Consider the following 57,671-nt stretch of genomic DNA (forward strand, 5'->3'; position numbering starts at 1 on the left):
AGTTTCGACACATGAGTTACGCCAAATTGAATTGGCAGAGCAACGTGAAATTAAACAGCAGATTCGCGAAGAAGAAAAAGCTAGAAAAGAAATGGAAAAAGCAATTAAAGAGGCTGAGAAAGAAGAGCGATTAATTCAGAAAGCTTTAGAAAAAGCTAGAGCTGAGTTAGCTAATGCCAATGCAGAACAGCGTAAAGAATTTGAAGCACAATTAGCTGATTTAGAAGGTAAGTTAGAAGAAGCCGAAGAACGAGGCCAGAGAGCAATGTCAATGGCTCAACAAACCAGACGTGGCCACGTTTATGTTATTAGTAATATTGGTAGCTTTGGTGAGGATGTGTTTAAAATTGGTATGACAAGACGATTAGAGCCATTAGATAGAGTGAAAGAGCTTGGTGATGCTTCAGTACCATTTTCATTTGATGTTCATGCTATGTTGTATAGCGAAGATGCACCATCTCTGGAAAAAGAATTACATAGACGTTTTAATCGAGAATCAGTGAATAAAGTTAATCCTAGAAAAGAGTTTTTCAGAACATCACTAGCCGAAATCAAGCAAATGGTAGAACAGCAGGGGGTTACTGAAGTTCATTGGACAATGAAAGCTGATGCCACAGAATACAGGGAATCTCTTGCTATTGAAGCAGCTCAAAAAGAAGAGCAAGTTGCTTAAGAATACCTCTGCGATTGTTAGTCTGAATTTTAATAATATGGTTAGGTGGGTATAAAAAATACGTTACGTTTTTATATTCTATCTAACAGTATTCGTACTTAATAACACTGTCATTTTTAAAGTTGTATTAGGCATAATCCTATCAATTTAAATCCCTCATCCTTTATTAATATCTTCATAAATATTATGAATTGGATTAATAAAAAATAACTTTTAAATTATATTATTATAAATAAACTGCTTTTGTACCCCTATGTGTACCCTTTTTAATATATATTTAAATTGTCCTTTTAAATCAATGTGGTTTCATAATCGTGCCAAAGAATCGTAGCTTGGTTGCTGGAATCGTTCTTTACTGGAGAATATTGTTTAGTCATCCGTATTTACTGGCCTTTAATCAATCTACTGTTGTTTGTTATTGTTTTTTTATTGTCATTAAATGATGTTTTAAATTTTTATACACACAGCTGCCTACATAAAGTTTTTATGTGTCTGCAGAAAATATGAAGCTTACAGAAAAATAATTAAAGAAGCTACTGGACAAACATAAGATAACCCACTGATGTCACCGACCGATACTCTATAAGTCTTAGGGTATCTAAATAGGTAAAGTTGTTTAGCAATATAGATATAAATTTAATAATCAGTCTATTCGCTTAACATTAGATATTACCCTAGCATGTCATTGAGTGATGTACGAAGTAAAGTACATCACTTAAAGGTTTGTTATTAGGTCACACCAGTCGCGCCTCGTAGTTTTAATTCAGCTATATAAATTTAACTCTATCGGTTATTAATCAAGAAGCATATTTTTTCGTTATTGATAGGTAACCGATATATCTAGCTAAGACCTATTGATGGTTATTCATTTTTTCAATAGATATTGGTATCGATTTATATGTTGGGGTACCGCATTCGTCAGCGATACTTTCTAACGGCACTAAGGGATTTGTTTCTGGATAATAGGCAGCCACACAGCCTGAGGGGATAAGGTATTCAACAATTTTAAAATTAGAGAGCGAACGTTCTATGCCATCATTTGATACGGTTGTTATTTTGACATGATCTCCATTTTTTAATGCCTGTTTATCTATATCTTTTGCACTCATAAAGATGATATTACGTTCGCCATATACACCACGGTAACGATCATCCATTCCATAAATAGTGGTGTTGTATTGATCGTGTGAACGCAGTGTTTGCAGCGTTAGTACCGGCTTTTTAGTCATTAACTGTGCACGCTCATGTACTAATTGGTCTGGTAATCTAGCATCACTAAAAATGGCTTTTTTTATTGGAGTACGCCAATGGCGTTGTGCTGCTGAATTTTCTAAGTGGAAACCTCTACCTGCTTTTATTCGGGAGTTATAGTCATCAAAACCGGGTATAACAGCACTTATTTCTTTACGAATTAACCCGTAATTACCGGCCAGCGTATTCCAGTCGACTATTTTATCGCCTACTGATGCCAAGGCTATTGCAGCAACAATAGCTGTTTCTGAACGTAGAGTGTTAGCTGCTGGTTCATTTTGACCCGTTGAACTGTGTACCATACTCATTGAGTCTTCTACCGTAATACATTGTTCACCGCTAGATTGACGATCTATTTCTGTACGGCCCAAGCACGGGAGAATTAGCGCACGTTTACCTGTTATCACATGGCTTCGATTTAATTTAGTACTGATTTGTACGGTTAAGTCACACTTTTTTAAGGCCTTGTGAGTACGCGTGGTATCGGGTGTTGCCGCTGAAAAATTACCGCCTAAGGCAATAAATACCTTAGCCTTACCCTCAAGCATGGCATGAATAGACTCAACAGTATTAAAGCCATTATCACGAGGAACATTAAAAGAGTAACGATTCTCTAGTGCATCAAGAAAGTCCATTGACGGATTTTCATTGATCCCCATAGTACGATTACCTTGCACATTTGAATGACCGCGTACCGGACATGCGCCAGCCCCTGCTTTGCCAATATTACCCCTGAGCATTAGTACGTTCACTAACTCTCGTACTGTAGCGACAGAGTGGCGGTGTTGGGTAATCCCCATCGCCCAAGTGAAAATAACCTTATTACTACTGGCATAGATTGTTGCTATCTGTTCAATGTTTTCTCGAATTAAACTACATTGATCAAGAATTTTGTCCCATTCGCTTGCCGCAACACTTTGTTGATATGCTTCAAAACCATGGCAATGTTTATTGATAAAGTCGATATCGAGTACTGATTTATTATGCTCAAATCTTTCAAATAAACATTTAGCGACGCCACGTAATAACGCCATGTCTCCGCCTAAGCGAGGGGTGAAATAATATTGACTGATGGTAGTCCCTGTTAAGAAGATCATTTCTTTTGGGCTTTGTGGGTCTGAAAACTTTTGTAATCCACGTTCTTTTAAATTGTTAACGGAGACAATTTTAGCTCCGCGTTTACTTGCTTCACGCAAGGTTCCCAACATACGAGGATGATTAGTGCCTGGGTTTTGGCCGAAGACAAAAATGGCGTCAGCTTTAGAGAAATCGTCCATAGTCACCGTACCTTTACCTGTACCTAGACTATTTGTCATGCCTATGCCAGAGGCTTCATGACACATATTAGAGCAGTCAGGAAAGTTATTTGTGCCTAATACTCGACCAAATAACTGATATAAGTAGGCCACTTCATTACTCGCTCGACCAGAGGTATACAATAATGCTTCATTGGGGGAGGAAAGTTGCTGTAGGCTAGTGCCAATTACTTTAAAAGCTTCTTGCCAATCAATTGGCTGGTAGTGATCACTTATTCCATCGTAATACATTGGTTGGGTTAAACGGCCACTTTTCTCTAGTGAATGATCATCCCATTGTTGTAATTCTGTTATTGAATACTGTTTGAAAAAATTGCTATCAACACGTTTACTGGTGGCTTCCCATGCAATGGCTTTAACGCCATTTTCACAGAAGTCTACTTTCCCGGCAGTGGTAGAATCACCCCATGCACAACCAGGACAATCAAAACCACCTGGCTGATTTGCTCTGAGTAATGCTTTAACGCTTTTCGCGGCATTTTCACTTTGAATTAAGTGTTTAGCTGAGCTTCTTAGTGCTCCCCAACCACCAGCAGGTGAATAATAGGCAGGATTGTTTTTTGATGATTTAGACATATAAATCCTTTATTAGGCGTAACGTTTTAGTTGCCCATGTTGGAAGCAAAATAAGGCTATTTGTGATTTGCGAGCTGAATTAACAGCTAAGTCAGTCGGCTGTGCTAGCGTGACTAACGTTGTTAGATATAAGCGAGCTGCCTTGGCAATTAAATCATGACTGCAGCGGCTTGTTATTAAAGCAAAACCATCATGAGTCAGTAGTTTTTTATGCGACAAACAACCCAGCAATTTATCTAACGCTGAATGGCGACCCACATCTTCTCGAAAGGCGATCATTTTAGCAGATAAATCAAAAAATGCAGCGCAATGATTTCCTCGGACACTCCCCGATTTTTTTAAAATACTAGGTAAGGCATCTCTTGCTTGAATAATAATTTTCTCAGAGGGTAATTGAAACGATTTTACCTCATTTTGATGAGGCTGATGTAATGACATAGCAGCTTCAATAGAGTCAAGGCCACAAAGCCCACAGCCACTTGGCCCAGCCATCGTTCTACGTCGTTGCTTTAATCGATGTTGAACTCGTGCTAAAACCATAATATCAACTTGCCATCCAGAGACATGTGAATGAACAATGATATCTAAAACTTCGTTAACCGAATGAATTAAGCCTTCACTTAGACTAAAACCAAGTGCAAAGTCTTTCAAATGCTCAGGAGATGCCATCATTACCGCTTGGCTAATGCCATTAATACTAATTGCAATAGCTGCCTCAGTAAGCTGCGCTTGATGCAACTCTTTCTGAGGAAGTTCAGCAATTTTTTTAGTGCAGTTAAGATGCTCTATAATAAAATTCTCCAAAGTGTTTTTATCTTAAAAGAGTGGCGCTTTGCCATACTATCGACAAAGCTATTCTATTATACAATAGGACCAGTAAGGTTTTTAATTACCTCAAGCATATTTTCTCGAACGCTCAGTGTTTTCAACCATTACACTAAAATCTGTAGTATTAATTTCTCTCCAGACATCATCATCAATTTCAACACCATATTCAACCGTATATTCTTTGTTTTTTAATTTATTCAGAACTAATAAAATAACTTTTATTTCATTGTAAAGAAGAGGTTAAATCTAGCCGTGAGCTAATAATCATCAGAAGAATTAAAGAAAGAATTAATATGACACTCGTGGTAAAAAGCTAAACATACTCCAATATTTATGGAATCCTCACCTATAAGAGATATTTTGACAATATATTTGTGTGTTAAAGAAAGATGTAGTCAATTTTCTCCCTAAATAACATTTTTTGGCAAGGTTATTTCCCCAACGTCATGGTTTCATAATTCACACCTGTTTTAATGTTTTCAAGCAAAGAGTTTACTGCAATGGCTTAAATTATGTCGTCGTTTAAATTGCTGATGCTCGCAGTAATCACTCAGCACATTTTCGTGGCCGATAGCACCATGAAATTGTGTTTTAAATTCGGTGGTGATGATTAACCAGTTGTCCACTGAAATGAATTAATAAGACACTCATGATAAAAAGCTAAATAGATGACAAATAAACTCCAACATTTATGGAGTTCTCACCTATAAGAAATATTTTGACAATATATTCGTGTGTTAAAGAAAGATGTAGTCAATTTTCTCCCAAAATAACAATTTTTTGGCAAGGTTATTCACCCAAAGTCATGGATTAATAATTCACACCTCTTTCAATGTCTTCAAGCAAAGAGTTTATTGCAATGGCTTAAATTATGTCGTCGCTTTAATTGCTGATGCTCGCAGTAATCACTCAGCACATCTTCGTGGCCGATAGCACCATGAAATTGTGTTCTAAATTCGGTAGTGATGATTAACCAGTTGTCCGCTGAAATATTTAATCGCTTCAGTATCTCCGGTTGTTTTTGTTCGATGAAACCCCGTTTATCCCCGCTAATACAGCGGCCAGTTAACGCAATTAATTGAAGATAGTCGGCGAGTTCAAAAGGTAGCCCCTTGGGCATGTTTTTTCTAGGGTTACCAATAAAGGGAAGCAAGGTATTGGGCTGTTGGCCCTTTTTTGCCTCTTTACAACGACGTTTTATGCTGGTGTGGGCTGAGCTCTCTGGTGTCTTTGCTATATTAGCTCGAATAGGGTTTAAATCAACATAGGCCATACAAGACGCTAGAGCAGCTTCATCCAATAACGCTTGGGATTTAAAGCGTCCTTCCCAAAATCTACCGGTGCAGTTATCTTCTTGGTTAGCCGCTCTTGCAATACTTTCATTGATATACCCCATAAACCAACTGATTTTCATCAGGCGTTTTCGATAGACCTCAGCGGTTGCATTAACCTCATCAAGTAAGGGTTGAGCTAAGAGCTCACCGTTGCAATATTGTTTGGTCAGTAACGTACCTTTGTGTATGCGGTGCCAGCGCACAAGTACGTCAGTCATTGTCCACTGCTTCGCTTTTTCTTCATCAATAAATAACACCACATGATAGTGATTACTCATCACCGCATAGGCACAAACCTCAATCGCAAAAACTTGCGTTAGAAAATGCAGTTTGTCTTCCACCCAACCTCGCCGGTGCTCAAAACTTTGACCTGAAAAGGTATCTTCACCACATAAGAAAGCGCGTCGAACACAACGCGCCACACAATGGTAATAAGGCGTGTCTACTAAACTGATTTGTTGTTTCCTTGGCGTGGCCATAACTCACCTAAGATAAAATAGCTTGGTTACTCTAGCTTAGTACAAAGGTAAAACTTGTTCAATTTAGGATGAGTGTCTTGTTAATTTGTTGTTTAAAGAAACAGCGATTGAGGAGGTGATTTAAATTTGTTCTAAGATGTTTCGTTTGTGTATTAAATAAATTAAAAAAAGCAAAGTGTGATCACTTTGCTTTTTTGATTGTAATAACTTACTTATACCAAATTTATTTGAAACCAGTATATGTATATGGTTTAAGTATACAACTAAAAACGGTATTCAGCACCGGCGTAGAAATAAGCACCATTAAAACCAAAAGGTGCTGAACGGCGTGAATAAGTAAACACACCAGGACTACTGACAACAACATTACCATTGGCGTCAACAATAGTGCCAGAGCGAGAATTTCCTATTTCATTTTTATCAGGGTACACATCAAAAATGTTATTTCCACCGAAGTTAAATGATAGCTCATCGTTAAATTGATAATTCACGCGTAAATCTGTTAATACTTCAGCGCCATACGTTTGTCTTTCACCATCAAGAACCGTGTATTCACCGTAACGATTAAAGGCTAAGTTAACTGTGAAATCACCAATTTTATATAATCCACTTAAACTTATGCGGTCTTGAGGTTGCCATTCTTCAATAATAGAAATTGCCTGCTCTGAAAAAACATCCTCAGGTGAAATTCCACCTAATGCACTACCTGCTGGAGTATAAGTATCGGTAACTTCTGTTTCCGAGAAATTTGCGGCAAATGTTAAGTCTAATGTGCCAGACATCACTTCTGTATTCCATGTTGCTATAATATCAACACCTGTTGTTTTAGTGTCAGCACCATTTAAAAAGAATTGCCCTGCACCTGCTCCAGATGAAACTAATGCCGCATCAAGCGCTGACGATAAACCGTTACCTAATGAATTACTTAACACAATGCGGTCTTCAATTTCGATAGAATAAAAATCAACAGTTAAATTAATCTCTTCGGTAACTCTCACAACAGAGCCAATACTAAAGTTGGTTGATACTTCTTCTTTTAGCTCAGGAATACCAATAGCTTGCGCTAGAATACTGTCATTTCGGAAAGTACCAATTTGTACTGCAATTTGGTCCCCACCATTAGGATTTGTCTGGAATTGAGTACTAATATTATCAGTATAAAGTTGTTGCATTGACGGAGCTCTAAAGCCAGTACTTGTGGCGCCACGCAATGATACATCATCAGTAATTGACCAATTAGCAGCAAGTTTGAAATTAGTGCTATCACCAAAGCCGTCGTAATCATCATAGCGAACCGCTGTGCTAATAATTAGGTTATCAGTGACTTCTGCTTCTGTGTCAATGTAAAAAGAAATTACATCACGAGATTCATCAACAGATTGTAGTGGGGCTGTACCACCAAATCCTTGTGTTCCTGCACTGCGGTCTGTCTCATATATGCTATTACCGAGTTCATCGGTATCATAGTCTCGGTATGAATATTCATCACCTGCTTTTACTCTGAATTCATCCGTGCGAAACTCGGTACCCATAGCTAAAGAAAACCAATCAAAATTTTGAGTGTAATCCATATTAATTGTTTGTAAGGTGAGTTCTAAGCCGTAAGCAAACGCTTCGCGAGGAATTGAACTACGAATCTCATTAGCGGATAGTGCAGAGGTGTAAATGAGTGAATTAGCATAAGATGAATTTATTGTATCCCGAGTCGTGTAATCAATATTATTTTCACCATAGGTATATGATAAATCTAATGATGAATCATTACTAAATTCAGTTTTATAACCAAAGTTGTATGAAATATCTTTTATTTCAGTATTGATTTTAGGTAAAAATCCAGCAGGAATAGTTGCATCACCATCTTGAAGCTGTGCGTTACCTCCGCCGTTTGCATTATGGCGAAAGAAAGCTGCTGATTCGTTATCACGGCTTGAATAAGTCACAAAACCATACAAATGACCATCAGCTAAATCGTAGCCAGTATTTATTGTTAGCCCTATTTGCTCAGAGTCTGCGTCGCCAATACGAAATGTTTCACGAGTCGCGGTAGCTTCACGCGGGTCGCCTAATAAGAAATCGCCATTATCAAGCTGGGTACAGCCTGAAAATTGACATGAACCATGTAAGCCTGCTCTGTCAGAGTAGCCTCTATCACGTATATTTAATGTGGTATTTAGGAAGCCATTATCGCCAAGAGCAAAACCCTTAGAAATATCAATATTTGTAGTTTCACCATCGCCAGCTGAGTTTTCGCCATAAGAAACACCAACGCTTCCACCTTCACTCTGATCTTTAAGAATAATATTAATGACACCGGCAATTGCATCTGAACCATATTGCGCAGCGGCGCCGTCACGTAATACTTCAATACGCTTAATAGATGCGGCAGGAATAGCATTCATATCTGTACCAGCAGTACCACGTCCAACTGAGGTGTTAATGTGAATTAAACTCGCTTGATGGCGGCGTTTGCCGTTGATTAACACTAATGTTTGATCAGGACCTAAGCCACGCAAGGTTGCAGGGCGCAATGCATCAGTTCCATCACTAATCGATGAGCTTGAAAAGTTAAATGATGGGGCTATAGCTTGTAACATTCTACCGACTTCTGTTTGCCCAGTGTTAAGCAAAGCTTCAGCAGACAAAATGTCTACGGGAACAGGTAAGTCTTCTGCAGAACGACCAGCAACACGGCTTCCTATAACTGAAATTTTTTCTACTTCTTGCTCACTGACTTGAGCAGGCTCTTGGGCAAGTGCTGTTTGACTTGCTGCGCTTAGCATTAGTGGAACTAAAGCGGCTTTGAGCATTGTGCTTTTATTCATTGTTATATTACTCCTGAGATGTTTATTTAGTTTTATGCTCAGTTGACCAGCGTTATCTATAACAGCGGTTAAGTTGGTGTTTTGTAAAAGTTGTTGTAAACCGTCTTTCACCGAATATTTGCCTTTTAACTCATTTGCATAATGTTCTTTTGTTAAGTCATAGGAAAATAAAATCGTTTTATTTGCCTGTAATGCAAATGAAATGAGCGCTTTATCAGCACGCTGTTCTTTCACTGTAAAGTTGATCAAGTTTTCGGCAAATGCTCCAGACGTGAATATAAGACAGGTACATATAAAAAATGTAGCGCTTGTTAACGTCCGAAATACAGAAAGTTGAAACCGACAAAATAACTTTTGCCAACCTTGCAGTGTTAATAAACAGTTCAGAAGGAAAATTCCTCTATAATATTTTATAAAAAATATATTGAGTTAAAAGACAGGGAGTATTTAAAATTATTTCGTTGTATTTAAGCTCAAATGAATTGAGTTTTCATTTACTTTTTCAAATTGAATATTAAAGTTACTACTTAACGATTTAAGAAGTCCATCAATATCATTCGCCTTGAAGTAACCGGCCACTTTTATGTTATTGAGTTCAACATCCTTAATTTCAAAGGTTGTGGTGGTATAACGACTGATTTCGGCTAATGCTTCATCGAGTGGTTTGCCATTAAAAACTAACATACCTTGTTGCCAAGCAAGTTCTCGTTGAATTTGCTCAAATGAAGTTTTTATATTTGATGTTTGAATATTGTTTTCTATGGTGGCAATTTCACCAGATGTTATCAATAAACCAGGTAATTTTTCTTTAGGTAAAGTAGATAACATCTTTGCTATTTTATTTAATGGTTGGTTCGATTTGGTCATTAATACTTGACCTTCAGTGACAACAAGCTCCATGTTTTCATTAGATTTTCTTTTTACATTAAAGATTGTGCCTAGCGCGGTAAATGATTTTTCGCCAACTGTTACGGTAAAAGGTCTACTTTTATCTTTGGCAACATCAAAGTTTGCTTCGCCTTTAATTAATGTTAATAAGCGATTGTTTTTTGAATAACTGACTTCGACTAAACTATTGGTATTAAGTTTAATTCTGGAGCCATCGGACAGTGAAAACCGGGTTTGCTGTCCTATTTCTGTTTGCAACGTTCTTACTTCAACAAATCTTTTTTCGATATTGTCATTCACAAAAGGTGTGATGTTCACAAAGAAGTTACCCGCAAATAACAGAATAAAGGCAATGCCTGCTGCAACGGAATATTTAGCGATAACATTATGCTTTTTTTGAATCGGTTTTTCTAATGTAAATAGTGCACTTAACTCATTGAGTACACTTAAATCATCCCAAAGTGCAGCTAAAGAAAATAAGGTTTTACGATGAAAATCACTTTGATTCACCCATAGTTGAAAATCGAGTTTATCCTTGTTGGAAAGACCCCGATCAATTTTGCTTACCCAAAGACTTGCTTGTGCTTTGATGTCGGCTTTACTGGTGAATGGTTTAACTTTTGTCATACAATATTCTTTTTTAATTTATACTTTATTTTATAATTGAACGTGCGTTATTTTTTAAGGTTGAAGCTTTTGGTGTACTATTTTGCTCAATCCTTTCCATATATTCAGCGCACTTTAATAAGCCCTTAGCGACATGTTTCTCAACCGTACTTTCACTAAGGTTTAAATAGTTAGCTATTTCCTTTTGGCTGAAACCGTAAACTTTTTTTAATATAAATGTTTTGCGGACTACGTTAGATAATTGCTCTGTGGCTCGGCAAAATAATAAGAAACGTTCCTTACTCTCAAATTGTTCTTCAAATTTCAGCGAGGTTAATCCAATCGAAGCGTCAGCAGAATCATCTAATGAATCACTGTATTTATTATCCCACTTATTTACGTGATTTAGCGCAAGATTTTTAGCTGTTTTAAGAATAAAACTACGAGCGTATTTTATTTCTTCTTTGAGATCGGCTTCATAAGTTCGAATAAACGTCTCTTGTATAATATCATCAATGTCATCAGGGCTGGCGATTTTATTGATATAGCGCTTAATATTAGCCGTGTAGTTAACAAACAGCGTAGTGAATTTATTATTCTGAGCCATTGTTGTTCTTGTTATTTTTATTTTATTGTGAAACCGAGTGTAGGGTGGGAAGCAAATAATTACAATGACATTAAATAAGATTTAGTTTGTAGGTTAGGTGATGACAAATTTGTAACTCTTGTTGAACACCTCGATCTATTTACAGGAACAAACGGAGGGAATTTGAATACCTTATATGGAAGGTTGAGGTTGAGTACTATGATATTAAACATGTCTTACCTAGAAAATTAAGCCAATTAAGGTTTGAACTTAAAGGAAAGTATGTCATTTTTTGTTTTTGATAATGAAAATAAACTTCAAGCTTCTTCATTTTAGAATGAGTGTCTTGTTAATTGTTTTTTGTCTTTGATAATGAAAAAAAGCTTCAAACTACTTCAGTTTATGATGAGTGTCTTGTTAATTTTCTTGTTAATTTTTGTTAATTTTTGTTAATTGTTTTATCTACTATAAGCGGTTCCTAGTGGCCTAAGAAATTATATGGTTAATGGAGAAGGGTCAATAATAAACAGATCAGCGGTATTTTATAAAATTTAAACGCGAGTATTTGTTGAGCGTATATGAGATTTGGTCTGCTGAACACAGAATTACCTTTACACTAGTGGTAGAATTGCAGCTTAGGGTAAGTCGAATTTTTCTATATCTAGGTCTGTGCTGTAAATGAAATGTATATCTTCAAGTGTTTTTGGGCGCTTTATTGGTAAAACTACGAAAATTAATATTACTGAGATCGGCTTATCTATTGATGTTGAAAACACCTTAAGCCAAATTAAATGGCAAGAACTCATAACACCGCCAATGTTTCATATCAGCTTTTTTGGGCACATAATGACACTGCAAACGGCAGATAAAAGTTATGCTTATAGTATGCTTGCCTTCAATGCTAAACGCGAACAGAAGAGTGAGTGTGAGAAACTTTGGGCGTTAGCCAACATTAAGCCAGCTGAGGCCTTATTAACGACCATCAAAAAAATTATCACCACTCGCTACTTACGTCAGTCAAATATTGATGTTATTCAGTCGTTAGTTAATAAAGAACTCAAGCGTTGGTTTCCTTGGATCAATACCAGCAAAGCACTGCCATTGGTTGCTAAGCAGCTGCAGCAGCTGTCGAATTACCACCACTGGCAAGAGCAGGCTATAGACGATTGTCGTGAACGTTATATCAAGCAACAGCTTCAAGCCCACCAAGCCTTTTTTGATCGTGTCGAGACTAATCCTTTAACATTATGTCAACGGCGCGCCTGTATTATCGACAATGATAATAACTTTTTGTTAGCTGGCGCAGGAACAGGTAAAACCAGTGTGATGGTTGGCCGAGCCGGTTATTTACTTAACAGCCAACAAGCGCAGCATAGTGACATTTTATTATTAGCTTATGGTCGAAAAGCGGCTGATGAAATGGATACAAGAATAAAAGAAAAATTATCGACTGATAAAATTAGTGCAACGACCTTTCATCGTTTAGGTCTTAATATTATTGCTCAAGTTGAGGGGAAAAAGCCTAGTTTATCGGTATTCGCCGAAGATGAAAAAGCAAAAGCTAAGTGGATCCAAACGTGTTTTGAAACCTTAATTAATGAGCAAGGCCAATATCGTCAACTTATCATAGAGTATTTCAGTAAATACTATTACGTTGAACGTAATTATTCTGACTTTGAAAGCCTAGGTGAGTATTATCAATATTTAAACGATAATGATATTCGTAGTTTAAAAGGAGATAAAGTTAAAAGTTTTGGTGAGCTCTATATTGCCAATTGGTTATTTAACCACGGAATAGAATATCAGTATGAAGCTAGCTACGTTCATGATGTAAAAACAATCGAGCGCAGACAATACCAACCAGACTTTTTTCTACCTGAACTTAATGTCTATATTGAATATTACGGGGTAGATGAGAACGGGAATACAGCGTCTTACATCAATAAAGATGAATATCACACCTCTATACAGTGGAAACGAGACACCCATAAAAAATTTAACACTCTTTGTCTTGAATTTACCTATGCCCATCATAAAAAAGGGCAGTTAATTAGCGCTTTAGAATCATTTTTTAATGATCATCAAGTTAAATTTGAATTACTCCCTGATGAAGCGATACTCGAAAATTTAAAAGAAAGTGGGCGGATAACAACACTTGCCCAAATGTTTTGTCAGCTAGTAGGACTTTATAAAGCCGCGTGTTTAGACCATTCGTTAGAAAATAATGTGATCATCAATTCTTCTGACCCAAAGCAGACCACGAAAGCATTAACGTTGCTTAAACCGATTTTAATTGCTTATGATGAACACTTAACATCTCGCGCTGAAATTGATTTTGAAGATATGATTAATAAAGCATTAGGGTATGTGCAAGAGGGGAAATTTAATTCGCCATGGCGTTACATCATGGTCGATGAATTTCAAGATATATCAGAGCCAAGAGCACGGTTAGTTAAAGCCTTACGTGACAATAATAAAGCCTGTTCAGTTTTTGCTGTTGGTGATGATTGGCAGGCGATATATCGCTTTAGTGGCGCTGACATTACCTTAACCACAGGGTTTGCACATTACTTTGGCGTTACCACTCAATCAGCTTTAGACCAAACCTTTCGATTTAATAACCAAATAGGCAAGGTGGCAACAGATTTTATTAGCCAAAATCCAGCACAAATTAAGAAAAAAATAAAATCGTTAAAACAAGTTAAAGCACCTGCAGTTTCATTACTTAAACGGGAGAATGGCGCATTAAACTCTTCAAAAAAAAGTATTGTTGATGAAATGGCCAATGGTGCAATCGATGATGTTTTAGCGGCTATTTCAGCTAAAGCGTGTAAGCCGGTAAGTGTTTATTTATTAGCGCGTTTTTGGTTTCAATTACCAGATAAAGTCGATCTAAATCGATTAAATAATCAATATCCGCTATTAACTATTGGATCTCAATCTTTTCATGCCTCTAAAGGAAAGGAAGCCGATTATGTCATTATTCTCGGACTCAAAAAAGGTGCTCATGGTTTCCCTTCAGAAAAAGTAACGCCAGCATTACTCGACGCCTTACTCGCGAAAAAAGAAGCCTTTGCTTATGCCGAGGAACGACGATTATTTTATGTTGCCCTAACAAGGGCTAAAGATAGGGTTTATGTTATTGCCGATATGACTGAAGCTAGCTGTTTTGTTAAAGAGCTTGCCAGCGATCATAACATCGAACTTGATGAATTTGACAGCACAGCCAGTCAATTATTTATAGATGAGATTAACTGCTTGGTTTGTGAAACAGGCACCTTAAAGAAACGAACAGGGCGCTTTGGCGATTTTTACTCATGTTCACATTTTCCTCGCTGCGAGCATAAAGAGAAATCCTGTGCTAGCTGCCAAAGTCCAATGACACGAAAACGTCACCCAGGTTTTAAGTTCTGTTTGAATGACGCCTGTAAAAGCGTCATACCGACGTGTGAAAAATGTCATGCTGAAATGGTGTTACGCTCAAGTAAAAGTGGTGATTTTTGGGGATGTAAAAACTATAAAGGTAATGAACCAATGAGCTGTAAAAATGGTCTCGATACCGCCAAAATAAAATGGCCAGCATTGGTAAATTAAATAACGCGAAATAGCTATGAACACCTATAGTTTGAAAATATTTTACTATAAATTAGCCAATGAGTTTTGTAGCTGTTAACGAATAAAATAATAAATTTTCATAAGTAAAAGCAATAAGTTATATTTTAGGAACTACTATAATTAGTTGGCAGTTACCAGTTACCAGTTCAAGGATGAATAAATGCGTTTAAAAGGAAAGTTTGTAAAATGGAATACACATAAAGCTGGCCGTTATTGTGCTAGCGAAGATACTTTTTGGGTGAAAAATTAAATAAAAAGTCAGCTAAAAAAGCCAATGAATTCTCTATTTATTTAGCCATCATATTTCTAATAACGATAATAGCCGTTCATAGAGTCCAGTTTGATTCATTAAAATCCTTTTTAATTTAGTACTTTATTAGTTCCAGGATATCTGAAAAGTGATATGTCGCTCTAAATAGCATGATGAAATACTGAAAAATTTCATACTCCAGCCATTGTCATCATCTTAGTTTGTATAAGATGCTGCATCTACTACTCACCACAAAAACAGAGATCAGCAAACTACATTATTAGTTAACTAGGCTGCTGACCTTTATTTTTACATACAAAGACAAGTGTCAGAAAATTTCTAGCACGTCTTTAACATGAGACACGGGTATCAAGGTAACCCCTTTAGTTTCTAAACGTTTATTGTAATTACGTTTGGGTAATATAATAACTTTAAAGTCGTTACGAATCGCTTCTTTGACACGCTCTTCACCTGAAGGTACGGGTCTTACACTGCCGTCTAACCCTATTTCTCCAAAGGCAATAGTATTGACCGAAAACTTATGCTCTCTTGATGACGATATCATTGCGAGGATCAAAGGCAGATCTGAGCCAACATCTTTGGTTAAGTTAACACCTGATACCACGTTTACGTAAATATCATTACCGCCAATATTGACTCCCATACGACTTCTCAATATGGCTAACAGCATTTGCATGCGTTTATAATCAAAGCCGACACCACCTCTAATAGGGTTTTCAGCCTGAGATTCGGTGACTAGCGATTGAATATTGATTAATAAAGTTCTTCCGGTATCGTTTGATGCGTAGGCCATATTCCCACTCGATTCAGCACCATCTTTATCTAAGAAGATGGCCGACGGGTTTACAATATCTTGCATACCTTTGGCTGTCATGGCAAAAGTGGCTATTTCTGTGGTGTCACCAAAGCGGTTTTTAGAGGTTCTAAGCGTTCGGTATTTACTGTCAGCTTCAGGCTCTATTTTACACATACAATCGCCGATGTGCTCAAGTACTCTAGGTCCCGCCATATCTCCGGATTTAGAAACGTGACAAACTAATATTACGGTAACGCCATGCTCTTTCGCTAGTCGGTTAAGCATAGCAGCGGATTCTTTGACTTGAGTAACACCGCCAGGAGAATTGGGCAGTGAACTAATAAATGCCGTCTGGATAGAATCAACAACAAGGAATTTATAACCATCGGTGACCATGACATTACAGATAAGCTCAACGTCACCGGAGTTCATTATGTCAATTTTAGAAATGTCAGCTTGTAGCCTTAAACCGCGGTCTCTTACTTGGCCTTTAGATTCTTCGCCTGAGGTATATAAAGATTTTCCTATTTGACTTAAATGAGCACATGTTTTTAACAATAATGTACTTTTACCCGCACCGGGGTCACCTGCTACAAGAATAACAGAACCTTCAACAATACCACCGCCCAACACTCGATTGAATTCAGAGCTACCAGTGTCAAACCGAGTTAAGTCCATATCAGAGACTTCACTCAACTTATCTATCTTTGCATCTTCTTTAGAATAACCTCGGTGAGCGTTTTTACTTGGTGTACGCTGGGTTATTACCTTGGACTCTTTAAACTCTGTGATGCTGTTCCAAGCTGAACAACTTGAACATTGACCTAACCATCGAGGATGATTTTCACCACACTCAGTGCACACATAAGTTGTTTTATCTTTTGCCATAATATTCTTAATAATTTATTTGTGGGGTTATTATATCGCGCTAGTTATATTGTTTAGCTAGCCAGTTACTTGAATCAATACCATTAATCGACTGACAAGTTTTGAGTATATTCATATCGCTTTCGCACATTTAACCATAAGCTCAGGTAAAGAAGCAAAAATATAGTCTATGTCAAGATAAGTGACTTATTATAGCGCTTTCAATTTAATGTTGTTTGTTAAACCATTGAATAAAAAATCGTTGATTAAAATCTGATAGAAATATCAAAGAACTACTACCTTATTAGGCTAGATTAGCTTGTTTGAAAAAAAATTCACAAGCAGCTGTTGCTTATTGGCAAGAATACTTTTTTGAACATGATATAGATATAGAGTCTAATCGTGAAGCTGCTGCACGAGATTACTACGATTTTGGCACTGCACTTCGACAAGCTGGAGATGAAACTAAGGCCAAAAATATTTGGCAGCATGCATTAGGGTTTCCATCAGATCCAGGGAATCATTACTGGCATGCAGCGATCAATAAAGCACTTGTTTGAAGTTTATAAACTCATTAATGACTGAAAACTATTAATGTAAAGCACACTTGTATCTATTTTTAATATGTTAATTTACAACCTAGCTGGCCAAATAGTCGTCGTTTTTTTCCCTATAATATCTCACTACTAAAGTGAAAAAAACGTACGTTAACCAAGGTCAGATTACTGCATTACACTTTACTTTAAAACTTTATGTATAGCTTCACATAAATTTACTGCGACATAGGCTTCAAAATTTTCGGCTGGATCAAATGAACGTTCATGGGTGATATTAATAGAGGCTAAATGCTTGATTAATATTTTGAGTTTTTCTTCTTTTGATTCTGCAGATTCATTTAAGGTATCGCTGATAGAAAATAGTTGTTCCCAAAGGTTATTATTCATCGAAAGGTCTCTCACACACTTATGCCGTAAATAAAGTTATCGGCAGAAAAAAATTAGCTTTTAAGCTACAAATTGTGGGGCGACTTTAAATGAAATAGATAAAAACGTCTACGCTTGTATTAATGATATTTATATTAATAATTAAGGGCTTAAGGTTAACTATTATTGCTAGTTTATTGTGCTGATAAGAGAGCGATTAATTTCTTTAATCCTTTACCTTTGTTGGTTATTTTCCATGCCATAAATAAGTCTTGCAGTGGGCGCTCTTCTGCTAATTTAATAACCACCAGTTGGCCTGATTCAATATGATGTTGGATGAGGTTTCTGGGTAAGTATCCGATGCCAATCCCTGCAATAATCGCTTCAATTTTTATCGCAATCGAGCTAACAAAAAAATGTTGGCTGCCTTGGATAATATTAACTGACCAAGGGATCTCATGTTGAGCAGAATCATGAACGACGACATTCCTATATTTTGATAAGTGTGCTGATTCAAGCGGCCCTTTAATAAAGGCTAATTGATGTGCTTTGTTAACCACTAAAACATTTTCAGACACTGTAATTTTTATTGCCCTAATACCTTTTTGATTAGGCACAGGTGAAGGAGCGCCAATAACTAAGTCGACTTTGTCTTCAATTAAGGCCTCCCACGTGCCGTTCATTACTTCTTCTCGCACATCAATTTCAATATTTTGATGGGCGAGTAAAAAAGCTTCTATGCCTTTAAAAATAGTTTTTATATCAATAATGGAATCGCAAGCAATACGGATCTTGGGTTCCCAGCCATTAGCAATTGTTTGAGTTTGTTCTGAAAGGGTATTAATGGCCGTTAGTACTTTACGGCCCTCTGATAATAAATGCTTGCCTGCTGGCGTTAACACGGCGCGACGGCCTTGTCGTTGAAAGAGTGTCACGTTTAACTGTTCTTCTAACTTTTGAACGATATAAGAAAGCGCTGAAGGAACTTTATTCAATTGTTCTGCTGCGGCCGCATAAGTGCCACGCGTTTCAATAGCATCTAATACAAGTAATGCTTCAATACTAATAGGTGGCGTTTTCATGGCTATTATCCAGATATTTAATTGTTCAAATTATTTGAACATAACAAACAAATAATAGGGGTTATTCGATATCAACTCAACCTTTACAATAGCTACATATTAAATCATCAGTCATTAAAGAGTATTAAAATGTCATTTATAAATACCATCAATAGTATCACTAAAACTGAACAATCTTTATCAAGCTTACCGCTACGATTAATTGCCGGGTTAATTTTTACCGCTCATGGTGCGCAAAAGTTATTTGCTTGGTTTGGTGGTTATGGATTAGAGGGAACCGGACAGTGGATGCAATCTATAGGGCTTGAGCCGGGTTTCTTTATGGCATTAATGGCGGGTAGTGCTGAGTTTTTTGGTGGCATATTATTATTGATTGGTTTTCTCACTAGACCTGTCAGTTTTGTCTTGGCTATTACCATGATAGTGGCCATCTTTAGTGTTCACATCAGTAATGGCCTGTTTATGAGTAATAACGGTTATGAGTTTGCTTTATCGTTATTAGCGATAACGCTTGCGCTATTTGTGCAAGGTGGCGGAAAATACTCTATTGATCGTCACGTATACCGAAAGCTAATTAAAAATAGGTAACATGTAAGATAGCTAAATTATCTGCCATTAATAGTACTAATGGCTAAATCAATAAATTTAAGGAGTTTGTTATGGGATTAATTGTTAACGGTAAATGGGTCGACCAATGGTACGACACCAATAAAAGTAAAGGGCAGTTTGTTCGTCAAGATAGTCGTTTTAGAAGTCAAATTTCATCAGATGTTAATAGTCAATTTAAACCGGAAGCGGGTCGTTACCATTTATATGTTTCGTTGGCGTGCCCTTGGGCACACAGAACACTAATATTTAGAAAGTTAAAGCAACTTGAAACAATTATTTCAGTGAGTGTTGTTGAAGCTAAAATGATGGAAAATGGTTGGACGTTTGGTGATAAGGGGGATCCGCTTTATCAGTTAGATTATGCTTACCAATTATATTTAAAAGCAGATCCTAGCTATGAAGGACGTGTGACTGTCCCTATTTTATGGGATAAAAAAACTCAGACGATTGTTAGTAATGAATCCATTGAAATCAGTAGAATGTTTAATTCAGCATTCAACGAGTTAACAGGTAATATTGATAATTACTATCCCGTTGAGCAACGAGAAGCCATAGAAACGGTAAATATGCGTATTTATGACACTATTAATAATGGTGTTTACAAAGCAGGTTTTGCGACAACACAAGCGGCTTATAATGACGCATACCACAGCTTATTTGACAGCTTAGATTGGCTAGACGTACTTTTATCAAAACAGCGGTATTTAGTGGCTGACAAAATAACCGAAGCTGATTGGCGTTTGTTCACCACACTGATCCGTTTTGATGCGGTATATCATGGGCACTTTAAGTGCAATCGCCAAAAAATCAGCGAATTTCATCATATTAAGAACTATGTTAATGACCTTTATCAAGTACCTGGCATTAAAGAGACGGTTGACTTGGAATACACTAAGACACATTACTACGCGAGTCATTTAACGATTAATCCAACAGGTATTGTCCCTTTGGGAGCAGCGGAACACTTTGATGCGCCACATGACCGTAATCGTCAATACTAAGGGTTAATAGGTTAAAGGTTTGACTGGTAAATGAAGCTAGATAAATAAATACTGAGGAAATTTGATGATAAAACATTATCTTTATAAAAGCTTAGGTAGCGCTAACCATGGCTGGCTTAAATCTAAACATCATTTTAGCTTTGCTAATTATTACAATCCAAGCCGGATGGGGTTTGGAAAGTTACGTGTTGTTAATGATGATTGGGTTGAACAGGGCATGGGCTTTCCTTCGCACCCACACCGTAATATGGAAATTATCAGTTTTATTCGTTCAGGTGCGCTCACTCATCAAGACAGTACTGGCAATAAAGGCACAACGAAAGCGGGTGAAGTTCAAGTGATGAGTGCAGGTACAGGTATTGTACATTCAGAATATAATCGCACTAAAAATCCATTAACTTTTTATCAAATTTGGATTGAAACTAATAAAATTGATGTGGCACCTCACTGGGAAAGTAAGAAATTTCCTACTGAGCAGCTATCAGCGCTGACATTGTTAGTATCTGGCTACCCAGCAGATAAAAATAAGGCGCTGTTTATTAACCAAGAAACACGCATCTATGGAGGAAAATTAGCGAAAGGAACCGTTATTGAGCATAACATTGACCATCAAGCTTATATATTAGCTTCAGCAGGTATGTTTAAAGTAGAAGATAGCTCAAAAATTATCACCATGAACGCAGGAGATGGTGCTGAAGTCACTCAGTCAAAGACAATTTTACTCAGGGCGTTAATTGACTGTGAAGTGATTATTATCGACACAATTAATTAGCTAAATCCCATAATGTAAACCACGAACGTTCTCTTAAAATCGTATGTTCTGAAGATTTTAAGCGCTGGCGTTCGTGTCTAGCATTAGCTCTTTTATTATCTAGCAATACTTTTATTACTGAAGTAGACCTAATGTATAACGTGTTGCTGCTTGTCCCAACGACTTCCTTGCCAATGAGTAATCGTTCCACAAGCTTGGCAAGTGTCGCAATGCCATTCAATTAGCCCTAAGGTTATAGATTTGGCTTGAATTTCTCCAGTACACGAGAGTTGTTTAGCACGAGTATTACATTTTAAGTTAACGTGAACGAGCGGTTGCTCAATATTTTCAGAAAGGGCTAATACAATTTTACTCAGAAAAACAAAAACTACTTTTGCTTGGTCAGTAAGTTCGAGAACGTTACCCGCTTCGTCAATAAAATGTCTAAAATCTGCTGCTAACGGCATCGGTTTTTCCATAGAATACTCATGCCGCTAAGATATAGTAGTTAACGCTCCTGGTACAACACTTCTCGGTAAATATAACATCAGTAATTAATTTAGGAAGCTTGAATGTTATAAATATTAAGTATAATGTTAGTGTTGTTTTAGATATATGTATTTTCGTTATATATTCAGGCCCGAGTCTCCATCGGGTTTTTTTGTGCCTTAAAATACATAGACGAAAAGCAATAATGGCAAGACTGCCCCTGCAGTAATTTATTAATAGCCCAAGCTTTGTACAATAAGCAATAAGGCCAATAAAGGAAATTCACCATGAAAAAAATAATCACCACCGCATCTGCGATATTATTGCTACAAGCCTGTACAACATTTGATCCCTACACAGGTGAAAGTAAAACCAGTAAAACAGCTATAGGCGCAACGGTGGGCGCAAGCTTAGCAGCAGTTATTGCCTTTATAGACAATAAAGACAAAGACAGTAGAACACGCAACAAACGTATTTTAGCAGCAGCATCAGGTGGCGCCGCAATCGGTGGTGGTATTGGCTACTATATGGACACTCAAGAAGCTAAATTGCGTAAGCAATTGCGCGACAGTGGCGTGAGTATTGTGCGTGATGGCAACAAAATTAACCTTGTTATGCCAGGCAACATTACTTTTGCTTCGAACAGCTCAAACATTAACAGCAATTTTACTAGCGTATTAGATTCTGTTTCTTTGGTGCTTGAAGAATATAATCAAACCATTATTGTTGTTTCTGGTCATACTGACTCTAGTGGCTCTGCCCAGCATAACCAAAAATTGTCTGAAGACCGAGCTGGCTCAGTCGCTAATTATCTTCGTGGACAAAAAATCCTTAGTGACCGTCTAGAAACTGTTGGCTTTGGTGAAACACAACCGGCAGTAACGAACAAAACAGCTGCAGGTCGCGAACTTAACCGTCGTGTTGAAATAACCTTGTTACCGATAGAACAGTCATAAAACGTCAATAAAATAAAGCCATTATCATCGTGTTATATGCATTGATAATGGCTTATTGCTTAAGACGCTTGGCGTTAAACGGGTGATACTATTAACATGACTTTAATAGTGCTAATTATCAACATTTCAAATCAATATCTACAATTAATATCTACAATTAATATCTACAATTAATATTTCAAATCAATAAGTTTTCTAACGCTATCTAAAGTCTCGATAAGCTGGCGACTAAAATTAAAGGTCATGACATGGCTTTCCTTTTTCCCTTGACGTAACAGTTCGTTAAAATGGTTTATTTGGTGATCATAGCCATATGTGTTGCCATTAAAAGAGATAACTTCTTCTTTGGTATCTGTTACTAAAGTGACGGTTGAAGGGCTGTTAAAGCCACTGTTAATTTTAATATTACCTTGTTCACAATAAAACACCGCTTCACTTGGCGTCGACTCCAAGAGTGTCGATTTCAATACGGCTACCGCGTTATTTTTATAGTTAAAGACCATTGAACAGGAAGAGTCTGCGCCATTAGCAAAAAATTTTGCTTCAGCGGTCATGGTCTCTGGCATGCCAAGGGTAGTGAGTGCTGCAAAAATAGGATAAATGCCAATATCTAAAAGACTGCCTCCGCCTAATGATTTCTTAAACAGCCTAGCTTCTTGGTTAAATTCTCTTGCGAAACCAAAATCTGCTTCAACTTTACGTATATTGCCGTAAGTTTTATCAGTCAGTTTATTTAAAACAAAATTATAATGGGGAAGAAAATAGGTCCAGAGCCCTTCCATTAGCAGAGTATTATTTGCCGTTGCTGCATCAATCATGCATTGCACTTCATCTTTATTCATGGCGAAAGGTTTTTCACATAGTACCGCGATACCACGCTCTAAGCACAGCAGCGCATTTTCTTTATGCATTGAATGTGGTGTTGCTATGTAAATAGCGTCAACATTTTTGTCATTCACGAGCGCCTTATAGCTGCTGTAAGCTTTAGTCGCGTGATATTTATCGGCAAAATCATTGGCTTTTTGCTGTGTTCTTGAAGCAACGGCATATAGCTCAGCATCTTTCACCGTTAATAAGTCTGTTGCAAATTTATTGGCTATATTACCTAAGCCGATAATCCCCCAACGTATGTTTCTATTTTTTAGTGATTTCATTAACGATTACTCAAAATAAATTACAAATAAAAAGTACAAATAAAAATTATTTTCTGATTGAGCTAATACTTTTTGTTCCACAGACTAGCTATCTTTAATAAAGCGTCATTAGCCAATCGATACTTAAGCTCGAAACTTAAGCCTGATACTAAGCATAACGTTAACCAACATAATCTTGGGCGGAAAATAAAATACCACTCCCTTGCTCTTTTTCTAATAGTATGGGAATAAGTGCACCGGGCATTACTGAATCGACATCGTTAGGGGCAAAGGAGCCGCCAAGGTCTGTTTTTAACCAACCAGGGTCGAGTAAGTTCATTAATACGTTAGTGCCTAATAGCGTCGGCATCATATCGCGAACATACCTTTCAAGAGCGGCTTTTGAACAACTATATGCCATCAATTCAGGTTGATTACTAATGCCTGAAGAAACATTAACAATACGTCCCCAGTTACGTGCTAGCATCCCTGGAAGAAAAGCATCACATAACTTAGCCGGTGCGATACTATTAACCATAAAACTGTGTAGGTACTCCTCTGCCGTTGGAGCAAAGAGTGGCTGATACGTCGTCATGATTGCTGCATTATTATACAGTATATCTAGGTGGTTATTACTTAAGGCTTTCACTTCAGTAATTAAATTCTCTACTTGAGAGGTTGAATTAAGTTCAGCCGCTACAGCATAAACTTCATGACCCGCTGTAGTTAATTCATTAAGCAAATCTCTAGTACTGGCTAATTGTCGAGAATGAATGATGAGTTTACAGCCTTGTTTAGCCAGCTCTTTAGCAACACGAAGACCGATCCCTCGACTAGCACCTGTTACTAGCGCCCATTTATTTTCTATATTTAACATTCTTATGCCTATTTTTATTTAAATTGGTTAATCAAATTATTGATTTGTTGTCTTTTGTTTTACCACTTTATGTTGTAATACTTTAGTGACTGCATTAGCGTTTACTGGTGAAATTAATCACAGCCAAGCATAAAGCAGGTAATAACAAGACTTCGTATTTTTCACTAAAAATTTGCAAATGAATATATAACAAAATAAAATTCATTGTTTTATATAACACACAATAAGCGCAAAAGATGATGAATAAAGAGCATAAAAAACTTGAGCGATTAATGTTATTTAGTGAAGTTGCCCGCCATTTAAGCTTTACGGTCGCGGCACAAAATTTACAAATATCAAGAGGGCACCTATCTGCTCAAATTCGTCGATTGGAAAAGGAGATGGGTTTTGCTTTGTTGATCCGATCGACACGGAGTGTTCGCTTAACCGCAGAAGGTGAAAGTGTTTTAACGGGTGTAAATAAAATTCGTCATTCTGTTTTAGAATTAGAACGAAATGCTGGTCATAAAGGCAATGCTATTGAGGGTGTTATAAAAATTACAGCACCAAGCCTCTTTACCAAAAGATTTTTACTCGACATTTTTTCTAAGTTTAGCGCCTTACATCCCGCCATTGAGTTTTCTATCGATACCAGTTACACCCGTTTTGATCTAAATCGTAGTGATTTTGACTTGGCTTTTCGTGCCACTAACTCCCCGCCTTTAAATATGGTTGCAAAAGCTATTTTGCCCTATAAACATTGCTGTTGTGCTTCTGCTGAGTATTTAGATAAATACAGTAAACCAAAGGAGCCTAGCGATTTAAAAACGCACCAATGTTTAAGGGGACAAGAGCAATTAACCTGGTCATTCTTAAACGCTGAGGTGCCCGTAGATGGTTGGTTAAAAATAAACGATAACCATATGCTGAAAACATTAGCATTAAAGGGCGAAGGTATAATTAGGGTACCTGACTATTTAGTCGACCAAGAGATTAAGGAGGGAACGTTAGTGGCTATACTTGAAAGTGAAATGCCAGCAGGGCAGACCATTTTTATGATTTATCCTCAATTAATTCACCAGTCGAATAAACTGAACGCTTTTATTGAATTTACTAAAGAGTATTTTAATAAAATAGCTTTAATGAACTAAATTATTCGCTTTATGGTCCTTGATTCATATGGATAATAATCTAAATTCTACAAGAAGTCTTTACTCTTAACCCTTTTTTTATATGCATAACATAACGTTAAGGTATAATAATATCTAAAGTCGTGGTAACTTTTGACTGTGATTTTTAATATTTATTAGCTAACTTAAATTAAGTACTATTATTAAAAAACCAAACATTATCAAAAGCAAAAAGCTTTAAATATAGGATGATAACAAAAAAAATTCTTGTTATATTTTTATTTTTGCTGTTCTTTTAGTTCTCAATCCGTCGAAAAGTGCTGTTAATGTCTATGTTTATTATCTTAAACCACCGTTTATTACTGACTTGAAAAACGAAAAAAAGCTTTATTATGATGCAAACAGCCATTCCTATTAAAACCAGCTATTTACTGGTCAAATAGTGGTTACCGCATTGGAATTAGGAAAAATTGGCTTCGATGTTGTTAGCTCAAATTGGTTTGAAGATAAAATTATTGGTGTTGATTATGTTAGAGTATTCTTTTATTTGAAATAACAGAATACTTTGTTACATTGCTTAATGTTGCAGTAGAGTTCAATCAACCAGAAATGGCTTATGGGCATTTAGATTTTTCAGTAGCAGGCTATACTTATTTTGATGATGACAAGTTTATTTGCGCTGATTTCTATTAGAAAATGAATTAGTCAAAGGGGTGGCAAAAGGGCGCTTTAAGGTTGCCATTATAGAAGAAAGAGTGGCTCAATATTGGGCTGAAAAACATAAAACATAAAACATAAAACATCAAACATCAAAAACGCTCGCTTCCTTACATATTAAAAGTGATATCGTTATTAGATAAAGAAAAGAACACGAAAATTTACTTCTTCGAATCAACCAAGTCATCTCCGTGTTGAAAAAACAGTCAGTTTAAAAAAGTATTTGATGATTATTAACAATAAAGCTGGCGAAGATATAATCTTTTATTAGCGCACTATTCTTGTGGTGTAAGCTATGTACATAGCACAGGGTCTTAAGTTTATTTTATTGTTTGTTATAAAATAAAGCTTTAATGACAAACGACCTATTCTTCTTGTTCAGGGTCATAAGTAATTGCTTTATTGGCAATTGTATATGAAAATCCCTTGGTTGCTGTTAAATGACGTAACGCTTTTTGTTTTAATTTTATATCGGTAATAGGTTCTTCACCAAATTTTCTTATTTTTAGTGCCAATGCTTTATTAAAATAGTCATCTTCTGAGGTTTCAAGTTCATTAATACACTCATTAATGGTTGTTGATTGAAAACCCTTAGCATAAAGTTTCTCTTTTATTTTATTTGGGCCTATTTTACTTTCGGCCAGACTAAGCGTTAGTCTTTTGGCATAGCGGGCATCATCTATAATTTCATGTTCAATTAAATAATCTAAGGCAGTTTGATTATATTGAGTATCATCTTTGAATAATAAATTCGCTTTTTGCAATAAAGATTTTGCCGAGTAATCACCGTATCTCTCGATCATCCACATCATGTACGATTGAACACGTTTGTAAGAAATTTCTTGGGGTTTGGTGCTTTTTTTAGTTTTGTACATACGGCCACTTTTGTTAAAGAACGTATAACCGTTCAGCGTTGGTGTAAATATTCCAAATATGGATGTTTTATGTAACGACTAGGTGAGTAAATTGGCCAAGCTATTTTAGCTAAAGCCTACTAGAACCTCATCATAGTAACGCCTGAGCTGCTTTAGGGTCAAACTTTACTGTTATCTCTTTGAGGAAATTATTGGCTATAAAGGAGAAAGCTCATCAGTTGACAAACTATTTTTGGACTTTAGGTAGAGCGAACAGATAATTTAAGGGGACATACGTTAACCGTTAGAACTTAAACCGAGACCATAGTAGGTTAAATTTCTAACTATTTAACACTATCCCCATTCCATGCAGTATAATGAGAATCATTCTCAATTGCGTTATAGGTTATTTATGACTTATTATTTTCTCGTTATTTTCAAAAATTAATGACTTTTTCAATGCGCTCATTTAAGCGCAAATTTATTTATGTTTTTTTTTGTCATTGGTTATCTTATCTCAACGCAAACATCGGCAAGCAGCGATACAGGAGGATTACGTCAACTTTTACAACTCACTGAATATATTAGTGTTGATTATGCTTCTGCCATTAGTAATAGCAAAATCATTGATTAAGGTGAGTGTCAATAAGTAATTGATTTTTAAGTGATATCGTTGAAAGAGTGGTAAGGGAGCCGGGAGAACAAGCCATGATTACGCTATCGAAATCACTTCTCTGTGTGGTACAAGCGAAAAAAACACTTGTCGAAATACAAGCGCTGACCAGTGAATTAAAAAACGTGCTGATAAAAAACTCTCCACAGTTATCGTTACCAACATCTTTACTTTCGGTATCTAGAGTTAAGCAATTATTTCAAAATAATTGTGCCAGTTGTCATGGTGTAAGGGGTAAAGGAGACGGGGAGCTTGCAAGGCAACTAAGTCCACAGCTTACAAATTTTAACGAAAGAACACGTGCTTTAGACCGTTCTATTCTGGGATTATATAATGTGGTAACCGGCGGTCTTGACGGCACTGCTATGCCTTCATTTAATAACTTAACGGCGAAACGACGTTGGTCGTTAGCATTTTATACAGGTAGTTTAGCTTTTGTTTTTGATGAAAAACGACAAGAAAATAATGCGCTTGATCACTCGCTCGCCGACCTTGTTCAGTATAGTCCTAACGAATTGTATAGGGCGAAAACTGACTTAAAAAAGGGTTTTGTTGAGCAGCTTAGAGCTAACCCTGAGGAACTGTTTTCTGCAACTAAGGCGCCATTAACAGTCGCGTGTGATCAACTTAAAAAAGCACTTGCCGCTTACAAAAATAGTGACGTTATACTTTCCCAACAATTTGCGGTGAGTGCCTACTTAGATGGGTTTGAGCTTGTTGAAAATAATCTCGACGCTTATGATAGTTCGTTACGTAAAATGATTGATTTAACTTACTAGGCTTGCGCAATGAAATTAACAACAAGGAAAGCTTGGGTGACGTTGCTGTATCTATTTCTGCAGTTTTGCTACAAATAGAACAAGCTGAATTTTTACTCAATGACTCAGCGATATCAGACACAGCTTTGTTTAGCGCCAGTTTTATTATTTTGTTACGAGAGGGCTTAGAGGCGCTATTGGTTGTGCTGGTACTTTTACCATACTGGTTCGGTCCAATAAAAAAGAAGCCATTATATATCTTCATTTTGGCTGGGCAGCAGCGTTAATTGCGGGTGGGTAAACTTGGTTAGTGGCACAAAAATTAGTAACCATTAGCGGTGCTAGCCGTGAAACCATGGAAGGGGTTGCCGCGCTGTTAGCTGCGATTATGCTCTTTTATGTTGGTTTTTGGATGCACAGTAAAACGCAAGCCGATCAATGGCAACGTTATGTTCAACAAAATATTAATAAGAGTTTAAAATCGGGTGCCTTGTGGGGAATCTCTGGTTTAGCGTTTATTGCGGTTTATCGTGAGGTTTTTGAGACAGTAATGTTTTATCAATCATTGTTAACCCAGACGAACCCCTCACAGCAAGTTGTTCTTTTTAGTGGCTTTTAGGCGGCAGTCGCTGTGCTTGTTGTCGTGGGCTGGTTAATGATTAAATATTCTATTAAATTACCAATAGCGTGATTCTTTTCAATAACAACATATTTACTCTTAGCCTTGTCATTTATTCTCGCGGGTAAAGCGATAACAGCGTTGCAAGAAGCCGCTATTATTAGTATTACGCGCTTTCCTATAGACTTTCATTTGGCGTGGTTAGGTATTAATTCAACGTGGCAAGGCATAACAATGCAAGCTTTTATCTTGTTTTTTCCAGTGCGTTATTCTTTAAACCTTGGTTAAAAAAAGACGAGCAGAGTAAACAAAGAAATTGAGCATGGACTTGAAAAAAATTTATAGAATGTCAGCAACGAACCATGTTTAGTATGGATGATATGTGATTTTTAACTCGCCAAATGCTAACTCCACTAAGGGTAAATCAATAAAGCATCGTAGTGATTTATTGATTATACAAATGACAATAGACAGATATTTCAAGGCGCTAGAATAGCCATAAATATAAGCTAACGCTACCGAGGAGGTACTTATGAAAACCTTAACGACAGACGTTGTAATTATTGGTGCAGGCCCCGTTGGTTGGCTTCAAGTATTTGAGCTTGGTTTACAAGGATTAAAATCGGTTGTTATTGACAGCTTACCAGAAGTTGGTGGTCAATGCAGTGAACTCTATCCAGATAAACCTATCTATGATATTCCTGCTTTGCCTAACGCTAAGGCAAGCCAAGTTATAGAAAATCTCTGTGAGCAGGCGGCTCCCTTTAAGCCAACTTTTTTATTGGGCGAGCGGGTCGAAGACATTAATAAATTGTCGGATGTTTCTTTTTCAGTTACCACACACAAGAATACGCTCATTCACTGTCGGGCGGTGATCATTGCTGCTGATAATGGTGCCTTCTCACCCGTTAAATTAAAACTACCATTAATTGATCAGTTTGAAGATAAACAACTGTTCTACCGAATCAATAATATAGAACACTTTAAAGATAAAAATGTCGTTGTGCTAGGCGGTGGAGATGCCGCACTAGATTGGAGTTTGAGCCTACAAAAAACGGCTAATAGTGTGGTGCTTATTCATCGTAGTACAAAGTTTAAAGCCGCTACAAGTAGCGTTAATGAAATGTACGTCTTGTGCGAAGACCTAAAAATGCAGTTTTTATGTGGTCAAGTGAGCGACTTTCAACAAGAAGATAATAAGCTAACTGGCCTGACAGTAAGTTCAAAAGATGGCATCAAACGTAGAGTAGAGCTTGATGAACTTGTTATATTTTTTGGTATGTCCCCCAAAATTGGCCCGATAGCAAATTAGCAACTTGCCATGCACCAACATCAGATAAAAGTAGATACACAATCTTTTCAAACCTCAGTGCCGGGTATCTATGCCGTTGGTGATATTAATTATTACCCGGGTAAACGAAAGTTGATTTTAAGTGGCTTCCACGAAACGGCCTTAGCGGCCTTTTCGATTGCGGAAACTGTGTTAGAAAAAGACCGTATTCCAACGTTATACACCACAACAAGTCCAGTAGTACATCAACGAATGGGCGTTACACATTCACTCGAAAGCCTGTTAGATGATTAACGGATAAAACAGGCGGGTGATTATTACTACTTACCTTTTGTTGTTGTCTCTTTATCTGCGCTATCGGACTGTAGAGGCTTAGCTGGAGAGTCTGAAAATAATAGCGGCAAACCTAACCGCTACTATTTTATGCTATGAGTTTATCTTTTCAGCCTGGTTCGATAATTTAATAAAGCTGAAGATTAAAGTAGCTGTTCAGCTAAGTAATCAACCAGCAGTCTTATTTTAGGCGATAAATGGCGATTTTGAGGGTAAATTGCCCATATTCCCTCATCAGGCGCACGGTAATTATCTAATAGGCTCACCAGTTCACCACTTTCTATGCGCTGTTGAACATAATAATCGGGTAACTGAACTATCCCTAAGCCCTTTAGTGCTGCATCCATCAGGCTGTAGCCATTGTTGTATCTTAATCTACCGGTTACGCGGATACTTTTTTCTCGATCAGACTCTCTAAAATGCCAGTAGTCTAGTGTGCCCAACAAACAACTATGTTGACTAAGCTCTGAGATTGAATGGGGGACACCCTGTTTTTCTAAGTATTGTGGTGATGCACAAAGGTAGTTTGTTCTTTTGCCAAGTTTTTTTGCCATCATGGTCGAGTCACTTAACTTACCAAGGCGAATTGCTAGGTCATAGCCTTCTTCAACAATGTCTATTTGGCGATTACTTAAATAAGCTGACACTTCAACATCGCTATATTGTTTTATGAAGTTATTCACTAGCGGTAATATTTGTTTTTCACCATAGGCAACAGGCGCTGTTAACTTAATTTTGCCTTGAGGTTTTGACTGTAAATTTGTGATAGCCCGTTCAGCAGCATCGAGACCATCGAGAACACTGCGACAATGCTGATAAAAAACACGGCCTTCTTCTGTTAATGATACTTTGCGAGTTGTTCGATAAAATAACTTAATATTAAGGCGTTTCTCTAACGCACTTATTTGTCGACTCACCTGTGCAGTAGATATCGCCATTTTTTTTGAGGCGAGGGTAAAACTTTCATTTTCCGCAACGTAAACAAATTCGCTGATGCCATCCCATTGCATGATTGTTACCTATATGTACAAGTGAGTTTACAAGTTAGCATATTATCATTTATATAGAGATAATTATATTAACCGCCAACAAGACAAGATAAGACATTATTGGTGGCCACAAAAGTAGCTTATTGAAAATTACTTTAGACCTTTGGCATTGATAGTTCGTATAACATTATAGGAAATAAAGATGAGTTGGTTATTCCTTTTTTTAGGTGTCGCTGCTGAGGCTATGTCTTATGTAGCATTAAAAGAGACTGATGGTTTTAGTAAACCTCTGCCAAGTGCTTTAGTTTTACTTGGACATTTAGCCGCATTCGTTTTTTTAGGTCAAGCAATGAAAGGCATGCCAGTTGGTATCGTTCATGCGCTATGGGCTTGCCATTATAACCGTGACTTTATTGTCTGCTTTGATCTACCGTCAGCATCTTGATTCAACAACATGGCTTGGTATGGGGTTAGTGCTGTTGGTATTGCTATGATAAATCTTGCCCAAGGACACAGTCATTAAGATGAATAATGTAGAGCAAAACTGTTAACAAAAGATGCTTTAACTTTTTGGTAACTATGTCCTTTAGATTATTACCAAGGGGTAAAAGTTAATTACATATTAGGCGTATTATCATCTTTAAATAAGTTGAGTAAACTAATGTTAATGTAACAAATTCGACTAGATGCTAATCCCATCAAAATATCTATTAATTGAAAAGTGAGAATAACGATGTCAGATAAATTTATAAAATCGAAAGCGGCTATTGCTTGGGGCCCTAATCAGCCACTATCTATCGAAGAAGTCGATGTCATGCTACCTCGCAAAGGAGAGGTGTTAGTTAAGGTTATTGCCTCTGGTGTTTGTCATACCGATGCCTTTACCTTATCTGGAGATGATCCAGAAGGTATTTTTCCCGTTATTTTAGGTCACGAAGGTGGAGGTATTGTTGAACAAATAGGTGAAGGCGTAACCAGTGTTAAGGTAGGCGATCACGTTATTCCATTATACACACCAGAGTGTGGTGAATGTAAATTCTGTTTATCAGGTAAAACCAACCTTTGCCAAAAAATTCGTGAGACACAAGGCAAGGGCTTGATGCCAGATGGCACGACCCGCTTTTACAAAGATGGTCAGCCTATTTTTCACTATATGGGCTGTTCAACTTTTTCTGAATACACAGTCTTGCCAGAAATTTCATTAGCGAAAGTTAATAAAGAAGCACCATTAGAAGAGGTTTGTTTACTAGGGTGTGGTGTTACCACAGGCATGGGCGCAGTCATGAATACGGCAAAAGTTGAAGAGGGCGCAACTGTTGCTATTTTTGGTCTTGGCGGTATTGGATTGTCTGCAGTGATTGGCGCGACCATGGCGAAAGCCAGTCGAATTATTGCTATCGATATTAACGAAAGTAAATTCGAACTTGCGAAAAAATTGGGTGCTACTGATTTTATTAACCCTAAAGATTACGACAAGCCTATCCAAGATGTGATTGTCGAAATGACCGATGGTGGTGTTGACTACTCTTTTGAATGTATTGGTAACGTTAACCTAATGCGCTCTGCCTTAGAGTGTTGTCATAAAGGATGGGGAGAATCAGTGATCATTGGTGTTGCAGGTGCCGGACAAGAAATATCAACCCGTCCATTTCAACTGGTAACTGGGCGAGTATGGCGTGGTTCTGCATTTGGCGGTGTTAAAGGTCGTACTGAGTTACCAGATTATGTTGAACGTTATTTAGCTGGTGAATTTAAATTGAGCGATTTTATTACTCATACCATGGGTCTTGAAGATATTAATGAAGCGTTTGAGTTAATGCACAAAGGAGAAAGTATTCGCAGTGTTATTCATTTTGATAAATAGGCGATATCAATAACCAGCATCTATCTTTGAAAGATAGTCATTCATATTAATAGTAGGGCGCTCCCCTTTATCGCAGTAATTAGCAGAGGAGCGTCTTGAGGTTATCCTATGACAATTTATCCTTTAATTGAAAGTATCAGTGTAAATAAAGTTTTTGGTGGCTGGCACAAGCAATATAGTCACCGTTCTAAAACTGTAAACGCTAACATGCGTTTTGCCATTTTTTTGCCTCCACAGGCCATTAATGGCAAAAAAGTGCCTGTGCTCTACTGGCTTTCAGGTTTAACCTGTACCGATGAAAACTTTATGCAAAAAGCCGGCGCACTGCGAATAGCTGCTGAATTAGGTATTGCTATTGTTTCTCCTGATACGAGTCCAAGAGGTGAAGAGGTAGCTGATAATGATAGTTATGATTTGGGGCAGGGCGCAGGATTTTATCTTAATGCCAGCCAAGCACCTTGGAGTCGTCACTATCAAATGTATGATTACGTGGTTAAAGAACTGCCAGCAATTATTGAAGCCACATTTCCAGTGTCAGATAAGCGCGCTATTAGTGGACATTCCATGGGTGGACACGGGGCACTGACTATTGGTTTGTTAAATGCTGAACGTTATCGTTCAATGTCAGCCTTTAGTCCGATATGTAACCCGATTAAGGTGCCTTGGGGCAAAAAAGCTTTCAGCGCTTACTTGGGGAAAGACCAAGCAAGTTGGTACCAGCATGATGCCAGTGAATTAATGCGTATAGCAAAACAGTTTATTCCTGCCAAAGTTGATCAAGGTGGTGCAGATGATTTTTTGAAAGAGCAATTAAAACCAGAAACGCTAGAGGCTGCAGCAAAAATAAATGGTTACCCATTAGAGTTAACCATTCATGAAGGCTATGATCACAGTTACTATTTCATCTCTTCATTTATTGAAGCGCATTTGCGTTTTCATGCCAAGCACTTAGATAGATAAGTATTAAGGGAAAATGCCCTAAGGGGCAAGCTGTTTATTACACTTAATCAGGCCAAAATAATGTTATTATTGTTAGGACAAGTACCTCTTAAATATATTATCCAACATTAGCCAAGCTGATATCCAAGCTGATATTTAGCAATTCAATATTCTCATTTATTTTGCTGATTAAGCATAGGTTTATCCGTTATCCTCCTGGACGACTCTCAAAGGGGTAATAATTCAAAACACAGACGTTAGCCTAACACTCGTTAAAAAAGTCGTGGTATTCAGTTGCCGAAGCATAGGCAAATAAATGAGCTATCTGTTATCATCAATATCTTAAATATTATCAAACGAAAAAAGGCTGATACCTTGTATCGGTTTATTATCGCCATAGCTTTTGTTTTCACAGGCGTTACTTATAATGCCTATGCAGATGACATAAAAGTTGAATTTAGTGGTTTTGCTTCTTTAGCACTCAGTTATAGTGACGATCCTGATATTGCTTTTAGTCCTAATTATTTGAATATTGATGATACAGGCTGGTCAGCTACCCGTGACTCAATTTTAGGTGGGCAAGCCAACATAACCTTAGCTAAAAACTGGGATTCTGTTGTGCAATCTTTCCTAGAAGATCAGGCGAATACAGACTTTGAAAACTACCTCGATTTAGCTTTTTTGCGTTACCGTCCTTCGCGTCATTGGGCTATTCGTGTGGGCAGATTAAACAGTGATCTTTATTTGCTTTCGGAGTACCCGCACGTGGGATACGCCTATTTGTCGGTACGTGCGCCACATGAGTATTGCTCTTTTGCAAGTACAGTGGGAAATTTCGATGGTGTAGATATTGAATACAGCCAATCAATTAATGATGGATTTTTACGGTTAAAATTGGCTGCGGGTAACACGACTGCGAAATTAAAAGCGAGTGGTAAAGACTTTTTTATTGATTTTGACCATTTAATGACTTTTAGCGCAACCTACATATTTGATGCCTTGACCATGCGATTTTCTCTATCACAAGCCGATGTCGGGGACTATAAGTTCGAGGCATTAAATGAGTTTATTGATTTATTAAACTCTGTGCCAGCTCCTGTGTTGCCTAAGCAGCGTCGGTATCAGCAAGTTTTGACACAAAAACCATAGTATTGAATATGCTGCTTTAGGATTAACCTACGATAATGATAATTGGTTAATTCAATCTGAAATAGGTATCTCAGAGTCTCCTTGGTTGGTTGCTTCATCAAATATTAATGGCTATGTGAGTGTTGGTTATCGTTTAGATAAAGTGACGCTTTTTTCCAGTGTTTCTATTTCAAAGAACCGCCATAAGATAACCAAAGTTACTGCGCCCCAATTTCCTCCGGGTACGCCAATACAAGTAACCTTTCCATTACAACAGTTAGCATTGGCTTCAAAAGAGGCTGATGACCGATTAGTGGTGCATCAACATTCAATTAATGTTGGTGTAAAATGGCAGGCGTTAACAATTTGATCGTTAAAGCGCAAATTGATCACTTTGATATTCAACCTTTTGGTGGCGGGTTATGGGGGATAAGTGGTCCGGAAAATGTTGAAAAAGAGCATAGAATCAACGTGTTTACTGTTAGTGCGAACATGGTGTTTTAACGATGAAAAGCCCCCTGATATTAATGATTGGCTTGGTCCTTTTCAACCTTGATGCTGTGAGTACAGAGTTTGTTGTTGTGGTGAATAAAGACAATACGATTGACTCATTATCTAAGCGCGAAGTGATTGACATTTATATGTGCTGTTATTTAACTTTTCCTGACGGTGAAATGGCACAGCCACTAGATTTACCCTCTGAATCGCTATTGAAGAATGACTTTTATATGCAATTAGTGAATAAAAGTGAGCAAAACTAAGTGCTTACTGGGCAAGGTTACTGTTCTGTGGGCGAGCTAAACCGCCGATTGCCGCCATTTCAATTGAAGATGCTTTGAACAAGTTATACAGGTCACTATATTCAATTGGTTATATACCTTAAGACCAGCTCACTGATGCTGTAAAAGTGATTATCGATTTAATGAAAATTAGTCAAAATCTTTATGTCAGAGTTCCATTGGCTATTGCTATTGCTATTGTTGCTGTGCTAGTGGAGTAGGTTTCTTCAACGTTATCCTATTATGCTGGCCTCCAAGAAAAGAAAGATACTAACTATTTGCTTGTTAAACAATTAGCTCAAACGGTGGCAAAAACTGCAACGATATCTGCCTATTTAAATGATCGCGAGCTCGGACAGGAAATTATTAGCGGCTTGTTGAGTAATGATTTGGTTCAAGGGGCTAGACTCTACGGTGAGGGCGAAATGAGCATTTCTAGTGGTGATCTTAACAAACCACAAGATGGCATAGTTATCCAATTAATCCATCCTTTTATTGATGATACCCTTGTTGGCACACTTACTGTTTATCCAGACAATAATTATATTCAACAACAGGTAGAAAACTCACTTAAAAAAGAAGTGGCATTGATACTAATACAATCCATCATTATTGCTTTTTTTGTCTCTCTGATCGTCCACAGATGGCTAACAAAGCCGATTCAAAAGTTAACCGATAGCTTTACTACCCTCAATCCTAGTATACCTAAAACAATGCGGATGTTATTGGTGAAGCAAGGTGCCAAAAATGAAATTGGTAAATTAACAAAAGGTATAAACTCTTTGATGCATGAGTTACACCTTACTATTAGTAATGAGCGAGCATTGCGTGAAAAAACTCAAGAGTTAGAGCGTAAATTCAGGCTTATCTTTGAACAAGCGAGTGCTGGAATTTGTTTGCTCGATGAAAAAAACACCATTACCACCTTTAACCCGGCTTTTTTACAATACTTCAGTGTTGCAGGACAGACAGACTTAGCCTCTTTACACTTCCCAACCTTATTAAATAATGTTGACAAACTAGAAGAGTTGTTATTGAGTATTCGCACCGATAAGAATCACCCACAAGTCACCTTAGATAGAGAATGCCGTATTGGCAATAAATCGCTGTGGCTGCACTGTTTATTTGCAAAATTAAACGAGCAGCGCAGCAATAAACGAAGTAGTGAGCAAGGTAATTTAGTTGAAGTGATAATACATGATGTTACTGAACGAGCAGAACGGGAATTTCAAACACGTTTTGAAGCGGATCATGACCCTTTAACCCATTTGCTTAATCGACGCTCCGGCGACAAAAAATTAGATAATGCCTTACTTTATTGTTTAGAAAACCAAAAAAGTTTAGTGCTGATGATGATTGATTTAGACAAATTTAAACCCGTTAACGGCACTTATGGCCATGAAGCCGGCGATAAGGTCTTAGTAGCAACAGCAAAACGTCTTAAAGCACATTTTAACTTGGCAACAGACCTCTGTATTCGATGGGGAGGGAATGAATTTATTGCTGCCCGTCAATTGACGACATTTGATCAAGAGTTAATGCTTGAACAAGCCAATAAGATTCTTGTTGATATAGCGCAGCCCATTTATATTTCAAATGACACGCACTGCCAAGTAGGCGCAAGTATTGGTATTGTTGCCCCTAAAGACGGTAAGGTACTCCATAAACTGATGGTTAAGGCAGACGACATGATGTACCAAGTTAAGGCATCAGGACGAGGTCAAGTAGCATTCTATCAAAAACCATCATAAGCGTGCCATTGATAGTCTTATGCTGCCTAAGTGGTTTTAGATAGAGAAAAATTATTGGATTATTTTAAACGTGTTTAAGATAGCCAGCAAATACGGTTAATCGTTATCATTAATTTTTATTATCTTTTGGGGAGATACCAAGGGTAACTCTAAGGTAAAACAGGTGTTTTTTCCTAACGTACTGACCACGCTAATTTTACCATCGAGTAAATTGACGACAATATTAAAGATGATGTTCAGGCCTAGACCTGAACCCCCTTCACCAAGCTTAGTGGTAAAAAAAGGTTCAAAAATTTTGTCAATAAACGCTTTTGGTATGCCTTTACCATTATCTTCTATTTTGATAATGACAATTGAATCATTTAGATAAGCTGATATAGCGATAATGCCAGAGTTTGTACTTTCAAGGCCATGAATAATGGCGTTATTAAATAAATTAGTCATCACTTGCCCTAAAGGACCTGGAAAACTGTCCATCTCTATATTTTTATCGATTACGCAGTCGAAGGTTATCCCGAGGCGTTTTATTTTATGATGATGTATACGAATCACTTCGTCTGTGACATCAGATAAGAAAAATATACGTCTTGCCTCACTCGTTTGGTCAACAGCCACTTGCTTAAAACTCTGAATGAGGACAACAGCTCGGTCTAAAGAATTCAGTAATATATCTAAGCATTCATTGACTTCTTTTTCGTAATGTTCCAAGTCAGAACGCTTGACCTTTTTTTCTTTAAAAAGAATTGAAAAATTTTGAAAGTTATCTTTGATTGTACTGCCTATCGTGACAGCTATGCCTAATGGCGTATTAATTTCATGAGAAACCCCTGCAACTAATGAACCTAAAGAGGTCAGTTTCTCTGTTTGGATAAGCTTGTTGTGTGCATGAAATAATGACTCAAGCATAGTATTAAATGACTCAGCTAATTCGCTAATTTCGTCTTTACCTTCAATGTCGAGTTGAAGGAGAAGATCACCTGAATGAGTAAGACTTGCTATATGGCATTGTATTTTAAGGAGTGGCTCTAATATTGTGCTGATCAATAGCCAACCAATAAATAGGCCAATGGCAATAATAATAACAGTAACCAAAATAATAAGAGAACGCGTTGTTTGATGATGTTGATGATTACTGTTGTAAAGGGCTTGAGCTCCATCAATATTTGTTTCTAACATACCCGCCATATTATGTTGCATGTCATTAAAAAGTAAACCATATTCTTCATTGGCTAGTCTATCTGCAGCGATATCTTGGTTGCTTTTACTTAGAGTGATAATTTGCTCAGTTAACAACTCAAACGTTGTTAATTGAGTTTTGAATTTATAGAGTAATTTTGTTTCTTCGCCACTGTCTAATGTTTGTTCAAATTTAGTCAGTGAAGTATGGAAGTTGACGGATGCATTACTGATTTTTTGCTCAGTGTCTCTCATCGACTTATCGTCAGGAGAAATAATATGACTTTTTATTAGTACAAACTGTTGATATAAATATTGCCGAGCGTCGGTAAGATTAATAAAACTGACAAAATAATTGTCATAAATATCTTGACCGTTTTTGTTAATGGTGTCCGTTGAATTTATTGCAATAAGGGAGATGATTAAAGGCAGTATAATAAAGACACTAATAGAGATAGGAATTTTTTGTGAAATTTTCATGTTGCGAAACAGTTCAATCATCAATAAGACTCTTTATAAAATTTTACACGTTTCATGGTTTAGCTAATAAAAATACTAATAAATATTAACTAATTAGCTTATTAAGAACCGATGGTGGTGTATTCCTTACTTTCCAACAATAGCTTAATATGAAGGTTAAAAACATCAGTAAATAATCTTTTGCTAATAGTTTAAAAGCTACTAGCGATTACATTAAGCTATGAAGCCTACTTTTAACGTGTTGCTGCGCTTAAATGCGTTAAAACCTTGCAGCCAATTATATTTTTATTAACACTTTTTCGCTTAGTGCCTGATAAACATCGATAGTATGAAAATTGATGATATATTTAATTTTAACACCTTTATTAACCTACAATGAATGAGTTGATAAGTTAACTTATCAATTTAAGCCTATGCAGGGTATGGCTTACTAGGAGAACTTTCAATGATTCGAGATGATGTAACAAAGTCATTATCAATGCTAACCCCTGGCTCTGCCATTATTGTCAAAGTCTCAATTTCGCCCAGTAAAAAAATAAAATTTTAAAGTGTTTTTGTTGGTTTTTTACCCAAACAATTTATGTTGATACAGCTACCCGATTTAAATCGTCATGTCGAGCTTACTGGCAATATTAATCAAGGGGCAGCGTGCACCGTTAGAATTATCGTAGAAAAGCATGAAGGCGCGGTTGTTGCTTTTGTTACCAGTATAGAGCGCACGATAACTGTTCCAGCAAAAATGATTGTCTTGAACATTCTGCAACAGGTGGCCGTTCGACCGCTACGAAAAGAAACACGAATTGATACGCAATTAAATATTGAAGCTTTGGTCAATAATTCGTTATTAAAAGGCATTATGGTTAATCTTTCATTAGAAGGCTGTTTATTAAGTGCCAAGAAGGAAGAAAATGTTGTTATCACCAAAGACGATACCATTACCTTCGCTATTACTGACAGGGCCTTAAGTGACATCACATCAATAAAAGGTATTGTTTGTAATATTAAGTCATCGCTGACGATTTATTATTTTGGCGTTAAATTTGAAGATGAATCTTATGATGTTATTAAAAATTTGCTGATAAAAGTGATGTTTTCAAATTAACCCGTACACTTTAGCCATTGATCACACTTTTGCTGCTCTTTTATCCTTGATGTAGCTTATTAATATATAGATATATTAATCTAATTGATCAGATGAAATGTATCCAAAGCATGCCCAACAGTGTTAGATTATATTGACATGAGCAGGGAAATTTACAAACTCAATTATACTTTGATAAAGACGAGAGGCCAATATTGCTAAGCAAGCTTTACACTCTTACAAGGTTAGCATTAGATAGTTGAGTCAAGGAGTTATAGTGCAGCATCATAATATTATTTTATACACGACCGATCGTGAAGATAGCGAGCTGTTAATTAAGGTGTTGATTGAACATTTTGATAAAGTACTTGTTGTTACTGTTTTGCGAGATCTTGATAAACAGCTTAAAGATGGGACGCCTAAAATAATTTTAATCGATACCATTACTCTTCAACGATCTTTAATGATCTATTACAGCTCGCTTAAATCAGTTTTAGTAGAGCAAACGTGCGAACACTTTATTGTTTCTGTTGTTTCTGCGGGGGAAGAAAACGAAGCTTATGAAGCTTATGATAACGATATTATTGATGATTATATAATTACCAATCCGCTTTATGAGAAAAAGCGTGCTATTGTTGTTTGTTCTAATTTACTAACTAAGCTTGGCATTGGTCTCAAAAAAAATGCTGCCTTAGACTATATTTATAATAAAGAGTCATATGCAAAAGAAATTAGAGAAACGGTATTGCATGGCTTAGAGTTGAAAGAAAAACTTAGATTGTCTTTTGAAGAGAGTATTACCGACGTTGAACACTCTATTAGTAAAGCAACAGAACAAATTAAACTCAAACACCATGTTAATATTAATTTTGATGTGGTTAAGAATATTTTAGCGTCGATACGTTCAAACGAAATTCGACCTAGACTGGTGGAACTGCAAAGTAAAGCATTAGACTTGCTCAGTGGATTAATCAGTGACGTGGAAAATATAGCACAAGAAACTAATGAAGCGGCTCAATCAGATAAAAGTGGGCAAGTACATCCGCCAACTTCTTTTAACAAGCTTTATAATGCAAGTAACGCCGATGCAGTAAAAGAATTAGATAAGGTACAAGAGGATAATAAATCAGCCGCTATTAATATTCTATTGGTTGAAGATGATCCCATTAGCATACATTTAACCAATCTACTGTTGAACAATTACAAACTCAACGTTCGAACCGTCAGTAGCGGGAGAACTGCCTTAATCTGCCTTAATAATATACGTTTTGATATCGTTTTACTCGACGTGAGTCTGCCCGATACCAATGGTTTATATATTTTAGGACAAATGAAACAGGGCAACGGAAAAAATGTTGATACGCCACTTATTATGTTAACCGGTAATAAGAATAAGCAAATAGTAAAAAAAGCGATTGAACTAGGTGCTAAAGGTTATCTCATTAAACCTTTAACGCAAGGCGTTGTTGCTAAGTTATTTAAGGAAAATAACATTCCTTTAATTGAAAAGAAATAAACAACCACCACCACCTTCAGCTAATTGATCGTGCAGTGGGTAAGTGGCCGACGATTTCATCAATTAATACGCTAAATATTAGAGTCTTTAGTAGCGACTTGTGATTGATGAAAACGTTTATAACATTAGCTTCAGTCTCCGCTATAGATAATCACTGACAAACGCCCAAGCTTGGCTTAAAAGTTTGCTGCTATCTCGTCAGACACTCGAATAAACTCAGCATAAAGTTTATGGCTTAACGCTATAACTTCTTGTGTATTTTCTTCTTTAGCTAGTTGTTCCAATTGCTCGCAATAATGACCGAGTAATATCGCTCCAGCGCCACGGGTTGAAGATTTAAGCTTATGTGCCAGTTCCGTTACACTCTGCCAATCTTTATCAGTAATGTGCACGGCTAATTCAGCGAGTAATGGTTTACTATGTTGTTGATAAAATTGTAAAAATTCTTGTTGTGCTTCTTTATCATCACCAAAACATTCAACTAATGCTGAGATACTTATTGCCGGTTTTTCTATCAATTCAGTAACTTGTTCATCGGTCAATTCAGGTGGTGATTCTATTTTAAATTCATCTTCGAGTTCTTCTTCCACTAACCATTTGCTGAGTAAAGCCTTTAAGCTATCTAGCTTCATTGGTTTAGTCACGTAGTCATTCATGCCAAGTTTAATGCAATGTTCGGCTTCATTTCGCATCGCGTTAGCGGTGATTGCTATTATAGGTATCTGTGTTGTGCCGCCTTGTTCATTTTCTCGCACCTTTTGGGCAAACTCAAAACCATCCATGATCGGCATCTGACAATCAGTCATGATCAGGGAAAATGAATATTGTGTCATTTTAGTTAAGGCTTCTTCACCATGGTTGGCAATGATGACAGCATAACCAAATAGATTTAGCTGACGCTCTAATACCTGTTGGTTAAAGACATTATCTTCAACAATTAAAATTAGTTTATTACTGGTTTGTGCTTCAGTAACACTGGGTATAGATAACGTCTTAATATCTTGCTTTAGACAACTTATAAGTGGATTTTTTTGATCCATAATACGGGCAATGGTCCAGTATATTTTTTGTGGTAAAAACGGATTACTGGCAATGGTTGTCGCGTGTTCAGGGTAAAAGGGTAAGTCGAAGTCATGCCACCTTTCAAGAATCAGTATATTAATATCCTCATCACTGTTGTTGGGTAACTGCATTTTAACTTCTGGCCAAAGGCTAATAACTTGTTCTGCTGAAATAATAATAAGATCATAATTTTCAGCAGAAATAAGCTTGCTTAATTTTGTTGGCGAACTTGGTGCTAAATGACAATGTGCGCCAAGCTCTGTTAGACCTTTCTGCAAGATATTATCGGTAATTCCATCATAAGCAATGAGTAAAATATTTAAATGATAGAGTTTTACACTCAGGGTCGATGTCTGTTTGTTTTCAGTTGCTATCAAAGGTAAATCGACATAAAATTCTGTACCATCACCTATCACGCTTTGACAACTTATTTGTCCTCCCATCATAGTGGTTAACTTTGAGCAAATAGATAAGCCGAGTCCTGTGCCGCCAAATTGACGATGAGTGCTACTGTCTGCCTGTGTGAAAGCATCGAATAAATGTACTTGTTGATCCTCACTAATACCAATACCATTATCTTTAACAGTCAACCGAAATAATTTTTTGTGTTGGTTATTATCTAAATAATCAAGCTTAACCTCAATAAGGCTTTGCGGCTGGTCATTGTTATGACTAAATTTAATCGCATTGCCTAATAAATTAAGTACAATTTGTCTTAATCTAATGGGATCGCCTAACATTGACTCAGTCATATGATGATTAGATGAACAAACCAACAATAATTTTTTGCTTTGTAATTGTGACGCTAGTAACTCTGCAGCCCCTTCAATAATCTTTGTCCAGGTGAACGGTATTGACTCTAAAGTCATTTTACCCGCTTCTATTTTTGAAAAGTCGAGCACGTCATTAATGATTTGTAATAACGCCCATGCTGAATCTTTGGCAACATTGGCTAAATGGTATTGATCATCATCTAGTTCTGATTGCTGCAGTAGCTCTAACATACCAACAACACCATTCATCGGTGTTCTAATTTCATGGCTCATTGTTGCTAAAAACTGCGACTTAGAGTCGCTTGCCGCTTCTGCTGTTAAACGTGCTTGTTCTAATTCTTGCTGAGATTCCTTTAAGTCAGCTAATGTCTTTTCTGTTCTGTTACGTTGGTATTTAACATCAAGCAGCACATTGAGCGTCGATTGACGAGACTGTTCTTTTTCAGCATCAAGTATTTCACGCTCTATTTCATTTTGTTTAATGTTGGTTATATCTCTGACAATACCTAGCATGCTTAATGGTTCGCCACTTTCATCACGGGTAACCTCAGTTGATGTATTGATATACCTTAATTGCTTATCGGCTAATATTATTCGGCATTCAAAGTTATAAACTTCTAACTTATTTAAGGCTTTCAGTTGGTGTATTCTAAATTGATAACGGTCTTCTGGATGGACAAGGTTTACAATAAGCTCTGAAGTCAAAGGCGTAGAATTTTTCTCAATACCTATTAATCTGTGCATGCCGTCTGACCAGTAAATGATATCGTTTTTAAGATCTTTTTCCCAACACCCCAAATGAGCAATACGTTCAGCCTCTTTTAAAAAAAGCTGCTGTTTTAGTAGCTTATCTTCATTGGCTTTTTGCCTCGTTATATCTTGATTTATCGCAAGAAAATGATCTGTTTTACCATTACGGTCTCTAATGGGGGTAATGTCGGTAGTGCCCCAATAACAGCTACCGTCTTTTTTCTTATTGTATAGTTGACCACTCCAATGCCTGCCTTCAATGATTTTTTGCCAGAGTTGCTGATATTTATTGGTGTTTTTGTGTCCAGAATCTAGCAGGCTGGCATTTTTACCTAAAACTTCTGTTTTTGAATAACCGGTAGTTTTACTAAATGCTTTATTGACGTAGACAATTTCACCCGTCAAATTAGTGATCAATATCGCTGAATGACTTTGTTCAACAGCACTTTCGAGTACCAGAAGTCTTCCTTCTAATTGTTGTATTGTGCTTAAATCAGAAATAATGGCAGTAAAAATATTATCTTGAGTGGTTTTATGACTGCTTATCGCAACACGAGCTGAAAATTCCCGACTGTCACTAGCCTTAGCCCGCATAATTCTGAAACTGTCACATACACTGCTATCATTAATGATATTATTGATCCATTTCTGCAAGTTTTCTTGTTCGTTTTTCATAAAAAAGTCATTGAAAAAGATTGATTCAGCGCCTTTTCTATCAACCAAAAGCAGTAAGCCAGCGACTTTATTAAAGCGTATTATTTCCCCTCTTGCATTAAAGGATATAATGGCATCAGGTGCGTTATTAAGCATAGAGTAAAGGTACTGCTCTGAATCGAAGATGGCAGCTGCGCTGCGTTTTTGCCAATAAAAAGCAATAACTAAAATAAATAAACTCAATAACACCGTTTGCAATAGCTGCCAGAAAAAACCATGGACTATTTTCTGTTGAGATTGCAATACATCAACTTCACTGACTTCTGCGCCGATACCCAAACCTAAAGTACTATTCCACAACCAAGCGCCTAACACGGGCTGGCCACGATAATCTAAATAACTTTCTTCGCTGTAGCCTGTGTTGCTTTTTAATGCTGACTGAGCTAATTTTGTATAAATGGGAGCTTGTGTTTGTTCACTAGTCGTTGATTTTGAAGGAAGTGTTAATGATATTGCTAAGACGCTAGATTGCTCTTTTGTTAGTATTCCCTCGGACCTAAGTTCTGGCTCAAATTGACTGGCGGTTAATAAACGAGCTTTGGTGTCAAAGAAGTATGTTTGCTCTGATTTCCAGAAACTTTGCTGCTGTACTGTCGAAGAAAAAGCGCCAAACGGATTTAAACGTATGGCAAGCGCTGCAATAACTTGTTGTTCATTATTAAATATTGGCGCAATAATAAAAGTTGTTGGATATTTTTGCTGTATTTTTCCCTGAATGTTGACTAAAGGGGTTTCGGATAAAAGCGGAGGAATAAAAATGAGCTGACCATTAAAAACTTCAGCAAGCCTTTTGGGGTATTGTTTAGCGATTATGTTAGGTTGCCCAATTAAGTCAGCAACCTTGGCAGTGAGGTTAATATTGTCAGGGGAAATAACATAAAACCCTTCATTTTCCTCTACCAGAAGATAAGGTTGTAAAAAAGCAGTTAACTTGTCAGTGGCTTTTGTCATAGCGGCAGAATCGCCACTCGCTTGGGCGGCAACTAATTGTTTGACTTGTTTGACAATAATAGGCGAGGTTGACCAAGCTTTTACCTTGTTAAAATGAGACCTAATCCAGCCATTCTCTAGCAAGTCATTACTGACATTCACTCTGGCCTTTAAAATTTCTATTGCTTGTGTTCTTAGGGTGTTTTCAACTTTATTAAGGCTATACCAACCTATTATTGTTGAGCCAATTAAAAATAGCACTACGGTTGCAGTGATTAAATATAAAGGCGATTTATATAAATTTGCGTATCGTGACATAATTATTCAATCCATTATTATAATCTTTATACTGGCAGTTTTTTCACCCGTGATACTTTCTTTTAAAGCGTAAGCTTTGTTAGCGTTTATGTCACTTTGTGATGAAAATTTTTTAAGCACTCTTTATCGTTTAGTTAACCAATTATGATGTTGTTATATATTTATTAATGAAACGGTTAATGTATGTTAACCAATTAATTAATAAACATTATTTTTTTATTATAACTATGACTATAGGTTATTTTGAGAAAAATAGATGCCTATAATTCAAACTATTACTGATAACTTTACTGTGAAAAACACAGCGAAAGGAAGGAGCTTGAAATGTACTTGCTGTTCTGTTTTGAAATGTGTTTACACATTTTAGCCTTACTTAATAATACAATTAACACTTAATTAATTCCAAGGTGGATGAGAGTATCTTTATAACATCAATAATTCGCTTGTTGCTCAATGAACGTGTCATGGGTTTTTAGCACTTATTTCACTTTTTATTGCTCTCGCGCCAACAGTCGTTGCGACTAATGAGCTCTTTACTCAAGCGAACGTTTTTTGAAATGGGGGAGCCTGGCTCTTTTTATTGTTGAATAGTGGGTTAATTTTGTTTTAGCATCAAGTCGCCGTGTGTTTTTACTGGGTCCGTGGCGTATCTTAGATTTATTTATCATCTGTACGGGCTTGCTATCCTTGATCCCTATGGCTAATGAACATTTACGTAATATTCCTGCTTTAAGACTGCTTAAATTCATCCGAATGGCTTTATTTGGTGTTCGAATGAAATTCGCTATGTCCTTAGATAACAATAAAGTTTCGACGGTATTGTTATCATCAATGCAGTCCTTTAGCACGTATTCGTTAGTAGATAAAATATTTGTGACTACGCTGAATTAACTTGGGGTAGCGTTGTAAAGCGATTAAAGTCGTTAAGTCATGACAGGTTATTTGCTATAGGGCTTTACTCTGAGCAACTTACCGAGGTTGCGGAGATTTTTCAAACCTCTAAGTCTGTCTTAGATAGGCTCTTTAAATATTCGTTGTATTCAAGAATAGAGATAATGGATGAATACACCGCCATTTTCCTCTGGGAATTCTAAGGTGGTAAATGAGTTCAATGATAGTGTGCCTACTATACAACGAAGTCCTATTCTTTTATTGGGCGCAAATAATAATATTATTACTTTGTCTGGGACAGAATCATCGCTAGTAGATGAAATAACACTTGATTTAACCGAGGTAGGAACACCTGTACCGCCTTTAATCCAAGCGAAAAGTGCGCTTATTCGTGTTTTGTAGTATATTACACCGACGTTATTGGTACATTAGAACAGGCGCTTTTATACTTAGATAAGCATCAAAAAAATTAGGTAATAAAAGCTTCTTAGACCAAACCTTTCGACAGCGTAATGGAATTACCAATGTCAGGGGGGTAACCTTAAGCATTTAGCGTCAGTGGTTCACCAACTTACAGTAGAGCCCCTTGCAATTAAAAGTTTTTAAATTATGCCTCTTCCTATTTTTGCAGTATTAGTTGATGGTTTATTTGATAGTGCCAATGACTTATTAACAACACTGGCAGCGTAAGTTGAACTGTGCATTAATATATCTTTATTTGAAATGAATAAGGTAAGGCGATTATTGGCTGTTATCACCATAATCTCCACCGTGGTTGGTGGTCTAATGGGAATGAGCTTAATTGACAGTCCTTGGAGTTTTACCTTATATTAAGTGACTTTCTTTGTCGGTGTGGCGATGTCTTGTGGTATTTATATTTTTTCCAGTAAGGGTGATTTTGTTAAAAGATAAAAAGTTTCGCCATTATTATTTTTGCGTATACAATTAATTTTATTGACAAAAATAACTATTTAATTTTTATTAATAAACGATTAAATAGCAAACTGATTATCGATAGGGGCTAAGCATTAAAAAATTGCCAGACATTCAACAACGAATTGATATGGATCTTAGACGTCGTTCGATAACAGGTATCGTTTTTTATACGGTGATGTTACCGGCTGTTTTTTGGTCATTTGACTTCCACACCAAAGAGCCTGCTTTGACCTTAGCTTTTGCGTTAAGCATGTTGGCAATTAGTATAGTACGCCTCACTCACTGGTTTTTTAGCGATTCTATTTATAATTACTCTCCTAACGTGTGGCGTAATTGCTTTACTGTTTTATCATTGTTACATGCAAGTGTATTAAGTTTATTTTTTGGCTTAGCGATATACGACCCACGTTTCACCCCTATTTTACATGTCACTATGTTGGCTATCGGTGGTATTGCCAGCAGTGCAATTGTCGCACTGACACCAAGAATATCTTTAGCCTTATTGAACTTAGGGATACTTCTAGTTCCATCAATAATAGCCGGTTTTATTATTGAGTATAAATTACCTTATGCGTTTATGATCCTTGTCTATGTAATCTTCATAGGTTTAATGGGCATTCGCTCTTCACGTGAATATAACCGCTCTTTTGAAATTGAAACTCAACTGGATGGACAGAAAAAAATCTTAGAACAACTCAACAAAGTTGACTCACTGACTAATATTTATAATAGGGGATATTTTAACAGTGAATTTGAACGCCAATGGCAAATGGGTAGCCGACATGAAATATCGACAGCATTAATGCTAATAGATGTCGATCACTTCAAAGTATTTAATGATAACCACGGGCATTTATGTGGTGACGCTTGCTTAATACATGTGGCTAGAGTGATTAAAGAAAATATTAAGCGCTCGACAGATCTCGTTGCACGCTTTGGTGGTGAAGAATTTGTGGTATTACTTTCAGGCTATAGCGCTAAAGATGCCAAGGAACTGGCAGAAAAAATTAGACTTTCAATTGAAAGGACTCCTTTATATTATGAGGGTAATGCATTTAGTGTCACGATAAGTATTGGTTTAGCTTCGACTATTCCCGATAGTCAATGTGATAGAAAAACTTTACTAGAAGCCGCTGATAAAGCCATGTATAGCGTAAAGAAAGCGGGAAGAAACCAAGTTTCAAGCGTGATTGAATTAGACGCTACGCTCAGACAGTCTAATGATATTTAATTTTTAGCCATTTATTGAATACCTGAGTAACCCCTGTTTAATATAACCAAGTCAGTAATATCAACAGGCACTACTAGTTTACGTATAATAAAATAGACTAACTTTAGCTACTTGGCGTTATCAGTGCTAATGATATCAAGGCCAGTGATACCAAGGCCAGTGATACCAATTTAGAGGTATTCAAAGCAATAACAGGTCATTAAAAGCGAGTTGATGACTCTACTTATTCTCATCAACTCTGTGCAATGAAATTTTATATTAGCTCAGCGGTGCTAGCAACGAGCCTAAAATATCATCCGTTAAACTCAGTTTATTATCACTGACTTCTTCAGACAATAAAGCTTTAGCAAGTTCTGCTTTATTTTGCTGTATTTTTTGGATTTTCTCTTCTATTGAATTTTCTATAATATATTTATAAACAAAAACAGGCTTGTCTTGTCCAATTCGATACGCTCTGTCAGTTGCTTGATTCTCTACGGCAGGATTCCACCAAGGGTCAAAATGAATCACGGTATCGGCAGCAGTTAAGTTTAAGCCAACACCACCAGCACGTAAGCTAATCAAAAATACCGGTACTTCACCTTCTTGGAATTTATCTACCACGGCTTGTCTATTGGTCGTTGACCCAGTTAGTTTAACAAAATCAATACCTTCTGCCACCAACTCATCTTCTATTAAAGCAAGCATACTGGTAAACTGAGAAAAGATTAATATTTTGCGGCCTTCAGCAATTTGCTCAGGTAGCGTTTCCATTAAATAGTCAAGCTTGGCTGATTGGTTTACTTTTTTAGCGCCTTCAAGCGATAATAATTTAGGGTGATTACAAACCTGTCTTAGTTTTAATAATGCATCTAATACTTCTATCTGACTGCGTTTTAAGCCTTTGTCAGCAATGATATCTTTTAAACGACTGTCCATCGCTAAACGCACTGATTCATAAAGTTCAGCTTGCTGACCTTCAATACGCAATTTTTGAATGATTTCAGTCTTTGGCGGCAACTCAGTGGCTATTTTATCTTTCGTTCTACGTAAAATAAATGGCTTGATGCGTTGGTTTAATAACTGCTTACGCTCTTGCTCACCATGCTTTTCTATCGGTGTTCTAAAGAGTTTAGTAAATTGTCTTTGCCCACCAAGAAAACCCGGTAATAAGAAATTAAATTGTGCCCAAAACTCACCTAAATGATTCTCCATCGGCGTACCGGTTAAGCATAATTTATGTTGCGCTTTGAGGGTCAAAAAGGCTTGGTATAATTTTGTTTTAGTATTCTTTATATAATGAGCTTCATCGAGCACCAGATAATAAAATTTTTGCTGGCTATAAAGCGCTAAATCTTTAGTGATTAATGCATAGCTGGTGATGATAATATCAACTTGATTCTCATGTCCTTCAAAACAATCAAAATGCTGCTGGCGTTTACTGCCGTGTAAAACCCGATAAGAAAGTTGTGGGGTAAATTTTTCTATTTCATTGGCCCAGTTAAAAATAACACTGGTTGGTGCCACAATGAGAACGGGCTTAGTAAGTCGGCCTTGTTGTTTTTCAATTAATAGGTGCGCTAAGGTTTGAATCGTTTTACCTAAACCCATATCGTCAGCCAAAATACCATTTAATTGATACTCGCGTAAAAACTGCAACCAGTTTAGCCCTTGATGCTGGTATGTTCTTAAGGTCGCATTCAATCCTTCTGGTACAGGAACCGTGGTCACTTGTTGGAAGTCCCTGAGTTTGTCAGCTAAGTTTCTTAGCTTACTGGTACCCGTGGCTATCATCCCTTGGTCATCTAACATTGATAATGTTTGATGTCCTTGAAAACGTGAAAGCTCCATAGTGCCATTTTTATTTAAAGCATTGGGCATAAACAGCTCAATAAACTGTTTCAATATCGGTTGTACGCTTTGATAACGCAAGGCAACGAAGTCACCATTCTCTAAGTCAACGTAAATAGGTGAATCAGGCGCAATAAGTTTTTCTTTTTCGCGGTCAAGTAACGCCGATTTAGGGAGTTGTTCAATCGCGCCAAGCAAAATAGGAAATGCTGGCATTTTTTTACCATCAATGGTTAAGTTTAACCCTAATGAGAAAAAGTCATGGTCATCAGTTTGAATAACTTCAGCATCAAAAACACTGTCAGTAGCGAGCGCCTTATAATAAAAATCATCAGTAAAAGTTATATGCCAGCCTAAATTTTTAAGTGGTTGCACTTCTTGATGCAAAAAGTGATGCCAAAGGTAGCGCCCTTGCATTAGCATCGAAAATTTAGGCGTTTTATCTTTATTTAAATAGTCTTCATTGGTGAAAGTATAACGCTTAGCTTTGGGCTGGACGGTAAATTTTAACGTCGTTAACTTATCGATAACCGCTTGTTCAAACGTTAAATCTCGATACAGTTTTATTTTTTTATCAGTTTCATTTTCGTTATCATTTTCACTTGATTTTTTGGGAGTAACCGTAACACTCTCATTATGTGGGTTAACTAAATTTCCTTGGTAGGAAAAGTTAACTTTTACAAAACCTGATTGTGGATCTGCTTCACGAGGTGTTGAAAAGTGCAAATGTACTTCTGGTTTGGTCAACTCTTGTGAGTATTCTGTTTTAGGTTTAGGCAAACGCTGCACAGCATCACCTAACGACATAGATAACTTATTCATGACCCAAGGTAATTTGTCTTCTTCGAAGATAGGTGAATTGAGTAAGTCTGCCTCAAAATCACATTGGGTATTGGTATTAATTTTCCCGAAGCAATTGTTTTTTTCATCATAATAACAAAGCGGCTGTGCTTTGATGATAAGAATATTGGTCGAGGGTTCCATGAAAACAAGTTTTAAGGTGTGTAGCTTGTTATCAAGGGCTAACCACTGCCACTGAGCTTCTATGGGGTCACCCAAAGTGATCGCTTCATTTAAGTCGTAACTTGTTTGCCAAAAACAGCGATTGGTTTTGATAATACGTTCGAATAAATCAAAATACTTGATGTTATCGCCATATTGATTAGTTCGGATCAGTTCGGTAAGCACAGCAACATCATCGTTATTAGCATAGGCACTATTTATTAACGAACTGGCAGAAAACTCGCTGCCAAGTGAACTACTCCAGCCACCACTATTTTTGGGGCGAGCTGATTTAATACCTAAAGTGAAATAGTCATCTTCGTTGTAGCTGTTGGGCTTTAAAAAGTACAAAAGCGATTTTTGTTGGCTATTAGGCTGATATCTACTGGGCTGTGCTTGGAAGCGACTAAGCCATTTATCAATGACTTTTTCAGAAGTCGCAATACTGTTTTGGTCAAAATGTTCGTGAATAAAACACTGTGCTAACGCTGCACCATGCTTACAATCTCGACCAATATAACAATCGCAATAACTGGCAATACCATCATTCTTAATATTTAGCACTAAACGGGTCAAATAAGTGCTTTGGCGAGAGCGTTCACTGTAAACGACACCACGAATTATTTCACCATCAAGGGCGCAGGTTTTAATGCCTTTCGCCTGAAAAATACGCGTTCCTTTTTTCCATTCATTTTTGGCAAAGTGTTTTTCAAGTAATTCAGGTGTAAAAGTGTTTGTAGCCATAAGTTTTTAATTATTAAGAATTCAAATAGGTTGTGAATGGATAAATTAGTTTGATATCACTTCTCAATAGAATAAAAATATCAAGAGGATGATAAATATACATTAATTCAACAGCACTTTCAGGACTTACTGCTAATCGTTAATCATTTATTATATCATCTCAATAGTATCACTGAGAATTAAAACCTTCAATTTGTCTTAATACTTGTAATTAAAGGGTAATATTTTTAATGAAAGCTCATCTTAAGCACCAAGGTTTAATATATACACAGGTATCCTTGCTTTTAAGGACTGTTGAGTCGCTGATTACTTGTAATAAAAGTGGCAAAATCCATAAGTGTTGGCTTCAACTTATGTGGTTAACAATTTTTTGTGGGAATTAAGTAGTCGCCTTGAAATATGATCGATAGCGACATTAAGTAAAGCGGTACAAATGATAAGAATTAATGCATTACTGTAACGTATTTCACTGAAATTACTGTCGATATAAAAACCTAATGTCATAATACCTAAAATACCAAACACGGCAGTTTCACGGACGATTATCTCGAATCGATAAAACAATAAAGCCATCATGTTGGGATAAATGCTTGGCATTATGTGGTAGTTAAACTTATTTATCGTGCTTATCTGCATCAAGGGGGGCGCTATGGCGTTACTTTGTTGAACCGTTAAGTAGGCGATAACACTACCATTATGTATGGCTAGGGCAAGAATAGCAGGTAACATCGATGGGCCAAGTAATATTAAAAAAACAAACGCTAATATGTATTCAGGCACTGAACGGCCAATGAGTAAAATGAACTGACCAAGGTGCGCAAGTGGGATCGGCCATAAATGCTTACTTGCAATGGCATGGGCATTTAAGGTCACAAAGTGGCTAGCTGCTAATGCTAACAAGGCTAAAGTTAGGGTTGATATTGCCCCGGGGAAAGCCTGCTGTGTGATAATGTCGCTAAACCAATTATAAAGTAATGACCATTGTACGTCGGCAAAACTTAAGGTGTTTACTAACACAGGCGGAATAATATCTTGGCTAATAAAACGTATCAGTAAACTGCTATCTAGCGTAGGAATTTCTACCAATGTTATACAAGCAATAATAAGATAAACCCCTAATAATTTAGGAGGGCACCAATAACGAATCGTGCCAATAAGCGCAACAAATATCATCATTAATGCAGCGCCTTCGCTATAGTTTCCTTGTTTAAAAGCGGTTTCTAAATAATAGCCCAGCGTTGGCATACCAATAAATCCTAGCACAGCACTACTGCGCAGCGCACATTCAAAACGGTACCGTGTGTAGGTGATCAGTTGCGGTAAAACTTGAGCTATTTTGCCATAGGTATAGCGGCTAATAATATCTGCTCTGCTGTCAATACTCTCTAATGGATTGTCTGACGATTGATTAATTATATCGTGAAATACCCGAGCAAAAGTGGCGGCAAAGGGAATAGTGATCGCTAAAATTCCTGTTACGGGAGAAAGACCAAAAACTTGTAAAAATAACAGCGCCCAAAAGATCTCATGAATTGCGCGTAAAAAAGCGCAGCAGCCAGATACTAAAGGGTGTTGGTAGATGAGTGCGAGCGGAGCGCCGAGCAGTAGTCCTAAAGATACACCAATAATGGCAAAGTTAAGGGTTTGAATAATCGCTTGGAACAGGTATTCAGTGGCGAAAAAGTCAGCGTGAATAAAACCTTGAGCCATAAGCGATAACTCAAGTAAAGGGTCGGAAGTAATAATTTCTATATCAGCAAAAGGAATAATAACTAAGGCGATAAACCATATTGATAAGGTGATTTTTTGCCAATATCCTAATGGGTAAACTGTATTTTTTAGCAACACCATAAAATAAACCTACGCAACTGCGTCAGTTTGATAAAGTTTGCTGATCTGCTGTTGGTTAATTGACTGTTTTTTGCTGTCGAGTACCAACCGACCTTTATCTAAGGCGATAACACGATCGAAAGCGTTCATTGCCAAGGTACGGTCGTGTACAACCATAATGACAGTTTTGTGGCGAGCTAATATTATTTCAAGTAATCTTGACGCCATTAATGGATCAAGTGCTGAAAAAGGTTCATCACCAAGAAATATATCTTGCTGCTGATATAAAGCTCTTGCTAATGCGACTCGTTGTCTTTGCCCACCTGAAAGTTTATCTACTGACTTGGCTAAGGGCTCATCTAGTTCTAACTGCTGACAAAGTAGACCAATATCGTGTAAGTCTTGTTTAAAAGGTCTCATTAAGTTAATAAGATTAAATAACCAGTGGTGGCGAGCTAAAGCACCCATAAATATATTGTGAAAGACACTTAAGTTATCGACTAAGCCTTGGCGCTGAGAACAAAGCGCTGCGCTGGTTTGTAAACACTGATATACATGGTGCAGAAGGGACGTTTTTCCTGCACCAGAGGGACCAATAATCGCAACTTTTTCACCTTTATTTATCGTCAGGCTTAGGTCAAAGATGACTTGAGTAGCCCCTTTACGCTTACCTGTATTATTGCTGGCTGTTTTATGATGATAGAGGTTTAGGTTGTCGAGGGTTATCATTAATCGATAAGCCCTATCTTTTTAGCCACCGTTAATACTGGCTCAAAATCTTTATTTTCAGCATTAACAAAAGAAGAACGTGGAAAGCTATTAAGTAGCTCTGGGTTATTCATATTGAGAAGTGCCGCCTGCACTTTATTCGCAAAGCCTTTGCCAAATTCCGCATCAACATTGCCGCGTATCGTCCATTGGTAATCAGGGTAGGTAGGGGTTTCCCAAATAACACTGACTTTATTGGTGTCTATTTTTCCTGCACTAAGTGCACTTTCCCATACTTTATAATTAACAGCGCCAACTTGGTAAGCGCCCGCTTGAACTTGAGCAATAGTGCGGCTATGGTCACCAGAAAAGCCAACACGTTTAAACGCTTGTTGCGGCTTTTTAGCTAAATGTTGCTCAATAAAATATTGTGGCATTAATCGACCTGATGTTGAGCCTTTTGAACCGAAGGTGAAGGTTTTATCATTTATATCAGGGAAATTGTTGTTCATCGTTAACCCCGTACTGTGGTGAGCGATAAAATAGCTCTTAAAAAACTGATCTTCATAGCCTTGAGCAATCGCTTGTGAACCAGGCACTAAAATTCGGGCTTGTACGCCAGATAAACCGCCAAACCAAGCGAGTTGAACCTGGTTGTTTTTAAAGGCTGTTACGGCGGCAGAGTAAGACTTTACCGGAACGTATTTTACCTTGACACCAAGTTCCTTTTCTAGATATAAGGCTACTTTTTCGAAACGGGTTCTTAATTGAGACTCGTCCTCATCAGGGATCGCGGTAAAAGTAAAGGTTGCGGCGATAGCGTTGACACTTACTAATAAGCTTAATATTAGCGTTAATGATGTTATTACAGTGGTCAGTATTTTCATAGTATCTCTAGTTTTTTTTAACCCAATAGTAACCTCAATGGGTTGATAATTGATGTTATATTGATGCAGGAAAAGTATGGAAGTTTATGACGTATTATTACTTAAAAAATAGTGATTCACACGCTTTTGCGCAATTTAATCCTTACTCAGCATAAAATATCATTTGTCAGTATGCATTATTAAACATACCTAGCTGTTTCTGTTTACTTGAAACTTAATACACTCAGCAGTCATACTCAACGCATAATTAAATCCTACCTTCTTACGCTCCTCAGCCAA

General features: G+C 37.0%; 47 protein-coding genes and 2 pseudogenes (1 of these 49 only partly in view). 29 read left to right on the forward strand and 20 right to left on the reverse strand.

From position 1 onward, the window contains the following. A protein-coding gene (locus H4J66_RS02200) for a DUF4041 domain-containing protein (protein ID WP_182169992.1) crosses the window boundary here: on the forward strand, nt 1-673 show its end. The gene continues 968 nt to the left of window position 1, outside the view; 673 of the gene's 1,641 nt are visible here — the last part of the coding sequence; its start codon lies off the left edge, out of view; the stop codon is at nt 671-673. Between the two features lie 851 nt (nt 674-1,524). Here the strand turns inward: H4J66_RS02200 and H4J66_RS02205 are convergent. The 6 genes from H4J66_RS02205 to H4J66_RS02230 all read right to left on the reverse strand — a co-directional run bounded on the left by H4J66_RS02205 (nt 1,525) and on the right by H4J66_RS02230 (nt 11,380). Continuing rightward, nucleotides 1,525-3,816: an FdhF/YdeP family oxidoreductase gene (locus H4J66_RS02205; protein ID WP_182169995.1), complete on the reverse strand. Its 2,292-nt coding sequence runs from the start codon at nt 3,814-3,816 to the stop codon at nt 1,525-1,527. Nucleotides 3,817-3,828: 12 nt separating this feature from the next. Continuing rightward, nucleotides 3,829-4,620, reverse strand: a complete 792-nt coding sequence (gene fdhD / locus H4J66_RS02210; RefSeq protein WP_182169999.1) for a formate dehydrogenase accessory sulfurtransferase FdhD — start codon at nt 4,618-4,620, stop codon at nt 3,829-3,831. A gap of 862 nt (nt 4,621-5,482) precedes the next feature. Next, a complete protein-coding gene (locus tag H4J66_RS02215) occupies nt 5,483-6,457 on the reverse strand; it encodes a transposase (RefSeq protein ID WP_182170002.1) in 975 nt (324 codons plus the stop codon). A 263-nt stretch (nt 6,458-6,720) separates the two neighbouring features. Then, entirely contained in the window at nt 6,721-9,264 is a 2,544-nt protein-coding gene (locus H4J66_RS02220; RefSeq protein WP_259369045.1) for a TonB-dependent siderophore receptor, read from the reverse strand. A gap of 468 nt (nt 9,265-9,732) precedes the next feature. Further along, nucleotides 9,733-10,794: a FecR family protein gene (locus tag H4J66_RS02225; protein WP_182170005.1), complete on the reverse strand. Its 1,062-nt coding sequence runs from the start codon at nt 10,792-10,794 to the stop codon at nt 9,733-9,735. Between the two features lie 25 nt (nt 10,795-10,819). Continuing rightward, entirely contained in the window at nt 10,820-11,380 is a 561-nt protein-coding gene (locus H4J66_RS02230; RefSeq protein ID WP_182170008.1) for an RNA polymerase sigma factor, read from the reverse strand. 657 nt (nt 11,381-12,037) lie between these two features. Here H4J66_RS02230 and H4J66_RS02235 point away from each other — a divergent pair. Continuing rightward, nucleotides 12,038-14,953, forward strand: a complete 2,916-nt coding sequence (locus H4J66_RS02235; protein WP_182170012.1) for a UvrD-helicase domain-containing protein — start codon at nt 12,038-12,040, stop codon at nt 14,951-14,953. A 599-nt stretch (nt 14,954-15,552) separates the two neighbouring features. Here H4J66_RS02235 and radA read toward each other — a convergent pair. Then, nucleotides 15,553-16,929 (reverse strand): DNA repair protein RadA, encoded by a 1,377-nt coding sequence (radA, locus tag H4J66_RS02240; protein ID WP_182170015.1) that lies wholly within the window; start codon nt 16,927-16,929, stop codon nt 15,553-15,555. Nucleotides 16,930-17,231: 302 nt separating this feature from the next. On the opposite strand from radA, the gene H4J66_RS02245 reads away from it, so the two are divergent. Continuing rightward, nucleotides 17,232-17,468 (forward strand): hypothetical protein, encoded by a 237-nt coding sequence (locus tag H4J66_RS02245; protein ID WP_182170018.1) that lies wholly within the window; start codon nt 17,232-17,234, stop codon nt 17,466-17,468. A gap of 177 nt (nt 17,469-17,645) precedes the next feature. Here H4J66_RS02245 and H4J66_RS02250 read toward each other — a convergent pair whose 3' ends face one another. Both H4J66_RS02250 and H4J66_RS02255 read right to left on the reverse strand, forming a co-directional pair. Then, nucleotides 17,646-17,852 carry a hypothetical protein gene (locus H4J66_RS02250; protein WP_182170021.1) on the reverse strand — a complete coding sequence of 69 codons (207 nt, stop codon included), beginning with the start codon at nt 17,850-17,852 and terminating at the stop codon, nt 17,646-17,648. A 173-nt stretch (nt 17,853-18,025) separates the two neighbouring features. Next, entirely contained in the window at nt 18,026-18,913 is an 888-nt protein-coding gene (locus H4J66_RS02255; protein ID WP_182170024.1) for a LysR substrate-binding domain-containing protein, read from the reverse strand. Nucleotides 18,914-19,042: 129 nt separating this feature from the next. Here H4J66_RS02255 and H4J66_RS02260 point away from each other — a divergent pair, with 129 nt between their 5' ends. From H4J66_RS02260 to H4J66_RS02270, 3 genes are all read left to right on the forward strand, one after another. Then, nucleotides 19,043-19,501: a DoxX family protein gene (locus H4J66_RS02260; protein ID WP_182170027.1), complete on the forward strand. Its 459-nt coding sequence runs from the start codon at nt 19,043-19,045 to the stop codon at nt 19,499-19,501. Between the two features lie 71 nt (nt 19,502-19,572). Further along, the gene (locus tag H4J66_RS02265; RefSeq protein ID WP_182170030.1) at nt 19,573-20,523 is read left to right on the forward strand and encodes a glutathione S-transferase family protein; all 951 of its coding nucleotides are present in this window, start codon (nt 19,573-19,575) and stop codon (nt 20,521-20,523) included. 64 nt (nt 20,524-20,587) lie between these two features. Then, the gene (locus H4J66_RS02270) at nt 20,588-21,295 is read left to right on the forward strand and encodes a pirin-like bicupin family protein (RefSeq protein ID WP_182170033.1); all 708 of its coding nucleotides are present in this window, start codon (nt 20,588-20,590) and stop codon (nt 21,293-21,295) included. A 128-nt stretch (nt 21,296-21,423) separates the two neighbouring features. On the opposite strand, the gene H4J66_RS02275 is transcribed toward H4J66_RS02270, so the two are convergent. Next, entirely contained in the window at nt 21,424-21,741 is a 318-nt protein-coding gene (locus H4J66_RS02275) for a hypothetical protein (protein WP_182170036.1), read from the reverse strand. Nucleotides 21,742-22,050: 309 nt separating this feature from the next. Here H4J66_RS02275 and H4J66_RS02280 point away from each other — a divergent pair, with 309 nt between their 5' ends. After that, nucleotides 22,051-22,719 (forward strand): OmpA family protein, encoded by a 669-nt coding sequence (locus tag H4J66_RS02280; protein WP_182170039.1) that lies wholly within the window; start codon nt 22,051-22,053, stop codon nt 22,717-22,719. 170 nt (nt 22,720-22,889) lie between these two features. On the opposite strand, the gene H4J66_RS02285 is transcribed toward H4J66_RS02280, so the two are convergent. After that, nucleotides 22,890-23,873 carry a Gfo/Idh/MocA family protein gene (locus H4J66_RS02285; protein WP_182170042.1) on the reverse strand — a complete coding sequence of 328 codons (984 nt, stop codon included), beginning with the start codon at nt 23,871-23,873 and terminating at the stop codon, nt 22,890-22,892. 160 nt (nt 23,874-24,033) lie between these two features. Further along, nucleotides 24,034-24,729: an SDR family oxidoreductase gene (locus H4J66_RS02290; protein ID WP_182170045.1), complete on the reverse strand. Its 696-nt coding sequence runs from the start codon at nt 24,727-24,729 to the stop codon at nt 24,034-24,036. A 236-nt stretch (nt 24,730-24,965) separates the two neighbouring features. Between H4J66_RS02290 and H4J66_RS02295 the strand changes: the two genes are divergently transcribed. Then, nucleotides 24,966-25,859: a LysR substrate-binding domain-containing protein gene (locus H4J66_RS02295; RefSeq protein WP_310650613.1), complete on the forward strand. Its 894-nt coding sequence runs from the start codon at nt 24,966-24,968 to the stop codon at nt 25,857-25,859. Nucleotides 25,860-26,920: 1,061 nt separating this feature from the next. On the opposite strand, the gene H4J66_RS02300 is transcribed toward H4J66_RS02295, so the two are convergent. Further along, nucleotides 26,921-27,430 (reverse strand): regulatory protein RecX, encoded by a 510-nt coding sequence (locus tag H4J66_RS02300; RefSeq protein WP_182170048.1) that lies wholly within the window; start codon nt 27,428-27,430, stop codon nt 26,921-26,923. A 466-nt stretch (nt 27,431-27,896) separates the two neighbouring features. Here H4J66_RS02300 and H4J66_RS02305 point away from each other — a divergent pair, with 466 nt between their 5' ends. The 7 genes from H4J66_RS02305 to H4J66_RS20105 all read left to right on the forward strand — a co-directional run bounded on the left by H4J66_RS02305 (nt 27,897) and on the right by H4J66_RS20105 (nt 31,044). Further along, nucleotides 27,897-28,043, forward strand: a complete 147-nt coding sequence (locus tag H4J66_RS02305) for a hypothetical protein (protein ID WP_182170051.1) — start codon at nt 27,897-27,899, stop codon at nt 28,041-28,043. A 74-nt stretch (nt 28,044-28,117) separates the two neighbouring features. Further along, nucleotides 28,118-28,861, forward strand: coding sequence for a cytochrome c (locus tag H4J66_RS02310; RefSeq protein ID WP_182170054.1), 744 nt, complete (start codon nt 28,118-28,120; stop codon nt 28,859-28,861). Nucleotides 28,862-28,893: 32 nt separating this feature from the next. Next, entirely contained in the window at nt 28,894-29,127 is a 234-nt protein-coding gene (locus H4J66_RS02315) for an FTR1 family protein (RefSeq protein ID WP_182170057.1), read from the forward strand. Between the two features lie 23 nt (nt 29,128-29,150). Then, the gene (locus H4J66_RS02320) at nt 29,151-29,459 is read left to right on the forward strand and encodes an FTR1 family protein (protein ID WP_182170060.1); all 309 of its coding nucleotides are present in this window, start codon (nt 29,151-29,153) and stop codon (nt 29,457-29,459) included. 105 nt (nt 29,460-29,564) lie between these two features. Next, nucleotides 29,565-29,747 carry a hypothetical protein gene (locus tag H4J66_RS02325; RefSeq protein WP_182170063.1) on the forward strand — a complete coding sequence of 61 codons (183 nt, stop codon included), beginning with the start codon at nt 29,565-29,567 and terminating at the stop codon, nt 29,745-29,747. A 244-nt stretch (nt 29,748-29,991) separates the two neighbouring features. Next, nucleotides 29,992-30,771, forward strand: coding sequence for an NAD(P)/FAD-dependent oxidoreductase (locus tag H4J66_RS02330; RefSeq protein WP_259368571.1), 780 nt, complete (start codon nt 29,992-29,994; stop codon nt 30,769-30,771). Nucleotides 30,772-30,780: 9 nt separating this feature from the next. Then, nucleotides 30,781-31,044, forward strand: a complete 264-nt coding sequence (locus tag H4J66_RS20105; RefSeq protein WP_259368570.1) for a hypothetical protein — start codon at nt 30,781-30,783, stop codon at nt 31,042-31,044. Nucleotides 31,045-31,226: 182 nt separating this feature from the next. On the opposite strand, the gene H4J66_RS02335 is transcribed toward H4J66_RS20105, so the two are convergent. Then, on the reverse strand, nt 31,227-32,093 hold the full coding sequence (locus tag H4J66_RS02335) for a LysR family transcriptional regulator (RefSeq protein ID WP_182170066.1): 867 nt from the start codon (nt 32,091-32,093) through the stop codon (nt 31,227-31,229). Nucleotides 32,094-32,274: 181 nt separating this feature from the next. On the opposite strand from H4J66_RS02335, the pseudogene H4J66_RS02340 reads away from it, so the two are divergent. The 8 genes and pseudogenes from H4J66_RS02340 to H4J66_RS02365 all read left to right on the forward strand — a co-directional run bounded on the left by H4J66_RS02340 (nt 32,275) and on the right by H4J66_RS02365 (nt 38,533). Further along, nucleotides 32,275-32,595: pseudogene (locus H4J66_RS02340) on the forward strand (DMT family transporter). Nucleotides 32,596-32,805: 210 nt separating this feature from the next. Further along, nucleotides 32,806-33,936, forward strand: coding sequence for an S-(hydroxymethyl)glutathione dehydrogenase/class III alcohol dehydrogenase (locus tag H4J66_RS02345; protein WP_220463176.1), 1,131 nt, complete (start codon nt 32,806-32,808; stop codon nt 33,934-33,936). A gap of 108 nt (nt 33,937-34,044) precedes the next feature. Continuing rightward, nucleotides 34,045-34,896, forward strand: coding sequence for an S-formylglutathione hydrolase (gene fghA / locus H4J66_RS02350; RefSeq protein WP_220463178.1), 852 nt, complete (start codon nt 34,045-34,047; stop codon nt 34,894-34,896). Nucleotides 34,897-35,169: 273 nt separating this feature from the next. After that, the gene (locus H4J66_RS20110) at nt 35,170-36,024 is read left to right on the forward strand and encodes a hypothetical protein (protein ID WP_259368569.1); all 855 of its coding nucleotides are present in this window, start codon (nt 35,170-35,172) and stop codon (nt 36,022-36,024) included. An 85-nt stretch (nt 36,025-36,109) separates the two neighbouring features. Beyond that, nucleotides 36,110-36,373 carry a hypothetical protein gene (locus H4J66_RS20115; RefSeq protein WP_259368568.1) on the forward strand — a complete coding sequence of 88 codons (264 nt, stop codon included), beginning with the start codon at nt 36,110-36,112 and terminating at the stop codon, nt 36,371-36,373. Then, complete coding sequence (locus tag H4J66_RS20120; protein ID WP_259369038.1) at nt 36,352-36,507, forward strand: hypothetical protein; 156 nt, start codon at nt 36,352-36,354, stop codon at nt 36,505-36,507. Before H4J66_RS20115 ends, H4J66_RS20120 begins: the two co-directional genes overlap by 22 nt. 2 nt (nt 36,508-36,509) lie before the next feature. Beyond that, nucleotides 36,510-36,764: a hypothetical protein gene (locus H4J66_RS02360; RefSeq protein WP_310650614.1), complete on the forward strand. Its 255-nt coding sequence runs from the start codon at nt 36,510-36,512 to the stop codon at nt 36,762-36,764. A gap of 296 nt (nt 36,765-37,060) precedes the next feature. Beyond that, nucleotides 37,061-38,533 (forward strand): diguanylate cyclase domain-containing protein, encoded by a 1,473-nt coding sequence (locus H4J66_RS02365; RefSeq protein ID WP_259369040.1) that lies wholly within the window; start codon nt 37,061-37,063, stop codon nt 38,531-38,533. 96 nt (nt 38,534-38,629) lie between these two features. On the opposite strand, the gene H4J66_RS02370 is transcribed toward H4J66_RS02365, so the two are convergent. Next, the gene (locus tag H4J66_RS02370) at nt 38,630-40,210 is read right to left on the reverse strand and encodes an MCP four helix bundle domain-containing protein (protein ID WP_182170069.1); all 1,581 of its coding nucleotides are present in this window, start codon (nt 40,208-40,210) and stop codon (nt 38,630-38,632) included. A 538-nt stretch (nt 40,211-40,748) separates the two neighbouring features. Here H4J66_RS02370 and H4J66_RS20125 point away from each other — a divergent pair. The 3 genes and pseudogenes from H4J66_RS20125 to H4J66_RS02380 form a co-directional block, all read left to right on the forward strand. Next, nucleotides 40,749-40,931: pseudogene (locus H4J66_RS20125) on the forward strand (hypothetical protein); the annotation flags it as partial. Further along, on the forward strand, nt 40,911-41,291 hold the full coding sequence (locus H4J66_RS02375; protein ID WP_409049351.1) for a PilZ domain-containing protein: 381 nt from the start codon (nt 40,911-40,913) through the stop codon (nt 41,289-41,291). The pseudogene H4J66_RS20125 and the gene H4J66_RS02375, both read left to right, overlap by 21 nt. 256 nt (nt 41,292-41,547) lie before the next feature. Next, the gene (locus H4J66_RS02380) at nt 41,548-42,786 is read left to right on the forward strand and encodes a response regulator (protein ID WP_182170075.1); all 1,239 of its coding nucleotides are present in this window, start codon (nt 41,548-41,550) and stop codon (nt 42,784-42,786) included. Between the two features lie 176 nt (nt 42,787-42,962). On the opposite strand, the gene H4J66_RS02385 is transcribed toward H4J66_RS02380, so the two are convergent. Beyond that, nucleotides 42,963-47,333, reverse strand: coding sequence for a PAS domain S-box protein (locus H4J66_RS02385; RefSeq protein ID WP_182170078.1), 4,371 nt, complete (start codon nt 47,331-47,333; stop codon nt 42,963-42,965). 624 nt (nt 47,334-47,957) lie between these two features. Here H4J66_RS02385 and H4J66_RS02390 point away from each other — a divergent pair. From H4J66_RS02390 to H4J66_RS02400, 3 genes are all read left to right on the forward strand, one after another. Continuing rightward, a complete protein-coding gene (locus H4J66_RS02390) occupies nt 47,958-48,224 on the forward strand; it encodes a hypothetical protein (RefSeq protein ID WP_182170081.1) in 267 nt (88 codons plus the stop codon). A 168-nt stretch (nt 48,225-48,392) separates the two neighbouring features. Continuing rightward, nucleotides 48,393-48,626 (forward strand): hypothetical protein, encoded by a 234-nt coding sequence (locus H4J66_RS02395; RefSeq protein ID WP_182170083.1) that lies wholly within the window; start codon nt 48,393-48,395, stop codon nt 48,624-48,626. Between the two features lie 661 nt (nt 48,627-49,287). Beyond that, a complete protein-coding gene (locus H4J66_RS02400) occupies nt 49,288-50,391 on the forward strand; it encodes a GGDEF domain-containing protein (RefSeq protein ID WP_182170086.1) in 1,104 nt (367 codons plus the stop codon). Nucleotides 50,392-50,649: 258 nt separating this feature from the next. Here the strand turns inward: H4J66_RS02400 and H4J66_RS02405 are convergent, their stop codons facing one another. The 4 genes from H4J66_RS02405 to H4J66_RS02420 form a co-directional block, all read right to left on the reverse strand. Beyond that, a complete protein-coding gene (locus H4J66_RS02405; RefSeq protein WP_182170088.1) occupies nt 50,650-53,967 on the reverse strand; it encodes a DEAD/DEAH box helicase in 3,318 nt (1,105 codons plus the stop codon). A 351-nt stretch (nt 53,968-54,318) separates the two neighbouring features. Next, a complete protein-coding gene (locus H4J66_RS02410; protein WP_182170092.1) occupies nt 54,319-55,818 on the reverse strand; it encodes an ABC transporter permease in 1,500 nt (499 codons plus the stop codon). 9 nt (nt 55,819-55,827) lie between these two features. After that, nucleotides 55,828-56,526 carry an ATP-binding cassette domain-containing protein gene (locus H4J66_RS02415; protein WP_182170095.1) on the reverse strand — a complete coding sequence of 233 codons (699 nt, stop codon included), beginning with the start codon at nt 56,524-56,526 and terminating at the stop codon, nt 55,828-55,830. Continuing rightward, the gene (locus tag H4J66_RS02420; RefSeq protein ID WP_182170098.1) at nt 56,526-57,392 is read right to left on the reverse strand and encodes a putative selenate ABC transporter substrate-binding protein; all 867 of its coding nucleotides are present in this window, start codon (nt 57,390-57,392) and stop codon (nt 56,526-56,528) included. Before H4J66_RS02420 ends, H4J66_RS02415 begins: the two co-directional genes overlap by 1 nt. Between the last annotated feature and the right edge of the window lie 279 nt (nt 57,393-57,671).

Origin of the sequence: Colwellia sp. MB3u-55 (genome assembly GCF_014076785.1) — a bacterium.
Classification (GTDB): Bacteria; Pseudomonadota; Gammaproteobacteria; order Enterobacterales; family Alteromonadaceae; genus Colwellia_A.

Bases quoted from the DNA above. Each gene is read 5' to 3' on its own strand.
- H4J66_RS02205 (WP_182169995.1), bottom strand. From the start codon at position 3,816: ATGTCTAAATCATCAAAAAACAATCCTGCCTATTATTCACCTGCTGGT.
- H4J66_RS02215 (WP_182170002.1), bottom strand. From the start codon at position 6,457: ATGGCCACGCCAAGGAAACAACAAATCAGTTTAGTAGACACGCCTTAT.
- H4J66_RS02220 (WP_259369045.1), bottom strand. From the start codon at position 9,264: ATGCTCAAAGCCGCTTTAGTTCCACTAATGCTAAGCGCAGCAAGTCAA.
- H4J66_RS02225 (WP_182170005.1), bottom strand. From the start codon at position 10,794: ATGACAAAAGTTAAACCATTCACCAGTAAAGCCGACATCAAAGCACAA.
- H4J66_RS02230 (WP_182170008.1), bottom strand. From the start codon at position 11,380: ATGGCTCAGAATAATAAATTCACTACGCTGTTTGTTAACTACACGGCT.
- H4J66_RS02235 (WP_182170012.1), top strand. From the start codon at position 12,038: ATGAAATGTATATCTTCAAGTGTTTTTGGGCGCTTTATTGGTAAAACT.
- radA (WP_182170015.1), bottom strand. From the start codon at position 16,929: ATGGCAAAAGATAAAACAACTTATGTGTGCACTGAGTGTGGTGAAAAT.
- H4J66_RS02250 (WP_182170021.1), bottom strand. From the start codon at position 17,852: ATGAATAATAACCTTTGGGAACAACTATTTTCTATCAGCGATACCTTA.
- H4J66_RS02255 (WP_182170024.1), bottom strand. From the start codon at position 18,913: ATGAAAACGCCACCTATTAGTATTGAAGCATTACTTGTATTAGATGCT.
- H4J66_RS02260 (WP_182170027.1), top strand. From the start codon at position 19,043: ATGTCATTTATAAATACCATCAATAGTATCACTAAAACTGAACAATCT.
- H4J66_RS02265 (WP_182170030.1), top strand. From the start codon at position 19,573: ATGGGATTAATTGTTAACGGTAAATGGGTCGACCAATGGTACGACACC.
- H4J66_RS02270 (WP_182170033.1), top strand. From the start codon at position 20,588: ATGATAAAACATTATCTTTATAAAAGCTTAGGTAGCGCTAACCATGGC.
- H4J66_RS02275 (WP_182170036.1), bottom strand. From the start codon at position 21,741: ATGCCGTTAGCAGCAGATTTTAGACATTTTATTGACGAAGCGGGTAAC.
- H4J66_RS02280 (WP_182170039.1), top strand. From the start codon at position 22,051: ATGAAAAAAATAATCACCACCGCATCTGCGATATTATTGCTACAAGCC.
- H4J66_RS02285 (WP_182170042.1), bottom strand. From the start codon at position 23,873: ATGAAATCACTAAAAAATAGAAACATACGTTGGGGGATTATCGGCTTA.
- H4J66_RS02290 (WP_182170045.1), bottom strand. From the start codon at position 24,729: ATGTTAAATATAGAAAATAAATGGGCGCTAGTAACAGGTGCTAGTCGA.
- H4J66_RS02295 (WP_310650613.1), top strand. From the start codon at position 24,966: ATGATGAATAAAGAGCATAAAAAACTTGAGCGATTAATGTTATTTAGT.
- H4J66_RS02300 (WP_182170048.1), bottom strand. From the start codon at position 27,430: ATGTACAAAACTAAAAAAAGCACCAAACCCCAAGAAATTTCTTACAAA.
- H4J66_RS02305 (WP_182170051.1), top strand. From the start codon at position 27,897: ATGTTTTTTTTTGTCATTGGTTATCTTATCTCAACGCAAACATCGGCA.
- H4J66_RS02310 (WP_182170054.1), top strand. From the start codon at position 28,118: ATGATTACGCTATCGAAATCACTTCTCTGTGTGGTACAAGCGAAAAAA.
- H4J66_RS02330 (WP_259368571.1), top strand. From the start codon at position 29,992: ATGAAAACCTTAACGACAGACGTTGTAATTATTGGTGCAGGCCCCGTT.
- H4J66_RS20105 (WP_259368570.1), top strand. From the start codon at position 30,781: ATGCACCAACATCAGATAAAAGTAGATACACAATCTTTTCAAACCTCA.
- H4J66_RS02335 (WP_182170066.1), bottom strand. From the start codon at position 32,093: ATGCAATGGGATGGCATCAGCGAATTTGTTTACGTTGCGGAAAATGAA.
- H4J66_RS02345 (WP_220463176.1), top strand. From the start codon at position 32,806: ATGTCAGATAAATTTATAAAATCGAAAGCGGCTATTGCTTGGGGCCCT.
- fghA (WP_220463178.1), top strand. From the start codon at position 34,045: ATGACAATTTATCCTTTAATTGAAAGTATCAGTGTAAATAAAGTTTTT.
- H4J66_RS20120 (WP_259369038.1), top strand. From the start codon at position 36,352: ATGGCAGGCGTTAACAATTTGATCGTTAAAGCGCAAATTGATCACTTT.
- H4J66_RS02360 (WP_310650614.1), top strand. From the start codon at position 36,510: ATGAAAAGCCCCCTGATATTAATGATTGGCTTGGTCCTTTTCAACCTT.
- H4J66_RS02370 (WP_182170069.1), bottom strand. From the start codon at position 40,210: ATGATTGAACTGTTTCGCAACATGAAAATTTCACAAAAAATTCCTATC.
- H4J66_RS02385 (WP_182170078.1), bottom strand. From the start codon at position 47,333: ATGTCACGATACGCAAATTTATATAAATCGCCTTTATATTTAATCACT.
- H4J66_RS02395 (WP_182170083.1), top strand. From the start codon at position 48,393: ATGAATACACCGCCATTTTCCTCTGGGAATTCTAAGGTGGTAAATGAG.
- H4J66_RS02400 (WP_182170086.1), top strand. From the start codon at position 49,288: ATGGATCTTAGACGTCGTTCGATAACAGGTATCGTTTTTTATACGGTG.
- H4J66_RS02405 (WP_182170088.1), bottom strand. From the start codon at position 53,967: ATGGCTACAAACACTTTTACACCTGAATTACTTGAAAAACACTTTGCC.
- H4J66_RS02410 (WP_182170092.1), bottom strand. From the start codon at position 55,818: ATGGTGTTGCTAAAAAATACAGTTTACCCATTAGGATATTGGCAAAAA.
- H4J66_RS02415 (WP_182170095.1), bottom strand. From the start codon at position 56,526: ATGATAACCCTCGACAACCTAAACCTCTATCATCATAAAACAGCCAGC.
- H4J66_RS02420 (WP_182170098.1), bottom strand. From the start codon at position 57,392: ATGAAAATACTGACCACTGTAATAACATCATTAACGCTAATATTAAGC.